Source organism: Collinsella aerofaciens, from assembly GCF_027679495.1.
Taxonomy (GTDB): Bacteria; Actinomycetota; Coriobacteriia; order Coriobacteriales; family Coriobacteriaceae; genus Collinsella; species Collinsella aerofaciens_AK.
Map to the genome: position 1 here is coordinate 1 of NZ_JAQEKC010000018.1, position 49,478 is coordinate 49,478.

The window sequence follows — 49,478 nt, forward strand, 5'->3', positions numbered from 1 at the left end:
CGAACCTATGACGTTCTGATTCGTAGTCAGACCCTCTATCCAGCTGAGGTAACGCCGCAGCGCAAGACATATAAAACCACTTTAGTTAGTTGGAGTCAAGCACAATCTCAAACTTTTTTCGAGAATATGCTCCTCACGCAGCTCCGCATGCGCCAACATCCCCAATGCGATCAATCGGTTTTTCAACCACATCGAACCCGGCACCGAGTTCCCTCAAAAGCGAACGCACCCGCTGGGCGCAGTCATAATCGGCAAACGAGATGCTCAGCATGCGCGCTACCTGGTTAGAAGTCCCAACTCCATAGAACTGCTCAAGCGCCACAAGCCCCTCGTGCGTCACAAAGGTCTCAACTACATGCAGCGACTCCTCAAAGCACCATTGGGTTAACGGACCCTCGCTCGTCTGCCGCACCACCAAACCACCCATACCCGATGGCTCACACGTAACTAGTAGGTGCTCCCCACCTTCATCGCTCTCAAACAAAACTACCCGTTCATCAAACAGCTCCATCGCATCCCCTTCCTCTCGCTTCAATTTAACAAAAGCATAGCAGGTAGATGGCTGTATACAGAACGTTTGTTCGTGTGTTTTCTATTGAGCTGTCCGCACGATATGGTAAGGCTTTGCGCACAAAAAGGGCGCCCCAAAAAGGAGCGCCCTCGCAAATCGCTTATGCAGGCAACCTACGCGACCGGCTCGATCTTCTCGAGGCCGCCCATGTAAGGACGAAGAACCTCAGGGATCGTGATGGTGCCGTCGGCGTTCTGGTAGTTCTCCAGGATGGCGGCCATGGTGCGGCCAGCCGGCAGGCCGGAACCGTTGAGGGTGTGCAGGTAGCGCGAGCCCTTGAAGTTCTCGGGGTCGCGATACTTGATGTTGGCGCGACGGGCCTGGAAGTCGCCGCAGTTGGAGCAGGAGCTGATCTCCTTGTAGGCGTTGTAGCTCGGCAGCCAGACCTCGATGTCGTAGGTCTGACGGGCAGAGAAGCCCAGGTCGCCGGTGCACAGGCTAATCACGCGATACGGAAGGCCCAGCTGCTGAAGCAGGAACTCGGCCTCGGCGGTCATGCTCTCAAGCTCCTCGTCAGACTCCTCCGGCTTAGCGAACTTGACCATCTCGACCTTGTCGAACTCGTGCTGACGGATGATGCCGCGGGTGTCGCGACCGGCGGAACCGGCCTCCTCGCGGAAGCAGGGGGTGAAGGCGGTGTAGCGGCGCGGCAGAGTGTCGGCATCGAGGACCTCGCCGGCGTGCAGGTTGGTAAGCACGACCTCGGCGGTGGGGATCAGGAAGTTGTCGCCCGAGACGTGATAGGCGTCGTCCTCGAACTTGGGCAGCTGACCCGTGCCAAACATGGTCTGACGCTTGACGACGATGGGCGGCCACCACTCCTTAAAGCCACGGCTGGTGTGCGTATCGAGGAAGAAGTTGATGAGGGCGCGCTCCAGGCGGGCGCCAGCGCCACCGAGAACGGTAAAACGGCTGCCGGAGAGCTTGTTGCCGCGCTCGAAGTCGAGGATGTCCAGATCGGTGCCCAGATCCCAATGCGGCTTAAAGTCGAAGTCGAACTCGCGCGGGGTGCCCCAACGACGGCGCTCAATATTCTCGTCCTCGTCCTTGCCGTACGGCGTGGCCTCGCAAGGAATGTTGGACAGGTGAGCCATGAAGTCGTACTGCTCCTGCTCGAGAGCAGTACGGCGCTCGGCCAGACCGTCAATCTTCTCGTTGACGGCGCGCACGGCCTCCTTGGCGGCCTCGGCCTCGTCCTTCTTGCCCTCCTTCATCAGGGCGCCGATCTTCTTGGACTCGGCATTGCGCGTAGCCTGGAGCTCCTCGACCTCGGTGATGACGGCACGGCGCTCGTCGTCGAGCTCAAAGAACTTCTCGCGATCCCAAGACGTCTGGCGGTTAGCCATGGCGACATCGATGGCATCGGGGTTCTCGCGAACAAACTTGATATCAAGCATTAGATCCTCCGGCGATATACATTCCATTTAGGTTGCAACCTTGTACATGTATGGGCAAGTATATACTTATGAGCGTTTACGACCCAACTCAACTACGCAAGAAGGCACCCAATGGACGCAGTTTTTTCCTTTTTGTTTGGCACCCGCACCGGTTTTGCCATCCTTTTCGCCGGCGGCATCCTGCTGTTTGCGATTCTTGCCTTTGTAATGGAGAAGCGCACCCATAAGATGTATGTCGACCGCGGCCCCAAGTCCGAGGACGAAGAAAACAGCTTCTGGGACTAACTCGCCAAAAAGGGACAGGTTTATTTTGGTCGGTTTTATCTGGGCAAACGCAAGCGCCCCGCAACTGGAATTGAACCAGTTGCGGGGCGCTTTTCGCTAAAAGGACAAAACAGCAGGAAAAACCTGCCAAAATAAACCTGTCCCTAAATAGCAGGTTTTACTGGAGGGTTGCGTCGATTGCCTTGACCAGGGCGCTGCGCATGCCGGCGTCCTCGAGCGCGACGACGCCCTTGATGGTGGCACCGCCGGGCGAGCACACGGCATCCTTCATCGCTGCGGGATGCTGACCGGTTGCGAGCTGCAGCTTTGCCGTACCCAGCACCATCTGGCTCACAATGCGATAGGCATCGGCGCGCGGGATACCGTGCTTGACCGCCGCATCGCTCAGGGCCTCGATCGCCATGGCGACGAATGCCGGAGCGCAACCACCCACCGTGCCGCCCACAAACAGCAGGCTCGTATCGAGCTCAACCACCGCACCGAGCTTGCCAAGCAGATCAAGCACCACTGCGCTCTGTTCATCACTAAGCGTGGAAGCCTTCTCGCAAGCGATGACGCCCTCGCCCACCGAAACCGGTGTGTTGGGCACCGTCGAGATATGCGCGACGCCCGGCAGGACCTGCTCCCACTTGGCACTGTCCCAGGTCCAGGCAACCGACAGAACGACCTTTTTGGCAAGAGCATCCTTGAGCGGGGCGAATACCTTCTCGATCATGTACGGCTTGACCGCAGCGACCACGATATCGGATGCGGAGACAACCTCGGCGGCATCGTGGCAGGCGACCATGCCGCGCGCCTCGCAGCGCTCAACCAGTGCGTCGTAGCGACCCGCGCAGGCGCACATGTCGCTCGCAGCTACACCGGCAGCGATCCAGCCATCGGCCATAGCGCTCGCCATATTGCCAAAACCGACAAATCCAATCTTCATATCTCATAGTCCTCTCAGACACGCTCTTCAAAACGAAAGCTATTGTCCCACGCCATTGTTTCGTATTGCCGACCTATTTGTGATACGGCTCGCCACGGCTGATCTTGCAGGCGCGGTAGATTTGCTCCAGCAGCACCACGCGCGCCAAGTTATGCGGCAAGGTAATGCGTCCAAAGCTGAGCATCTCGTCGGCGCGGGCGCGCACCTCATCGCTCACGCCGTCCGAACCGCCAATCACAAAGGCGATGTCGCTGCTGCCTCGCAGCATAAGATCGTCGAGCCTCGCCGAGAGCTCCTCACTCGAACGCTCCTTGCCCTCGATAGCCAGCAGGATCACATGCGCTCGAGACGGCAATGCAGCAAGAATTGCCGCCCCCTCCTTGTCGCGCGCGGCATCCACGCCGCCCGCCTTAGCCGGGTCGATATCGGCCACCTCGCGGATATCAACCTTGGCATAGGCGCCTAGGCGCTTGGTGTACTCAGCGCACGCGTCCTTCCAAAAGCGCTCCTTGAGCTTACCGACGCAAACGACGGTGTATTTCACGCGCGTCTACTCCTTCGAATCGTTTTGAACTTTGCCGGCGGTCAGCATCTGCTCGAACATCGAGGCCGACTGCGAAAAGTCGCTCGGCAGCACGACCGTCGAGGTTTTACCCGTGCGAGCGAACTCCGTCATCATCTCGGACCACTGCGTAAACATGAACAGTTGGTTGGCCTCGTCATTGCCGACACCCGTCTCTTGGATGATCTCGAGCGAATCTTTGATACCCAGCGCGATGGCCTTGCGCTGGTTGGCGATGCCCTCGCCCGCCTTTTCCATTGCCTCGGCCTCGGCGGTCGCCTCGGTGACGCGCTTGATGCGGTCGGCCTCAGCGAGCTCCTGTGCCGCAGCGCGCTTGCGCTGGGCAGCGTTGATGTCGTTCATGGAGTTCTCGACCTCGGTCGGCAGCGCGATTTTGGTGATGAGTGTCGACACGAGGGTGAAGCCGTAGGCAGCCATCTGCTCGGACACGGTGGCATTAACGTCCTTGGCGATGTCATCCTTCTTGGCAAAGACCTCATCGAGTGTGTAGACGGGAATCGAAGAGCGCAGAGCGTCGGTGATGAAGTCACGCATCTGGTCGACGGGCTCCTGCAGCATATAGTAGCTCTTGTAGATGCCCGAATCTGCCGGGCCGGCGCCCATGTCATAGCTCACGTGGTACTGAGCAGAGACCTCAAGGCCGATGGTCACGTTGTCCTGGGTCTTAACGTCGATGCCAAAACCGTTTTTCATGGTGCGCAGACTCACCGTGGCGGCCTTGCGGTCGATCACGGGCACCTTCATGTGGAAGCCCGCGTTGACGATGCGGTTAAACTTGCCCAGACGCTCAATGATCACGGCATGCTGTTGTTCAACGACATAGCAGGCGTTAGGAAGCAGCAGCAACAGGATGATGATGGGAATCAAAAGGCTGGTAAGGGCGGCGATGATACCGGACAACAGCATGGTCTCTCCTCTGATAGGCACACGTTGGCACTAGGATACCCGCACGAAGCAGCAACATGACATCAACAAGAGGCCCATAACAAAAAAGCTCCCATTGCTGGGAGCTCTTTCATTTAATGGTGCGGGCGAAAGGACGTCCGCGTATCCGCTTCGCGGATCCGCACCGGCTTCGGCCGCCTGCCGGCGTCCTCGCCAGCTCGCTAAAAACGCTCCGCGTTTTCTTTACGCTCGCTCCTTCACAGGTTCAAGTCCCTGTGATGGGCCCATAACAAAAAAGCTCCCATTGCTGGGAGCTCTTTAATTTAATGGTGCGGGCGAAAGGACTTGAACCTTCATGGGGTTGCCCCCATACGGACCTGAACCGTACGCGTCTGCCAATTCCGCCACGCCCGCGTGCAGGAATTAGAATAACGGAGCGCCACCACGAACGCAAGAACTATTTTTGAAAAAGTTTGCAGGCATTCTCCCAAGCGGCTTGCGCGATTGCCTCAGCATCCTCGCCGGTACGATCGACACGGTCGTTGACCAGCGTGTTTGCCGTAATGGAGATCATTGCGGGCTCGCATTCAAGACCGCGGATGGGCTCCGGAGCCATATACGGGCAATCCGTCTCGAACAAAATTCGATCGAGTGGGGTTGCCGCAAATGCCTCGCGCACATCGTCGTTGCGCTTAAAGGTGGCCGCACCGCCATAGGCGATATAGCAGCCCAAATCCACAAAGCGCTCCATCGTGGCGCGGTCCTCGCCAAAACAGTGCAGCACACAACCAGCCTGGGGCACACCCACCTCGCGCAGTACGTTGTACGCATCAACGTGCGAGGTGCGCTCCCCATCCGAGTCCTCGTGACGCAGGTGCAGCTCCACCGGCACATTGCGGCGCACGGCAAGCTCGAGCTGGCGCGCCATGCAATCAATCTGCACGTTATGGGGTGCCGGCGCGATATCGTCGTCATAGTCCATGTGATAGTCCAGGCCGATTTCGCCAATACCGGCGCATAAGGGGTCATCAAGTGCGGCAACGACCTGTGCATGAACGTCGTCGGTATAGTCCGGCGCGCCATACGGATGCACGCCGGCAAGATACTTGATCTGCGGGATATCCTGCATCGGAAGAATCTCGCGCACCAGCCAGTCGCTATAGTCCGCCACGCTGCGCTTGTCGGCAATGGGGTCGAACATCGTCACCAACAGGTCGACGCCCGCGGCTTTGGCACGCAGGAGCGTCTCGGGCACATCCTTGCCCCAAAACGAAAGCAGATGTGCATGCGTGTCGGCAAGCGGCGCCAAAGGCACGGGACAAGCAACCGTCTTCTTTTTCTTGGTAAACGTCACGCGTTCGGCATTAGGCATCATGGATTAGCTCCCGGGCCAGACGGACAAAGTCGGCAACATCGAGCGTCTCGGCGCGCGTGGTGGGTGCGATACCGCAAACCTCAAAAGCGGCATCGAGCACGTCCTTGGCAAAACCGTTGGCGCTCATGGAATTGCGGATGGTCTTGCGACGCTGAGCAAATGCAGCATCAATCACGCGGGCCACAAATTCGCGATCGAGTCCTTCGGGTACCACGCCGTCAACACGGTCGATACGCACGACGGCCGAGTCCACGTGCGGCGCCGGCATAAAGCAACGCGGCGGCACCTCAAAGCGACCCGTCACCTGCGCATACAGGCCGAGCTTTGCCGTATAGCCGCCATAGGTCTTGTTGCCCGGCACTGCGGCAATGCGATCGGCAACCTCCTTTTGCACCATGACGACGGCGCGCTTGAGCGCGGGCATCGTCTGGAAGAACTGCAGGATGATTGTCGCCGCCACGTTATAGGGCAAGTTCGCGACAAATACCGTGGGCTCGCCGCCGGCGGCCTGCTCAATCTGCTCCGGGCCCACCTTAAGCGCGTCGCCCATGATAAAGCGGAAGTTGGCGTAGTCGGCGGCGTGAGCATCGAGCACCGGCTCGAGCTCGGGATCTGCCTCAATCGACGTAACGCACGCCGCCTCCTGCAGCAGGGCCAACGTCAGCGTGCCGCAACCCGGGCCGACCTCGAGCACGCGCTCATCGCCCGCAAGCTCAGCGAGCTCACAGATACGTTCGATCACATGGTTGTCGATCAGGAAGTTCTGGCCCAGGCGATGCTTGGTCGCAAGGCCAAACTCCTCTAGCAGCTCCCTAGTTGCCGTGGGGTTTGCCAAAGGCGAAGTTGTCATGGTTGCCTCCTTAACATGGTGGCTGCATCGTAAAGCAAAAGGGCATGGACCGTTGCGGCCATGCCCTTACAGCTAAACAGCAAATTGCCGATATGGCGCGCAGCGGCTTAGCCCAGACGCGGGAACAGCGGCTCGCCCTTCTCGACGGGCTGACCACCGGCAAGCAGGCCCCAAGCGCAAATGCCCTTGAGGTCGTCGCTCGCGGCCTCGTCCTCGCAGGACAGGCGGCGCAGGGCCTCGGCAGAAGTCTGGGGCATGAGCGGCATCAGCAGGTGAGCGGCAATGCGGATGGCCTCGAGCAGGTTGTAGATCACAAACGCCAGCTCGTCAGCCTTGGCCTCGTCCTTGGCAAGCGCCCAGGGCTCGGAGTCCTCGATGTAGTGGTTGGCGGCATGGATGAGCTCCATGACCTCGTCCTTAGCTCCACCATAATCGAGCACGTCCATCTTGGCCATGTAGCGCTCGACCAGACCATCGGCGATCTTTGCCAGCGGGTTGTCGAACGCATCGAACGATGCGGGCTTGGCGGGCGCGCAACCATCAAAGTACTTGCCGCTCATGTTGAGCGAACGCGAGATAAGGTTGCCCCAGCTGTTGGCCAGGTCGGCGTTGTAGACCTGCTCCATGCGATCGAAGCTGATGGCACCGTCGGTGCCGGGGACGACGTCGGTCATAAAGTAGTAGCGATAGCCCTCGACGCCCAACATGTCGATAACGTCCTGCGGAGCGATGGCGTTGCCGCGGCTCTTGGACATCTTCTCGGCCTTGCCGGTCTCGGCATTGCGCACGGTCAGGAAGCCGTGGGCAAAGACGTGCTCGGGCAGGGCCTCGCCGATGGCCATGAGCATGGCGGGCCAAATGACGCAGTGGAAGCGGATGATGTCCTTGCCCACGATGTGGAACTGCGCGGGCCAGCGATAGGCCAGCTCGGCACGCGCCTCGTCGGTGTCGACACCGTAGCCGACGGCCGTCATATAGTTGAGCAGCGCATCGAACCACACGTAGGTCACGTGACCCTCGTCAAACGGGACCTGAATGCCCCAGTCAAAGCTCGTACGGCTCACGGAAAGGTCATTAAGGCCGCCCTCGACAAAGCTACGTACCTCGTTCATGCGGAACGCAGGCTCGACAAAGTCGGGGTGCTCGTCGTAAAGCTTGAGCAGCTTGTCCTGGAAAGCGGAAAGCTTAAAGAAGTAGGACTCCTCCTGCACGCGCTCAAGCGGACGGTGGCAGTCGGGGCACAGGTGCTGGCCGACGCTGCCGTACTCCTCGTCGCCCTTCTGGACCTGCGTATCGGTGAAGTAGGTCTCGTCAGGCACGCAATACCAACCGTCGTAGCTGCCCTTATACAGGTAGCCGGACTCCTTCATGCGCTCCCACAGGTACTGCACGGCATGATGCTGGCGCGGCTCGGTGGTGCGGATGAAGTCGTCGTTGGAGATCTCGAGCTTGCTCCAAAGCTCCTTGAAGTGCGGAGCCTGGCTGTCGGTCCACTCCTGCGGCGTCATGTTGTGCTTGGCTGCGGCCTCGGCGACCTTCTCGCCGTGCTCGTCCATGCCGGTCAGGAACTTGACGTTATAGCCGGCGGAGCGACGATAACGGGCCTGAACGTCGGCGATGATGGTGGAATAAGCCGTGCCCAGGTGCGGATCGGCGTTGACGTAGTAGATGGGCGTCGTGATAAAGAACGAAGGCTTACTTTGATCCATGGGGTTTGTCCTCCAGAAAAACGTTGCATACAGGGGATGATTCTAGCGCAAGGGCTGGATATCCTCCATCTATTGCATATCGAGCACCATGGCATAGACATCGCGCTTACGGCGCGAGTACTTCTGCGACAGGCGCTTGGCCACCGCAGAGGCGGGCTCTCCCTCCTCGAGCGCGGCGCGGATATCCTCGCGCAGAGCCTCGTCGGGATCCGCTGCCGCGGCGCCAACCGGCACGATACCGGCCTCCTCATCTTCGCTCGGCGGCGCGATGACCAGCGCAATCTCGCCCTTTACCTCGCCGCGAGCACGCAGCTCCTCGGCGAGCTGGGCGGCGGGCCCGCGCAAGACCTCCTCGTGCAGCTTGGTGAGTTCGCGGCAGACGGCAACCTCACGTTGGGGAAAGACCTCCGCCACGGCCTCGAGCGTCGCCACGATGCGATGTGGAGACTCGTAGAAGATGAGTGCGCCGGGCACCACGGCAAGACGCTGCAGTCGGCGCACGCGGTCGCCGTGCTTGCGACCCAAAAAGCCTTCGAAGAAGAAATGCTCGCAGGGAATGCCGGACGAAACGAGCGCCGTGACGCAAGCAGAAGGCCCGGGAATAACTTCGACGGGCACATCGGCCTCACGCGCCGCCTCGACCAGCGCCTGGCCGGGATCGGACACGCTCGGCATGCCGGCGTCCGAGGCAAAGGCGAGGGTCTCCCCCGCCAGCAGGCGGTCGACCAGGCCGGCGGCGCGGCTGGCGATCACATTCTCGTCGCAACGGACAAGCGGCTTGGAAATGCCCAGGTGCATCAGCAGCTTTGACGTCACACGCGTGTCTTCGCAGCAGATGACATCGGCAGCGGCAAAGGCTTCGCCAACGCGCGGGGACAGGTCGCCCAGGTTGCCGATGGGCGTGCCGACCACATAGAGTTTGCCCGTATGGGCGCTGTTTTGCGTCATATCAACCTATTCAATCATGCCGCGCTCGAGCGTGCCGAGCGCCGCGCGGGCGTCCCATGCTGCAATGCGCTTCTCGGTCTTCCACGTTTGGAAGAACCAACCGGCAGCCGGCGCAAACGAAGCCAGCTGATTGGCGATAAACACGCGCTCGTAGGCATTGCGGCCCTCGGGCGTAACCGACGAGTTGGCAAAGATCGCCGCGCCCGACCATTCGCCCACCAGCACGGGGAACCCAGTTGAAATCGCTTCTTTAAGCTCGCGCTTGTTACGCGAAATCGCCGTCGTCAGCCCGCGGGGGCTCGTGATGTCGAGCGCATGCTCGTCGCGGTAATGGTACAGGTGAAGGTCCATGTAGACGTTCTTGTACTTGGCGCCGCGCATAAAATGCTTCCACTCGCTGGGATGCCCCGACGACGAGAAAACGACGATCTTATCCTCGGGCATATACGAACGGACGAGCTCGTAAGCATCGCGATAGAAATTGCGCAGGTAGTGAGCAGGAATGCCATCCGTCATGGTGAAGAGGCTCTTGCGGACACTCATCTGCGGCGTATCCAGCAGCTCAATACCCAGCAGGCTCTCGGCCTCGCCGTAGCGATCGGCCAAGCGCTCGAGCACGTCGAGTGCGACATGACGACCGTTGGTGGACGAATGCCACTCGGCAACAGCCTCCGGCGTGGCGGGCGAATCGTTGGAATCGCCCTGGCCACCGGGCACAGTCGCCAGGTCAAGCAGCACGCGAATGTTGTACTTGGCAGCCCACTCAATCGCGCGGTCGATGTAATCGACAACCGAGATGTAGGAGGCATCGGACTCCTGTGAGCCAAAGGCATACCAAGGCACCGGCAGGCGCACGGCGTTGAGGCCGATCTGCGCCATGCGACGGAAATCGTCCTCGCTCACAAACGTCTCGTAATGACGGCGCATGCGCTCGTTATAGGCGGCGGTGCCCATGGCCTCCTGCAGCTCGGCCGCGTTGGATGCACCGGTCGCCGCGTATAGCGACGGGGTCACCCAAGGCTCGGGAATAAACCAGCCAGAGAGATTAACGCCGAGTATCCTCTCCATCACTGCCCCCTTCGGATCGTGCAGGCCGAGCCTGCATCGTATTGCATAGGAAAAGTATCGTTTTGAGTATACCCGCGCATGCGGACAGACGACCGAACGGTCTGTAAAGTGGCGCAAAAGCGGGAGGAATGTCTGAGCGGGCGGGCCCGAGATGTGCACGCACGTCGGAAGTAAGCGCCGGAAAGCGCATCCCACTCTGAAGCCAAATTCCGGGACGCAATTTCCGCAGAGCCCTCAATAAAAGAAAAGGACCCCTTTGCAGAGGTCCTAGTCAATTCAAGGTGGCGGGGAAGGGAATCGCGTCCGCGCGCTGCGCGGACGGACCGCTGCGGCGCTTGCGCGCCTTGCGAGCTACGCTGGAAAACGCTTGCGCGTTTCCTCAGCTCCGCGCCCTCACGGGGTTCGATTCCGTGCATGGGCTACATAAAAGAAAAGGACCCCTTTGCAGAGGTCCTAGTCAATTCAAGGTGGCGGGGAAGGGAATCGAACCCCTGACACGAGGATTTTCAGTCCTCTGCTCTACCAACTGAGCTACCCAGCCATTTGAGGTGTGCCTTGTTTCAAGGCTTGATTAGTATAACCAAGGACGCGTTCCGGTCAACCGAGAATTTTAAAAAAGTTTTTGAGCACAGCCTCGGTTCTATAAATCGGCACGTCAGAGGCATCAGCCGGCAGCAAGAAGTTTTTCACTCAGAGCCGCACGGGCAAACTCACTTGGCGTCATCCCCTCGGCAGCCGCCCGTCGACGAATGGCCTCCTTCATTCCCAGAGGAATCTTGACCGACAGCGTTGCCGTCCCCTCACCTGAGAGCGGGGGCCGTCCATGCACGATCCCACCAACGGTGTGTTCGCCATCCGGAAACTCTCCGCGCTCGTACGACTCGCACCACGCGTCAATCATTTCATCCGTTACAACCTGACCATTAGCGGCCGTATACGTCTTGCCCATCATCGACCCCTTTGCCGAGCCTGTTCAATCTCCTGCCAAAATTTCTTCTGGACTGGAGACAAGGCATGAATGATAAGCCACCCACGGACAAGCTCGACCGCGACAAGCTCCACGCTTCGTCCGTCTGGGAGCCATCCAATCGCAAGCCATCTCGGCGGCTCGTCCTTCGACTCGCGACGAATGCACTCAGTAACCGCAAGCCAAGCGCTAAGCACCTGCTTTTCCGTCAGGTGCTTTTTAGCGTTGGGATGAATCTCAACATCCATGCATCTTCTCCTCCATCTTACCCAATTTCGTATGACGAAAGTCCACTGTCGCCAATTCTTAAGCCGGCACGCGTTGGAGAGCAGGGGTCGAAACAATGATTGAAGGACGCTCTAGTACGGCCCAGGCGCCGGGGCAGGAGCACATGCGCCAAGGGCGGACGTTTTCGTAGCGCGCGAGGATATTGCCGTCGCGATCGATGAAGGCGATGTCGATGGGATAGGCCATAAAACACGTATGGACCGAAGAGCAGCGTGGAAACGCCATGACGAGCGGCAGGCCGTTGGCGGCAACCGGACGCCGTCCCAGCATGCCGCGCAGGCGCACGACAAACGACTCCGCCACCACAAACTCGGCCGGCGTCCAACCCAGCCTATTGAGTGCCCGCGCGTAGACGATGTAGGACGAGACCGCGGTCACATGACCACCCCCGGACGCCATGGATCGACCGTCACCGCACGCTCGTGCGACAACGTTGTCGGCGCCCCCAGCGGAACGCCAGCGATGCTGAGAGAAGTCGGCCACGGCTCATAGTGCATGGTGCAGGTGTAGGTCCTAAACGTACCGGATAGGGAGAGCAGGCCACCATCCGATGCCTCCGCGCCTTGCTCGCTCGACACTTCGATCTGCAAGTCATAGCCTTCCATGGCATTCAGAATTTGAGTCTGAACCGTCGCCGAGGCATCGGCAGAGCTTTCGTCGCCCTCCCCCTCCGACGCCACGGCGTGCGCCAACACGATGTCGGGCACCACGCGGTCGAAGCGCGCAACAGCGCTGGCAAAGATCATGACGTTGTACACGATGAGTGCCAGCACCAGCAAAACGGGCGTAACCACTGCCATCTCAACCGTCGCTTGGGCGCGCTCCTCGCGCAGACGCATGCGGATACTCATTACGACCCACCGCCCAGAGCGCCAACCAGCGTGGCGACATCGACGGTGAGCGGGATGGAGCCGCCGCCGGGCAGAGGAATCTCCGCAAGTGTGAACACCGTACCGCTAATGGTGCGTTCGACTTGATATTCCAACGCCTCGCAAAGCGCCCTGGGATCGGTCACGCCCAACGGAATACTTCGCAGTTTGTCTTGCGTTTGAGAGAGACCCGCAATGTCAGACCCCGGACTCTTAATGACGTTGGCGGAATCGGTCAGCACCGGCTTTCGCAGGCGCAAGTCGCACGGTTCCAAACCCAGCGCCGCCACGGACGCCGAAACGGTATCGCCGAGCCACGATGCAATGGAGCCCAACGCACCGCTGCCCCCTCCTAGGTCTTTAATCATCTCGTCCATAAGTTCGTCGGCCGAACCTTGGATGTCTCCGTATCCCACGAGTAGCCGTCCCCAAACATCCATGACGCCGTCGAGCACGCCGGCAACGCCGCCCGAGCGTTCCTTCAATGTCGAGAAAAATCGCGAAAGCACGTTGTTTTGCGCCGTCGCCTCATCGGGCGCCAGCACCGCGGCAGAGATAGCACCGCGATCGCCAAGCCTGACTGCCGCGTTAAACGAGGAGTTAAGTTGATCGGGGCTGGTAATGTCACCCGAAACTGCAAAGGCGACCACGCCGTTGCGGCCAGGTGGGGCGATACGCGGGCGCTCGCCGGAAAGCGCTTTAATGGCCTGGTCAAACGCATTGCCCGCACGGTCGGCCTCATCCTCGGTCTGACGCTCAAGTTCGAGTTCTTTGTTGCGGCATTCGACGTAGTCTTCCAGAGCCTCTTTGAATCGATCAAAGTGGTACTCAAAGCCGTTTTCGATAGAAGTCGAAGGAGCCGCAACGGCACCGAGCGACGAAACACCAAAATGGCATCTATTGCATTTGTCCTGCCCGTCATAAGCAGCAACCGAGGCCAGCCCGCATGGCGCCCCCTTCTTATAGTTGGGGCAACTCGTTCCGTAATGCAGATACGTCTTGCCATCGATGGCACTGGTTGGCCACACCGTATCGGTATAGAGTTCCGTCGCTCGCACCTCGTCAGTGTTGCGCGGCAACAGCGGGATATAGGAAGCGACTTCATCTCCGTCCTCGGTTACATATGCACGATTGACCTCTGTACTCGCATAGGTGTAAAACGCCTTGCGCGCCGCCGACTCCGCCTTCGTCTCGACGCTTGAACCCTGCGGTTTTTCGTCTGCCAGGCGTTGACGGTAGTAGGTCTTCGCGCGGTCGAGCGCCACCTGTGGCTCCCACGAAATGCTCGAGGCATAATGCGGGTTCTGCTCACCCGAGAGCTTTGCCAAACTCCTCGTACGTTCCCACATGCATGAACAGCTACCGACCGAAGCCGGAACCGATCCACCGCAATCCGCAAGCCAGGCGCGTTCTTTTGCTTTCGCCGTCTCCTCCAAGGCCTTCTGCAGCTCATCTGCTGCGCGCTCCAGATCTTTCGATGTGTCTTTAATGGCATCGGTCGAGATCTCAGAACCCTCGAGCGCAACGAAATCCGACTCGGACGTCCTGGGCACGGCAAGCGCCGTACCGGTATAGGTCACACTATCGGTATCCTGCGCCGACACCGCCTGCGTGGCACGCGCGGCAATCAGATACGGCAGAGCCGTCTCGATTTTCTGCAAGCCTTCCGATGCGCTTTTGGCAAACTTGTTGCGCGTTTTAATGATCTCAATCCCGGTGTCGACCATATTGCCGGCAACTGGTTCGGCACCCGGGATGAGGATGGCGACCAGGCCCGTCCCGATCGTGGCAAACCCCGCTAGCCCCAGACTCAAGATGCTCGCATCAACCACCGTGGCAGCCGTGTGATAGGACGACACTACGTTGGCACCCGCCAGCGCGCCGCTATCGGCCGCCACCTGGGTGTCCCCCGCGCGCGACATGCTCCATATCGCCGCGGTCGACGAAAACAACAACGTGAGCACCACTAGGATGACCACGGCAGAAGAAAGCGTGGTGTAGGCACCGTCTTCGATAAACAGGTCGATACCGGCGCGGCCCATAAAGCCGCCTCGCTTGCGATGGCAGCTCGGACGGCGCGTCAAAACGCGTCTAGACCAGAAACGCTTAATCCCATGCAGCAATCCACGAATCATAATCTCCCTCCAGCCATTCGGGACGTGATTGATACGAGACATCGACCTTGAGCTCAACGTAGCCACCCTCGGCGGTACCACCCATAGCCTGCGCAAACGCACCGATCACAGGCAACGGCTTGACCTCGCCGGAAACGGACACGGACGAGACGCCACCCGCATCGGCCCGGCTAAGCTCAATATCCCACGACAACGGCCCGCCGGCATGAAAGATCGAAACGTTGGGCACTGCGGCAAGCCGGCGGCGGGTGAACTCCTTAAGATCGTCGTCCTCCGCCGTCGTCGTGATCATGAGCCGCGCGGTCTCGGCGGCGGCAGACTCCATGACCGCGCGCGTATAAAGCAGGCACACCGGTTGCAGTGCGAGAAGGATGAGCGTCAGAAACGTCGGCAGCAAAAAAGCGGCCTCGACCGTAGACTGCGCCCAGTCCTCGCGCGCGATATCAATACAACGCGATGTCCTTAGCGCCCGCAGCGGCGTCGATAACCGACGTCGAGGCAACGCCATGGGATGCCGCCCGCTCAACCAGCGCCGCCAAGCGTCCATCGGTGCCAGCACGCCAAAGTCCCACAATCGCCAGCACGATCGATAACAGCGCCACCGTGACGATGGCGTATTCCACAGTCGCTTGGGCAGATTCCTCGCGCAGGACGTCATGCATTTCACGACCCCTCCTTTGAGTTCGATGCCTGCGGGCTCAGGCGGATCACGCGCAGGCGGCACGAGGCATCGCCGGCATCCGCGGCAACCGTCACCATATCGACCCAGCCGCGCCCATCGCGCACGATGGCGCCCCATACGTTGCCCTTAATATCAAGATAGCCGCTCAGGGCGAGCTGGGCCGTTGGCACCTCGCGGTAGGCGCGTAACATATCCGCCGCCGCCTCGGTCATCGGTCGGTCCTCAGACCATGCAAGCCGGACCGTAATCGCGTTGTCCCCAGGCGAATCCGTCGCAGTGCCAGACCGCTTGTCGAGCGTCCGCAGAAAGGTTTGCGCCGTGACAGCGACATCCGAATCGTCCGCATCTCGCATCTCATCTTTTTGAGACGCCACCGCCGAATCTGAGCCCGAATCGAAGGCGGCCCCAGGACGCTGCTGCCGCGCGGCGTTAAGCCCCCAAAGCACCGCCGCTATCGCCACGGTCAGGCAAGCAAACACCAGCAGCACCCCGATGGGGCGCTCGCCCTCTACAGGCTGTTGATGCCCTCGCTGATAGCGTTCCATAGATCTTGGACCTTGCCCTTAAATGCGACGATGGCGATAATCGCGATCACCACGAGCACGCCGACCAAGATGGCATACTCGGTGGTACCCTGTGCACTCTCCTCCTGCAGTAGCTCCTTGGCGCGCTGACGAACATGTGCCGCCCGGCAAAACGCCCAGCCCTGGACCTTGCCAGCAGCGTCAGTCATCGTGTTCATGTATTCCTCCCTACATCATCCCGCCTGCTCCCAGCAGCGGGCCCAATATGGACAGAAGCAACGCCGGCAAGATGAGCGTGCCGGTGGGAATCAGCAGCTTGACGGGCGCACGCTCAATCTCGCGCTCGACCGCGGCGCGATGAGCCGCACGGATCTCGCGACTTTGAGCGGCCAGTGTCTCGGCAAGTGGGGCACCCAGGGCGAGTGCCTGCCCCACCGTAATGGCAAAGGTCTCGAGCGCTCGCACGTCCAGGTCGCGCGCGGCGGCCAACAACTCGTCCTCACGCGTGCCCACGCCCACCTGCCACGCCATGCAGGCCCGCTCAAGGCGAAGAGCCAGCACTGACCGGCGGTTGGCGCAGAAAATCTCAAGCGCCGCATCAAACGAAAGGCCGGCCGAAAGACCCAAGCGCACAACATCGATCATCTCGGACACTTCGCCGAGCGACACTCGCGCCGGGCCGCCCGCTCCAACCGCGCCCTTCACTCGCGCGGTCAGGGCATCGACCACCGAGCGACCCGCGGCAGCGACCAGCACCGCCTCGCGCTTGCAGGCCCCTGCGATCTTGCGCGCATCCGCCCGATCCAAACCCGTCGCGACAAATACACTCAGGGCACACAGGCAAGCCACAACTGCAACCAGGGCGCTCATAGCTCCACCCGCATAATGCGCCGGATAACCACCAGGGCAACGACGTTGAGGGCTAGACCCAGCACCACAGCGCCCGCACCGGCAGGCGTCGCAAGACCGCGACGAAAATCTGCCGAAAGCAGCGCCAACACCGCGCACATGCCCGCCGGCATCGCCGCGACCATATGCGCAGACATGCGAGCCTGCGACGTCTTAACATCCAGGCGGCGCTTGAGCTCAATGCGCTCCCCCACCATGCTCGACGCCTCGGACAGTAAGTCGGCAAGCGGAGCACCGGTGCGCTGAGACACCTTAAGCGCCAAGGTCACAAGCGAAAGGCCGGGGGCGTCGATGCGCACGAGCAAGTCATCGAGCGCGTCGGTCGCCGAGATGCCGCAATCGATCGCCGCCGCTACCCGCAAAAACTCGGTATGCACCGGTTCTTGCGCATGAGCGCCCACAAAGCGCATGCCCTGGGCCAGCGAATGTCCCGAGGCAAGCGACATGGAAAGTGCGGTAAACGCCTCGGGCATGGCCTCTTCTGCATCGTGTTGCTCGCGCCGGCTCTCAAAGCCATCCCGAGCGGCGCCAGCGGCAATCGGAGCAACAAGTCCCAAGGCAAACCCGAGGGGCGATAACGACACCATCGTTAGCAAAACGCAGCAGACACCGCTCGATAGCAGCAGAAACGCCAAACGCCCCGAAGCATCTTCGATCACGAGGCCAAGGCGACGCGCCGGAGCCAGCGATGCCCACGAACGGGCAATCTTTTTCAGCAGATCGTTTTCCACCAACTCACGCGGCAGCTTCTCTGCCACCGTCTCGAACGCCTGACGCGCCAGCTCCGCCGGCGGCACCTGCGGCACACGAGGTTCCGCCCCGCACGCCGTCGCGACAGAAAACCCTGCCAAACCCCCTACGACGAGGGGCACAGCGACCTCCATTCGTCCACCTCCTCTTGTGTGAGCGTCCCCGACCGCAGGCCTTCTGCGATAAACGGCGGCTCGCGGTCAAGCGTCCAGGTGCGCTCGGCGGCATCGAAAGTCACATAGCGCTCGAGCTCTACGCCGCCCGACGCGGCGCGACGCACCCCCGAATACGAGGAGACGAAGCGCCTGCCATCGGCGTGGCGCTCGGACATCACGATGCCGTCGAGCGCCATGGCAATCTGCTCTTCGATGAGCTCGCTCGGCAGATCGATGCCATAACGTGCAAGCAACGTCAGACGCACCACGGTCTCCTGCTCGGAACCCGCATGAAGCGTGGTGAGCGACCCGTCGTGGCCCGTGTTCATGGCCTGCAACATGTCGCAGCACTCGGCACCGCGCACCTCGCCCACCACGATGCGGTCGGGGCGCATGCGCAGGGCATTGGTCACCAGGTCGCGGATCGTCACCGCGCCCTCGCCCTCAATTGAAGCCTCGCGCGCCTCTAGACGCACCACGTGCGGATGATGCGCAAACTTGAGCTCGGCAGAGTCCTCGATCGTCACGATGCGCTCGCCGGTGGAAATCTCACATGACAACGCGTTGAGCAGGGTGGTCTTACCAGATCCCGTGCCTCCCGCAACCGCCAGGTCCTGTCGCAGCGACACCGCGCACGACAACAGCTGCGCATACCAAAGCGGCAGCGACCCCAGCCCCACAAGCTCGTCCAGCGAGCAGATGCGGTCCGAGAACTTTCGGATGGTGAGAATCGGTCCGTCAATCGCCACAGGCGGAATCACCGCGTTGACGCGATAGCCCGTTTTGAGGCGGGCGTTGACGATGGGGCTGCGCTCGTCGATACGGCGGCCAAGTGGCGAGATGATGCGGTCGATAAGCACACGGATCTGTTCATCATCCTCAAACGCATGCTCGATGGGGTGCAAGACGCCGCCGCGTTCAAAGAAAGCCGAGCGGCAGCCGTTGATCATGATCTCGGTAACGGTGTCGTCCTCGATGAGCGGCTGCAACGGCCCCAGGCCCACTACGTCATCCAAAATCTCGTCGATGATGGTCTCGCGCTCGGTCGTCGCGAGATCGGTCGGTTCCTCAACATTGAGCGCCGCCTCCACCGCGGGACGCAATTCCGAGCGGGCAAGTGCCGGGTCGATATAGGCGCTGATACGCGCCACTTCGTCGTAACCCATGCGGTCCATCACGGCGCACTTGGTGCGTCGTTTCACCGCGCGGCGACGCCCCGCATCTACAGGCGCTGCCCCCGCTGCAGCGCCGGCAGCCTTAATCCTCGTTTGCAGGCTCATCGCTGATCACCCTCGCGCGACCAGGGAAGGCGGATACGCGGGCGTTCGGTGCGCGTTGCACGGTCGGCGACCATATCGCTCCAAGGGCCGACGGCGCACCCCAGTTCCACGAGCATCTCGCGCGTGGCCTCGCGCACGCTGGTCGCAAAAGCGCTGGTCTGCCCCACTGCCTCATCAGCGCGCCCAAACGCCATGAGCGCGGCGAGATCCTGCCCGCCATCGGCGATACGAATCTTGGAGCTCAACGCACAGGCAATCTCAAAGCGCATGGCGACGTCCTCGTCTGCCCCGCGCGCACCGAACCGGTTGAACACGGCGCTCATGCGCGTGCGCGGCACACCTACTCGACTTGCCAGTTCAATGACGCGCGACGCCGATGTCGCGGACGACACCGCAGCATCGCCAACGATCAGGCAGCGGTCGCTCGCCGCCACCGCAGCCGCCACGGCGTCGCCCCAAAAGACCGAGGTATCGATAAAGACTACGTCGGATTCGCGACGCAAAACATCAAGCAGTAGCTCCACCGGACGTGCCATGAGCTCGGCTTGCTCGGGCGCCGCAACGGGACCCCAGAGCGTAACGCCTGGCGCCACGCGCATCGATGTGGCTACGATATCCGGCTCGGTGAGCGCGCCCGCCGCCGGCTCGATAAGTGCCGCCATATCGCGCGGAGCATCGACGCCTAACAAGTCGTAAAGGTTTCCAAACATCAGGTCCAGGTCGAGCACGGCGGCACGCAAGCCCAACAGCGACGATGTGTGTGCCATGGTGGCAACGATCGTCGACTTGCCGCAACCGCCCGAACCCGAAATGGCGCAGATGACCGGAGCTCGATGCTGCGGAGCGGCAGCGTCTGCCGGCGGCATCGGAGGCGGCGGGGCGGGCGTCGGCGACAGCGTCCCCGTCTCCCCCGCCGCAACCACACGCTGCGTCCAAGCCGGCATGGCAGCTTGTTCGGTCTGCAAGGCAGGCTCGTTCTGTGCAATCTGCTCATGCTGCATCAGCGACAACTCGCCGCACCCGGCAAAGCCCTCAACTTCGTCGAGTTCATCCGCCAGATTCACGCCGTGCACGTATCCCATATCTACAGCCGGGGAGTCGCCAGCATGCTGTGCCGGCCCTCCAGCGTCATCGTATACAAGGGGGTTCCGGGGGCGCCGACCATGCTCGGCTTCCGCTTTTCCATAATCATCAACACGCGGGCCTCTTGTAGCGCGAGGCGCCCCGGGTTCCCTATCAACAAAAGCATCGGGCTCAATCGTCATGCGCCGATCGGAATCAACCGCTCCCTCGCCCGCGCGCCCGTTGCCGCATATACTGTGCGCAGCGATGACCTCGGTCGCCCCCGCGCGAAACAGTCCCTCGATATCCGACGGATCGAGCGCTTCTATCAACACGACCACGCGACTCACGCGGCCTTCGGCCGTCAGGCGCGCAACAGTCTTGCGCACATCTTCGATATCAAACAGAGACGCCGCGATGATGGCAGCCCCGCGGCGCGACGGAAACGCCCGCGCCATGGAAACCAGCCCGTCCAGGTCACCCACGCGAAGCACCTGTGCACCCGCATCACGGCCCTCGACTTCCTGCTGCAACAGCCCGTAATCGCCGCACGCGCAGCACGCAAGCCAGATCGCCTTCATCACTCGTCGCCTCCGCTCTTTTTGCCGCGCGCCGTGGCGGGAATCGTCAAGCTGACCGTTCCCTTGCCCGAGGCTCCCAGCAGTTCCTTGACGTCTTCGGGGTCAGCCGCCAGCGTCACCCATTCGATCTTGCCCTCGCGCGTGGCACCGGAATTCTCACTGGTATCGATCACGTGCGCGCCGCACAGTCGATCGGTTACGCCATCTTTTTGCACGTACACGTCCACATAGCTGCCCACGCCCGTGGCACCGCCGACCGAGTGCTCGGCATCGACCGCCACCGAAACGGCGACCTTGCCCTTAGGCACCTCGAGCTTGTGGCTCTCGGCCTTGGTGTAGACATTGCAGATCACGGCGTTTTTGGGAATACGTGAAGTCGTCACGTCGCCGCGTACCTGGCGCAGCTCGGTCGCCGCGTCACGCGGCAGCAAACTCGTCAGCCATTCCTGGGTTATGACATTGGTCTCATCGAGGGTCTCGCCCACATCGATATCGCGCGCCGCGACGCATACCTCGACGCGATCGCCACCGTACTTGGCCAAGGTCTCAGCCTGGACCTGTTCGGCTTGCGAGCGGATCGACGAGCCGTAAACCATGCAGAGCAGAGCAGCGAGCACGCCCGCGACCAGACTGATGGCGATGCGCTTGCTCTTGTTCACGGCCGCTCCTCTCATGGCAGTGCCGGGCGAATGCCCGTACCACCATTGTCTGGGTGGTCAGAGTGCAAAGCGGCGCAATCGCGATCTTGGTTTTCGATGTCAAACCAATCGCTGACCAAAAGCTGACCAGCCCGTCAAGCTCGTGGCAAGGTTTTGGTCAGCACGTCAGCAAACTGCATGTTTCGAGGCTTTTCCGCAGCAAAAAAGCCGTCTCCCGAACAGTTGGGAGACGGCTGTCATAGGAAAAATCAATTACAGATGGACATCGGGATCGAGTATTTGAGCGCTCACGCGCATGGATGACGCCAGGTTTTGGAACGTTTCCAGCCGCAGGCTGTCGATCTGCCCGGCGTCCTCGGCCTCGCGAACGGCGCAGCCCGGCTCATGGGTATGTGTGCAATCGCCAAACCGGCACGCGCGCGATGCCTCGACAATCTCGGGGAAGGCGCGCGCCAGACCCCGCTCGTGACCCACGAGCGGTAGACTGCGCAGGCCCGGGGCATCGGCGATCACGCCGGCGTCGCCCGGCAGCGCCACCATCACGCGCGCGACGGTAGTGTGACGGCCCTGGTCGTCGCGTTCGCGCACACCGCCGGTCGCCAACGTATCGTGGCCCAGCAGCGCATTGAGCAGCGTCGACTTGCCGGCACCCGACTCGCCCAGAATCATGGCGCAGCTCCCGGCAGGCACGCAGGCACGGACCTCGTCCAGGCCGCGGCCCTCGGCAGAGGACGTCACGATCACGCGCACGTCCGGACCCACCAGGCGGCGCACGCGGTCCAGATCGCGCTCGAGCTCCTCGGCATCGCAGCGGTCAGCTTTGGTAAGCACCACCACCGGCTCGGCATCGCAGTCAAGCGCCAACACCAGCGAGCGCGCCACGCGGTCGAGCAGCACCTCACCGGCACCGAGCGCCTGCACGATTAGCACGCTATCCACGTTGGAGCAGAGCACCTGGCGCTCTCCACGGGCACGGCCGCGCCAACGCTCAAAGCTCGTACGGCGCGGCAGCACGCACTCAATCACGCCCATATCGTGCCCGGGAGCGCGGCGCACCGCCACACGGTCGCCCACGGCAGGCAGCAGGACCTCGTCCTCGCCGCGCGACTTGGCAAACCCCACGGCATGCTCGGCGCGGAAGGTATCGTCGGCAGTCGCCACCAGCGGAAACCCGCGATCCAGGCGAATAACGGCACCCAGCCGCATCTGCTCGGGCTCCTCGGCATGTGCGCAGAAATCATCAAAGGCAGTCTGCTGGGCTTCATCGACCGGCAGATCATCAAACGCCGGGACATCCTGCAGCGCATCGAGCCCCGGTACGCTCGCCAACAACTCCTCGGCAGACGCGGGGGCCTCGGTCGCAAGCTTCCGACGACGATCGCGCTTAGCCCGCGCCCCCGTCGTCTTTTTCTTCGCTTTAGCCTTAGCCTTAGCCACAAACGCCTCCCAGCAGCCAAAATCACAACTGAGCAGGTATTTTAAATCAAAAAGAGCTGGCCGGGCAAAGCCCGACCAGCTCACAAACTTTCCCTCAGCCCTTTTCATCCGCACGGGAGAAAAGCCAACAAGGATACCGCAGGGCCCGCCCCGGAAGCCCTTTCTCCCGAACGATCCCGCAGCGCGAAGCGCGAGGACCAGTGAGGGAGAAAGGGCGTGGGGCGGGCCCGGACGAGTACGCTACTCTTTCTCCACAGCGCGCATGATCGCCTTGTAGATCTCCATCAGCGGGATGATCAGGAAGGCCAGGCCCAGCGCGGCAAGAACGCCCTTGAGCTCAAGCGTCACAGGGCCAAAGAACATCTCGGCAAGCGTCGGCTGTACGGTCACGATCACCGTCAGCACCAGCGCCAGCGCAGCGGAAGCCCACAGCCACTTGTTCTGCTTCTTCATGGTGAACAGCGACGCACGACGGCTGCGCATATTGAAGCAGTGGAAAATCTCGACCATGTTGAGCGTGATGAACGCCATCATCACGCCTTCCTCGTCGGCATTGCCGGCGATCATATCAGCGATGTGAATGTAGCCCATGTCAAAGTACACGCCCACAAAGAAGCTCGCCAGCACCAGCGCGGTGATGATCAGACCCTGGACCACGCAGTCCAGACCCATATGTCCGGCGAAGACACCGTCCTTAGCGTTGCGCGGCTTGCGCTTCATAATGTCGCCCTCGGCGTCCTCCATGCCCAGCGCGAGCGCGGGGAAACAGTCGGTAACCAGGTTCACCCACAGCAGCTGCACCGGCTGGAAGATGGTAAAGCCGATGAGCGTGGCGATAAACACCGAGAAGACCTCGGCAAGGTTTGCCGAAAGCAGGAACTGGATGACCTTGCGGATGTTGTCGTAGATGCGACGGCCCTCTTCGCAGGCACCGATGATGGTGGCGAAGTTGTCATCGGCAAGCACCATGTCGGCGACGTTCTTGGTGACGTCGGTACCGGTGATGCCCATGCCAACGCCGATGTCGGCGCGCTTGATGGACGGGGCGTCGTTGACGCCGTCGCCCGTCATGGCCACGATCTGGTCGCGCGACTTCCAAGCCTCGACGATGCGGGTCTTGTGCTCGGGCTGAACGCGGGCGTACACGCCGTAGTCCTCGATGTGCGCGTCGAGTTCCTCGTCGCTCATGCGGTCGAGGTCGGCGCCCGTGATGGCCTGGCTGCGATCGGTGACGATACCCAGCTGCTTGGCGATGGCCACGGCGGTGTCGATGTGGTCGCCCGTAATCATGACGGTGCGGATACCGGCATCGTGGGCCTCGCGGATGGCGTCGGCGACCTCGGGGCGGACCGGGTCAATCATGCCGGACAGGCCGCAGAAGACCAGGTCGTGCTCGAGCGCAGCGGGGCTGCAGTCGGCCGGGACCTCGGTGTAGGTGCGGCTTGCCAGCGCCAGCACGCGCAGGGCCTCGTCGGCCATGGCCTTGTTGGCGGCCACGAGCTCGGCGCGACGCTCCTCGGTCAGCGGAACGACCTTGTCGCCCTCGTAGATATGGGTGCACAGGCCGATCACCACGTCGGGCGCGCCCTTGGTGTACTGCTCATACTCGCCGTCCAGGGTCTCGACGACCACGGACATCATCTTGCGGCCCGAGTCAAACGGGGCCTCGCCCACGCGCGGATGCTCGGCAGTCAGGCCAGTGAGGCCAGCCTTGCCGGCATCGTTGACGAGCGCACACTCGGTCGGCTCACCCACGGCCTCGCCCAGCTCCTCGTCCCACTGGGCGTCGGAGCACAGAGCCATGCCGGCCAGGAACTTCTCCTTAGGCGCAGCGAGCTCGTGCTTGACGACGGTCATCTTGTTCTGGGTGAGGGTACCGGTCTTGTCGGAGCAGATGGTCTGCGTGCAGCCAAGGGTCTCGACGGCAGAGAGCTTGCGGATAATCGCCTGACGCTTGGCCATCTTGGTCACGCCGAGCGACAGCACGATGGTCACGACGGCAACCAGGCCCTCGGGGATGGCGGCGACGGCAAGCGAGACAGCGACCATAAAGGTGTCGAGCAGCGCGGTCGGATCGGTGAGAACGTTGCCCACGCCGTGGCGGATGATGTCGACGCCAAAGATGACGACGCAGATGACGATAACCATGATGGTGAGGATGCGGCTGAGCTCGGCGAGCTTCACCTGCAGCGGCGTGAGCTCTTCCTTGGCCTCGGCCAGGGCGCCGGCGATCTTGCCCATCTCGGTGTTCATACCGGTGCCGACCACGACGGCGCGACCGCGGCCGTATACCACGGTGGAACCCATGTAGCACATGTTCTTGCGGTCGCCGAGCGGCACGTCGTCGGTGCCGGCGGCGAGCTCAATGACGTTGGCATGCTTCTCGACGGGCACGGACTCGCCGGTAAGGGCGGCCTCCTCGATCTTCATCGTGGCGCTCTCGAGCACACGGCAGTCGGCCGGGACGGAGTCGCCCGCCTCGAGCATGATCACATCGCCGGGCACGAGCTCGGCGCTCGGCAGGTGCACGAGCTTGCCGTCGCGCAGCACCTTGGACTGCGCCGCGCTCATCTCCTGCAGGGCCTCGAGGGCCTCTTCGCTCTTGGCTTCCTGGACCACGCCCAGTACCGAGTTGACGATAACGACGAACATGATGATGGCGACATCGGCAAAGTCCGCCTCGCCCTTAACCATGCCCGTGAGCGCGCTGATGATGGCGGCAACGATCAGCATGATGACCATGGGGTCGGCCATCTGCTCAAAGAAACGCTTCCACAGCGGCGTCTTCTCGGCTTCCTCGAGCTTGTTAGGGCCTGTCTTGGCGAGGCGCGACGACGCCTCGTCGTTGCTCAGGCCGAGGTTCTCATCGACACCTTGGTCGCTGAGTACCTCCGCCGCGGCGGACAGGTATTCCTTTTGCATATAGAGTCCCCTCCTGGGATTCGGGCCACTCAGCAGATTGATGCCCGATCATAATTCCCAGGAGAAGGGCAAGGGCTCATCAAGGCTGCCGTGCTGAGCGGCAGTTGATAGTGGGGCTATGGTACCCCAAAGCGGCGCGTCTAGCCAAAACATTCCAATTGGAAACACGGCTCGAGTGCAACGATGCAGACCGTGTGATGCTCAACATTGATAAAACGTTTTTTCTTCGGTGCATCATCAAACTGAAATATCGCCCAGATAGCAGCGGTCAGAACGGTTGGTAAAGATTTTTCATATACCGTTTTTACCGCAAAAAATGAACTTCTAATTCGGCATACGGTCGATTTTTTGAGGTATTCGGTCGGCATTTCGTTATAATCATCTCAGTTTAATTTCTTATGGTTTATCTATCAGCGCAAGACGATGTCAGATGGAGGTCTGAATGTACAAGCGCACCAAGATTGTATGCACCATGGGTCCCGCCTGCGATAGCGACGAGACCATCCGCGAGATGATCAAGGCGGGCATGAACGTCGCCCGTTTTAACTTCTCGCACGGATCCTACGACGAGCACCACGGTCGCATCGAGCGCGTCCGTCGTATTTCCAAGGAGCTCGGCATGCCCGTCGGCATCCTGCTCGACACCAAGGGCCCCGAGGTCCGCACCGGCCTTTTGGTCGACGGCAAGAAGGTTGCCGTCAAGACCGGCGACAAGATCGTCGTCACCGCTCAGCCCACGTCCGAAGATTTCCACGGCACCTCTGAGCACATCTCCCTCGACTACCTGGCTCTGCCCTCCGAGGTCGAGAAGGGCTCCCTTATCCTGATCGATGACGGTCTGGTTGCCCTCGAGGTCGAGTCCGTCGACGGCCAGGACATGACCTGCGTCGTTAAGAACGACGGCCTGATCGGCGAGCGCAAGGGCGTCAACATGCCCAACGTCAACATCTCGCTGCCCGCCATCACCGAGCGCGATCGTCAGGACATCCTCTTTGGCCTGACCGAGAACATCGACTACATCGCCGCTTCCTTCATCCGTGACGGCGAGTCCGTCCGCGGCATCCGCGAGCTTTGCCGCGAGAACGGCGGCGAGCACGTGACGATCTTCCCGAAGATCGAGTGCGCCCTGGGCGTCGAGAACTTCGACGAGATTCTCGAGGCTTCCGACGGCATCATGGTCGCCCGTGGCGACCTGGGCATCGAGATCAAGCCCGAGCTCGTTCCGCACATCCAGAAGGAGATCATCGCCAAGTGCAACGCGGCCTACAAGCCCGTTATCACCGCTACGCAGATGCTCGACTCCATGCAGCAGAACCCGCGCCCGACGCGCGCCGAGGTTGCCGACGTTGCTAACGCCATCTACGACGGCACCGACGCCGTTATGCTCTCTGGCGAGTCCGCTGCCGGTAAGTACCCGGTCGAGGCCGTCAAGATGCAGGCCAGCATTGCTCTCGAGACCGAGAAGTACCTCCCGGCCCACGCTCCGCTCGAGGTTCCGGCCGACGCTCATGGCACCCGCGTTGTTAACAACGTTGTGGGTATGTCCGCTGTGAACATGGCCACCACCGTTGGCGCCAAGTGCATCACCGTGCCGACGACCACCGGTCGTACCGCTCGCCTGATTTCGCACTTCCGTCCCAACATGCCGATCTGCGCGTTCTCCCGCCACGAGTGGGCCGTCCAGCAGATGATCATGTACTGGGGCGTTATCCCGCATCAGGCCGAGATTACCCAGGGCACCGTCAACGGCACGATCGTCAAGGCGATCGAGACCGCTAAGGAGCTCGGCTACGTCGAGGCCGGCGACCTGACCGTCGCTACCGCCGGCGATCCCCGCATGAGCGTCCAGCTCGAGGACAAGGTCTCCTCGACCAACGTCGCTTACGTCGCTCAGGTGCGCTAAAACGCACTTGCAAGCATACTTGCATTGCAAAGGGCCCGGAAGGCTTCGCCTTCCGGGCCCTTTTTCTGTGCCAATGCCGCCGCACGGCAAAACACGCACTCATTTCTTTACCAAAAGCGCGAAATCCACCCTTCGAGGCCCAAAAAATAAAGCCCCAAGCGCTAAAAGTGTTCGCCCGGTGGCAAACCCACACCTCACACAGGGCTGATAAATCGTTTTAGCAAGAACCAAATCGACCTGGTTTTCGGAAGTATGCGGCAAATTTTGGAACCTCCGAGCACACCCTGTTTTTTCGCAACAAAATGCCTGATAAACTAGCCTCAAAAGCCAGGTCCGCTCATAGGGTTCAGATTTTGCCGCATACTTCCGGATTGACGCTGGCATCACTCGCTTCAAAGAGATGATTTCGGCCAGGAGGGCATTATGGACCTGACGCTTTGTGGGCAATCCGCCTTTAACTACTACCGCATCCCGCCGCAGGTATTAGGCCTTTACCCCGCCATTAGCCTTGGCAATATGGATCGCAGATGTTGTGGCCTCGGAAGTCATGCAGTTGTAAAAGACCTGCTTCACGCACCACTTCACAGGCTTGTATTCACTCGGGCACAATCCGGGTCGCGAAGCCTGTTTAAATCGCACCTCTTGACCCAAGAACCACCTCCGGGGTCGTTTAGGCAGACTGAACATGGGTTTGATGTCACGTCACCGGAGTTCACGCTGCTCAGCCTTGCCACGCAGGTCTCACGCAACCAGTTACTCATGGCGTGCTACGAGATGTGCGGCTCCTTTGCAGTGTTTAAGCCCTGCGAGCGAACGCAACAACAACTCGATGAAGCTATTTCGCTTAAGTTCATTCCACCCAACTGCGGCTGGGAGCGAGTTAACGACACCAAGGGCAATGACACCAACTTGTGGAAGCGCACGCCGCTTCTTACCGCAACGGATATCGCCGCGTTCGCCAAGCAAGCCGCAGGCCTGCGCGGCGTCAAACAACTGCGCTGGGCGGCCGAGCACATGACGGGGCAGGCCGCCTCGCCCTTCGAAGTACAGACCTCCATGCTTATCTCGCTCCCCCGCGACGAGGGCGGCCAGGGCATCGAGATCGCCAACAACGCGCGCATCCCGCTCAGTGAAGCCGCACGTTCGCTGTATGACAAAACCTGCTGCTACGCCGATATCCTCATCGAAAGCGCCACCGACAGCATGGGCGTCATTCTGGAATGCCAAGGCCGCTCTGCCCACGACAGCGAAGCCGCGAGCCTCTCCGATGCCGAGCGCGCCACCGCACTCACAAGCATGGGCTACGACGTCATCCAAATTACCTATGACCAGATCAAGGAGAAGAAGAGCTTCGACCACATAGCCGAGCTCATCCATAAAAAGGCCGGGCTTCCCCACATCCCAAAGACCAAACAGGAGCGCATTGCCGAAGATACCTTACGGCAAGAGCTACTTGTCGATTGGGTTGAGCTATTCACTGCCGGGCCGGCCAGCTAGCAGCTAGCAATCAGGGGCAGCGCAGGCACATCGGGCGATTCGACACGGGCGGCAAAACCCGCCTCGGTCAGCTCGATGACCTCGGTAAACGTTGCGTCGAAGAATTTCTCGGTCAGCAGGCGGTATGGCGGATGGTCGGGCTCGCCGGGGTTTTCGCGCACGATCTCGTGCATAACGCCGATGGTCTTGAGCACATACTCCTTATGGATGGGATACTGCCCAAAACGCGTCGCCGCAGTATACAGGCGATCGGTCGCGCGCGGAATCGAAACAATGCCGAGCGTCTTGCCAAACCAGTCAAAGTCGCCTTGCTTTTTAATGCGGAACTCCTCGCACGGCTTGCCGCCGTGCGCCTCCAGGTACTGATTCACGCGCGTATTCCATACGGTATCGGCCACCAGATGCGACCAGACACCCAGTGTCAAATCGAGCAACGACTGCGCCACATCTTCGGATGCAAGCGAGAACTCACAGGCGCCGGGACCGGCAACCGGCTCGGCATCCCTGTAGCGCTGGGGATAGTGCACGCGATTCAGTCGCTCGCGCTCATCGACAATCGAGGTGGCCGCGGCTGGCGCACCGGTGGGCGAACTTTTAAGCAACGGTGCCACATAGGTATCCCAGAACTCATGCTCACGAGGCTTAGGGATAGGCTCGGGCTTTGCAAAGTGCGTAATGCGGTACGGGATGGGATCGGCGATGCCAGGGACCATATAGCCCACGAAGATATCCGGAACCACGCAGCCAAACAAAAAGGCATTGCGGTCGCGCACGCTATTGGCAAGCGCACCGGTGCGCTCCAGCAAACGCTCCGTCTGAGCGATATGAATGTTCCAGCTTGGCATAGCCACCCCCATAAAAAACCTGGATAACTATACCATCACGGCAAAGCCGCGCGGGCGGCTACGCACGCTCTACGCAGCAACTAGTCCGTAGCACCGCTTTCGGTTCCATACGACGGCGAAGGCGCCTCGATCACATGGTGATATCGATCGATATAGATTGCACGGGCACCCAGGCGTCGCACCAAATCCTGGTGATGTGTGCTCATCAAGACCGTCTTACCCGCCGCGACGTAGGCCAGCAAGAAGTTGACCACAATGTCGCATGAATCCTCGTCGAGCCCATTGGTAGGCTCGTCGAGGACCAAGATATCCGGGTTCATCGACACCACCGCAGCCAGCGCAACGCGCTTCTTTTGCCCGCCCGAGAGCTGATAGGGAGAGGCGTCGGCAAGGTCGGCAACCTGGAACAGCCCCATGGCATCGCGCACGCGGCGCTCGAGCTCGTCTGCCGGCAGCCCCATCTGCGCGGGACCAAAAGCAACTTCCTCGCCCACCGTAGCGCAGAACAGCTGAGCATCGGCATTCTGAAACACAAAACCTACGCGCTGATGAAAACGCTGAGCGGCCGCGGAATCCTTTAGAAACGCCTCATCGATCACGTGCCCGTCAAACAGGTATGCCCCTGCATCCACGAGTTCAAGGCCGTTAATAAGACGCATAATCGTCGTCTTGCCGCAGCCGTTGGGACCGAGCAGGGCAACGAGTTCACCACGGTCCACGCGCAGCGAAACGCCGTCGACCACCGTATGGCCCGCATAGGAAAACACCACGTCGCGAAACTCGATGAGCGGCGTTGCCTCGGCGCCAACAGCACCGCTCGCGCCCATCGCGTCATTTGTATCGTTTGCCAAAACGTCGCCCTTCCCCATTTGCATCCCCAGTCGGAACCAGCAGCGCCTACAGCACGGCGCACAACACTGTCAGCAGCGCCACGCCGGCCGCATAGGCCGCATCGCGCCAGCCAAACCTGGCGCGCGCGGGAGCCGGATACGCACCGGCAAAGCCGCGGCAAAGCATAGCCTCGTCCATCGCGCGGCTGCATTTCATCGCCTTGATAAAGGTCATGCCCATGATACCCGCGATCGAATCGGTACGCGAAAATCCCTCGGGCGCACGGCCAACGCTGCGCAGCATGACCGATTCGCACAGATCGTGCGCCGTACGACCCAGCACCTCGATGTGCTTGAGCGCCATATCAAACGTAAAGATAACTTCGTCGGGTAGATGCAGCATCTTGAGCGCCGCCGACATGCGGCTCCACGTGAGGGTCCACGAAACACCCAGCACGAGCGACACGTTAATGAACGTCTTAAGCGCAATTTTGAGCATGGCACCCGCGGCAGAAGCGCCCAGCAGCAGGGCAGGCAGTGCCAGAACCACGGCAAACCCCGCGGCAGCCAACGCCGGCACAAAGGTCGCGCGCAGCCCGCGTACAGGGCGCACGGCAACGAGCACCAGCGCGATAGCCGCCATCAACATGATGTACAGCGGGCTCTGCGTCAGACACACGCACAGGACGCAAAAGAACATCCCCACCAGGCGCACCGGAGCCGAAACGCAAGAAAGGGCGCGGTCGACCATCGACCCGCCCTCGTGCGCGCCCCCGCCCAGGCGAACCCGCTCAAGCAGGCTCGCCAGGTGCAGGACGTTCTTTTGCATCACGCGATGACGAGCGCCCGTGGGCTCGTAACGCTGCTCGACCGCAAGCCAGCTAGGCAGCTCGACCATCGCCATGAGCACCGCTTTCCTTGACCGTCAGCGAGATCAGACGGAATGCGATGGTGAGCACCGCCACGCCAATCACGCCGGACAGGATATACATGGCAGCCTGACCGGCAAAGCCGAGACCCTGCTCCTCGGAATAGGCCTGCAGGTAATCACCCGTAGGCAGCGCATCGGCAAAGGTCGGGGTGTCGAGACCGACCGAAGCCTGCAGGCTGTCGTCGCCAACCTCCTGAACGGCGGTCGCGGCGCCCTCGGCGTCCCACTCACCCCAGGCGTCACCCGTGGCCAGCAGGCCCAGCGGCGTGGCCACGACAAGCACGGCAACCAAGATGAGCGTGGGGACCAGCGAGGTCTTCTTGGCAGCAGCGCCCTCGGCAGCAAGCTGTCCATCGGCGGCCTCGGGGCCGACGATAACGCTCGGCGCCGTCTTCTTGATAAAGCCGTAGATCGCGGCAGTCGCCACGCCCTCGACCACGCCGGCTGCCAACATATGCGGGATCATCATGGCCGGAATGGCAATGGACAGCGGGAAGGGGCAGTACAGCGGAGCGCCCGAAGCATTCGTGAAAAGCATCGGCTGAATACCAAACTCGATTGCTGCGCACAGGGCCGCCAGGCACAGGCCGACCCAGCCGCTTACGATGGCCGAAACCGAGGTGCCCCAGCTCTTGTCGTGCAAACGGCTGTTAAGCGCGCGGAACACGATGGCTGCGGCAAACGGCAACACGAAGGCCATGTTAAAGCAGTTAGCGCCAAAGGACAGGATGCCGCCGTCGCCAAACAGCAGCGCTTGCAGCGCCAGCGCGACCGAAACCGCGATAGCCGCGGCCTCGGGGCCCAGCAGCAGCGCGATGAGTGCGCCACCAACGGCGTGGCCTGTGGTGCCGCCAGGCAGCGGCACGTTGAACATCATGAGCAGGAAGGAGAACGCGGCGCAGATGCCCAGGAACGCCATGTGCTCGCGATCGAGCGTGGCGCGCACCTTCTTGATGCAGTGGATCCAAACGGGCACCATCGCCACCGCCATAACGGCATCGGTCTGCGGGGACAGATAATTATCTGGAATGTGCATGTACGCCTCCCGGTTATCGGCGCACGGAATTGCAACGCCGCTTGAATCACCTTTCCAGTGTTACGTAATGTCAGATTCGTAACACGCCGCGGGCTATCATAGCAAAACGGCGCACTGCCGACAAAGCAGCACGCCGTTATGTAATGCGCGTGTCATATATGCAGGCTCAACGGTGCCTTATACCGGGCACAGCAGTCACGTAGGACTCGGCAGCAGCCACCGCTGACCCATACCCCAGCGCAGGACCTAGCCGCGGACCTCGCCGTTTACGCCCTTGCACACCTTGGTGACGATCTTCTGGTGCGCTTTTTCGACCTCTTCGCTGGTGAGCGTGTGGTCGTCGGAGCGATACGTAAGCGCAAAGGCCATGGACTTCTTGCCCGCACCGATACGGACGGGATCGCGGTAGACGTCGAACAGGCGCACGCCCTCGAGCAGCTTGCCTCCGGCGCTGGTAATACGGCGCTCAAGATCCTCGCAGGTCACAGTGTTGTCGACCACGATAGCAAGGTCGTGCTCAACGGCCGGGTACTGCGAGAACTCGCGGTAGTTCTCCTGGTTGCGGGCGCCCTTGATCAGCTTGTCCAAGTCGAGCTCAAAGGCAACGACGACCTCGTCGATGCCCATGGCCTCGCGCGCCTTGGGGTGGATCTCGCCAACCCAGCCCAGCACGGTGCCGCCGGACAGAACCTCAGCCGCACGACCCGGCTGCAGGAAGGCATAGCCCTCGCCCTCGACGGGACGGAAGCGAACCTTCTCGATGCGCAGCTGAGCAAGCAGCTCCTCGACAATGCCCTTGCCAAAGAAGAAGCGCAGCTTACGGTACTTCATGTTCCAGGACCGCTCGCTCCACTGGCCCGAGAGCACGCCCGCCACGGACTTGGTCTCCTTGGGCAGGCTGGCGTTCTCGCGACCGTGGAACAAGCTGCCGACCTCGTACAGATGCACGTTGGGCGTGCCGTGGGCCTCGTTGTAGGCCACAGACTGCAACAGGCCTGGCAACAGCGAGCGGCGCATCTCGGTCTGCTCGGCTACCAGCGGGTTCATGAGCACCACGGGGCAACCGCGACCCTCGGTGGACATACCGATCTTCTCCAGGTCGCCCGGGGCGGCAAAGCCAAAAGTCGTGGTCTCGTTGAGGCCGCAGGCGCGCAGGATCTCGCCGACCTTACGAGTGAGCTTCTGCTCGCGGGTCAGACCGCCGATGTGGTTCTTGGCAGCCGGAATGGTCGCCGTCACGCGGCCCATGCCCCATAAGCGCAAGACCTCCTCGATCAGGTCGATCTCACGCGGCAGGTCGGGACGGAAGCTCGGCGGCGTGACCATAAAGTCCTCGCCGTCGCGCTCGACGGTGCAGCCCAGGCGGGTGAGCGAGCGCTCGATAAAGTCGGACTCGATGTCGGCACCGCAGATGGCGTGCACGCGGGCCAGGCGCAGCTTGATGCTGTCGATGGTCTTGGGCGCGGGGAACACGTCCACATAGCCGGGAGCGACCTCGCCGCCGGCGATCTCCTCAATCAGCGCGCAGGTAACGTTGGCAACATCCACGCAGCCGGTCTCGTCAACCTGGCGCTCAAAGCGAATGGAGGCGTCGGAGATCAGCGAAAGGTCGCGGCTGGTGTGCGAGGTGCGGCCGGCGTTGAAGCAGGCGCTCTCGACCATCACGTCAACGGTATCGTCCTCGATCTCGGAATCCATGCCACCCATAACGCCGGCCAACGCCACGGGGCGCTCGCCGTCGGTGATGAGGCCCATGCCGGCGTCGAGCACGCGCTCCTCGCCGTCGAGCGTCGTGAACTTCTCGTCCTGCTGGGCGGCACGAACCACCACACGACGGTGGCCATCGCGCTCGGCAAAGGTGTCCAGGTCAAAGGCGTGCAGCGGCTGACCGGTGAGCATCATCACGTAGTTGGTGATGTCGACGATGTTGTTGTGCGGGCGCACGCCTAGGGCGTTGAGGCGCTTGACCATCCAGTCTGGCGACGGGCCGACCTTGACGTTGCGCACGATGCGGGCAACGTAGCGGTCGCACAGGCCCTCGTCGGCGATCTCGACGGAAAGCTCGTCGTCGGTCGCGCGGCCGGTCTCGACCTTGATGGCGGGCAGCTCAACGTGGAAATCGCGGTCGAAGATGGCGCCGGTCTCGCGGGCCATGCCGATCATGGACAGGCAGTCGGGGCGGTTGGGCGTAATCTCGCAGTCGAGCACGGTGTCGCTCGAGCCCACATACTCGGCAAACGGCATGCCGCAGGGCGTATCCTCGGGCAGGATCATAATGCCGGAGTGGTCGCCACCCAGGCCGAGCTCGCGCGCGGAGCAGTTCATGCCCATGGACACGACGCCGCGAAGCTTGCTCTTCTTGATCTTGACGTCGCCGGGAAGCACGGCGCCAATCATGGCCGTGACGATGTGGTCGCCGGCCTCGAAGTTCTGCGCGCCGCAGACGATCTGCAGCGGAGCGGGATTGCCGTCGGCGTCGAGATTCTTGTCGCCCACGTCGACCGAGCACACATACATGTGGTCGCTATCGGGGTGCGGGATCTTGGTGAGCACCTTGGCGGTCACCACGTGGTCGAAGGACTCGCCCACGGTGTCGATCGCCTCGACCTCGGTGCCGGTACGGATATATTCGTCCGAAAGGGTCTTGGGATCCTCCGGAATATCGATCATGGTCTTGAGCCAGTCGTAAGAAACACGCATCTAGCTCTCCTTTCATACTGAAAGCCTGCGAAGAGATGCAGGTGGAAACTTCAACTTTGTGAACATTCCTTACAAAGCGAGGGTTGTCCAAGTGCGGCAGATCGGCCCGAAAGAGGAGCGCCGCGTACTTTGGTACGCAAGCGACGAATGAGCGCCGAGGTGTCGTGCTTGGGCAAGCCGCAGCCTAGAACTGATTCAAGAAGCGCATATCGCCAGTCATGAGAGTTCTAAGGTCAGGCAAGTCGTAGCGCAGTGCCGCGACGCGCTCGGCGCCAATACCAAAGGCGAAGCCGGTGTACTTCTCGGGGTCGATGCCGCAGTTGATCAGAACGTTGGGGTCGACCATGCCGCAGCCCAGGATCTCAATCCAGCCGCTGTGCTTGCAGAAGTTGCAGCCCTTGCCGCCGCACACGTGGCAGCTCACGTCCACCTCGCAGCTCGGCTCGGTAAAGGGGAAGAAGTGCGGGCGGTAGCGCGTCTTGCGGTCCTCGCCAAACATGCACTTAACAAAGTAGTCGAGCGTGCCCTTAAGATCGCCAAAGGTGATACCCTCGTCGACGACCAGGCCCTCGATCTGATTGAACTGCGGCAGGTGGCAGGCGTCGGCCGTGTCGGGACGGTAGACGGTGCCCGGGCAGATCATGTAGATGGGCGGCTTTTGCGACTCCATGGTGTGGATCTGCACGCCCGAGGTCTGGGTGCGCAGCAGCACGTCGGACTCGCCGTGAGCGTGAGCCTCGGGATGCGCGACGCTGCCGGGGTTGTTGTCGACCACATAGAACGTGTCGCGAGCCGAGCGGCTCGGGTGATCCATGGGCGCGTTGAGCGCGGTGAAGTTGTAGTAGGAGGTATCGACCATAGGGCCGGACTCGACGGTGTAGCCGATGCCGCAGAAGATGTCCTCGGCCTCCTCGATGATCTGCTTGATCAGGTGCTGGTGACCGATCTGCGGACGGATGCCCGGCAGCGTGATGTCGACGGCCTCGTGCTCGAGTGCGTGCTTGAGGGCGGCGGCCTTCATCTCGGTGGTGCGCTCGTCGAGCATGCCCTCGATCAGCTGGCGCATCTCGTTGGCGCGTTTGCCCATCATGGGACGATCCTCGGGGGCGAGCTTGCCCATCATACGCATCAGGCCGGTGATACGGCCCTTGCGACCGAGCAGCTCAACGCGCGCAGCCTCGAGCTTGGCGGCGTCGTCGGCACCTGCGACGAGCTCCTTGGCCTCTTCCTCGAGTTTGACCAGATCATCAATCAGACTCATGTCTTCCCTTTCGTCTCTCGCGCTCCCCGCTTGCCGAGGCGGCTGCCGCCGTCTGACGTTGCGAAAACGCGGCCCGGTTCGGTAACAAAAAAACCGCCCTCGGGCATGTGCATTGCCCAAGGACGGTTGAATTCCGCGGTACCACCTTGTTTGACCCGGCGGATGTCTGGCCCGCCGCGCCCACTCTTTGCCCCTTGTCGCGAGGCTCACGGCTTCCCTACTGGGACATCGCCGCCGCTGGCCGCGCGCCCGTTGAGGTCGCTGCTCGGGAGTGAACGCTTGGCCCTTGCCACCGCAGGAAGGCTTGCAGCCCATGACCTTCCCTCTCTTGCCGGCGACGCGGCGGGCAAAACCCTCTCCGTCAACGCATTGGGCTATAGGATACCACATTGTGTGAGCGTATCGCCGCGTTCCGTTTTGTTCGTGCTGGGTACAAGGCAGGTAGCTGTGCAAACTGGCCGTGCGCCCATCTGTGGCGCTCGGCTCGCGAGATCAAGGATATGGTATGGGAAAGAAACACGATAAGAAGGCAGAGCCCGCAGCGGGCAAGACGCCCAAAGGCATGAAGGTCGATAAGACCGTCAAAAAATTCCGCAAGCTCGAGGGCAAGCTGTGGACCCGCGAGTACCTGCTCAAGATTGCCGAGTTTGACGGCGCGACCATTGCCCCCGCCAACGGCGCCGCAGCGCGCGCCGATGCCATGGGCACCCTTGCCGGCGAGCACCATAAGCTCCTGACCAGCGAAAAGTCCGTTGAGCTCGTACGCTCGCTGACGCGCGAGACCGTCGTCGGCGGCAAGATCAACGACCCGCAGCTGCTCGACGAGATCCGCGTGCTCGGCCGTGACCAGCGCGAGGCAAGCGTCATCCCCACCGAGGAGGCCGAGGCCTGGACCAGGCTCACCTGCGAGGCCGATGCCGTGTGGCACAAAGCCAAGACGGCCAATGACTGGGCGAGCTTTGAGCCCTATGTGGATAGAATCGTCGCCCAACTTAAGCATCAGGCCGAGCTCATGGACCCCAAGCGCGACCCATACGATGTTTGGCTCGACCAGTACGAGCGCGGCCTTTCCGCCAAGAGCTTCGATGCGTTTTGCGATGAGGTCAAGGCGACGGTCGTGCCGCTCGTGCACGCCATCGGCGAGCGCGGCCAGCAGCCCGCTGCCGACTTTTTGCACGCCCGCGTGCCCGAGGCCGCCCAGCGCGCCATGAGCTTCGACCTCATGAAGCTCGTCGGCCTGAACCTGGACGACACCACGCTTGCCTTTACCGAGCATCCGTTTAGCGAGGGCTTTGCCGTGGGCGATGCGCGCATCGCGACGCACATCTACGAGAACGACTGTATCTCCAACGTCTTCAGCATCATCCATGAGGCAGGTCACGCCATGTACGAGCTGGGCGTGAACCCCGCCTATGCGCGCACGTGCCTGGAGGGTGGCACCTCCATGGGCATCCACGAGAGCCAGAGCCGCTTTTTCGAGAACACCGTGGGTCGCAGCCGCGCCTTTATGGGACCGCTGCTCGAGGTGCTGCGCCGCCACGCACCCGAGGTCTACGGCGACGTCGACGAGGACACGCTCTACCACGCCGTGAACATCGCGCAGCCTTCGCTGATCCGCACCGAGGCCGACGAGCTCACCTATCCGCTGCACGTTATGGTGCGCTACGAGATCGAGCGCATGCTGTTTGCCGGCGAGGCCACGGCCAAGGACATCCCCGCGCTTTGGAATCGCTTTATGAACGAGTACCTGGGCATTTCCGTTCCCGACGACACGCGTGGTTGCCTGCAGGATACGCACTGGAGCGGCGGCTCGTTTGGCTACTTCCCTACGTATGCGCTGGGCAGTGCCTACGATGCCATGTTTGTGCCGGCCATGTGCCGCGACGGTGTCGACCTTAACGGCGCCTGTGCGAGCGGCGACCTGGCGCCCGTCCGCGCCTGGCTGGGCGAGCGCATTTGGCAGTGGGGCCGCGCCAAGGACGCGCCGGAGCTCATCAAGGGCGCCTGCGGCATGGCGTTCGATGCCCGCTACTACTGCAGCTACCTGCAGGACAAGTTCACCACGCTCTACGAGCTGTAAGGCATAACCGACACGCCAACGCAAAGGGGGCGCCGCGGAACCAATCCGCAGCGTCCCCTTTTTTCACCCAATAACTAGGTACCCAATGACTAGTTCGTTGACGCTAATGTCTTGGCAACGTCAGCGAAAACGACCCTAAGCGAGCAAGGTGACGTGAAATGAAAGGGCGCTGACCTTCTGGTCGCGCCCTTGAAATTGAACGTCAGACTGCCGCTTGGGGCCGTTTGCAGCGTCGAGCAGTTACGCGGTTTGGTAAAACCGCGTAACTAAAAAGCTTCCAGAGCGCTTGCGATGCGCTTCATGGCGGCGTCGGCGGCGGCTTGGTCGGGGGCTTCGGCCAAAACGCGGATCACCGACTCGGTTCCGCTCTTGCGCACCAGTACGCGGCCCTCGCCTGCCAGCGCGGCCTCGGCCTCGGCGATGGCGTTCTGCACGCCCATGTTCTCGAGCGCGGCGTCCTTGTCCGCCACGTGCACGGCCACCTGCGCCTGCGGCAGCAGCTTGCACGGAGCCGTGAGCTGCGAGAGCGTCTCGCGCTCGGCACGAATCACTTCCATCACGCGCAGCGAAGTCATAATGCCGTCGCCCGTGCGCTCGATATCGCCAAAGATCGTATGGCCCGTCTGCTCGCCGCCCAAGCTGTAGCCGCCCTCGCGCATCTTGGCATACACGTGACGGTCGCCCACGCCGCTGGTCACGGCGCTCAGACCGGCAAGCTCCAGCGACTTGACCAGGCCAAAGTTGCTGGCAATCGTCGGCACCACGGTACCGCCCGAGAGTCGCCCGTGCTTGTTCAGATACACGCCGCACACGTACAGGATCTGGTCGCCGTCTACCATGCGACCGCGCTCATCCACGGCCAGGCAGCGGTCGGCATCGCCGTCGTAGGCAAAGCCCACGTCCAGGCCCTGCTCCACCACGTGGCGTTGTAGGCGCTCCATATGCGTGGAGCCGCAGTCGACGTTGATGTTAAAACCATCAGGCGCGGCATTGATCACGCGCACGTCGGCGCCCAGCGCGTCAAACACCGGCTTGGCCACCGAGGAAGCCGAGCCGTTGGCGCAGTCAATACCGATCTTGACGCCCTGCAGCGAAAAGTTCGCGCTGGCGATGAGCGAAGCAATGTAGCGGTTGCGGCCCTGCATGTAGTCCACCGTGGCACCGATGTGGTTGCCCGTGGCCAGCGGAACTTCGCTCTTGCCATCGATGTAGTCCTCGATGAGCTCCAGCACGTCCTCGTCCATCTTAAAGCCATCGCTGTTGACGAGCTTAATGCCGTTATCGCAAAACGGGTTGTGGCTCGCACTGATCATGATGCCGCAATCGAAGCAGCCCTCCACGGTCTGATGCGCCACGCCCGGCGTCGGGATCACGTGCAGCATGTAGGCGTCCGCGCCGCTCGCGACCAGGCCGCTCACCAGCGCCGCCTCAAACATATAGCTCGAGCGACGCGTGTCCTTGCCCACGATGACGCGCGCCTTAGCACTGCGGTTGGCGCCGTAATACCAGCCCACAAAACGGCCAATCTTATAAGCGTGCTCTACCGTCAGCCCAACGTTGGCCTCACCGCGAAAGCCGTCGGTGCCAAAGTACTTCATGCGCTCTCCTTACAAAATAGGGGCGGACAGATTGCCTGTCCGCCCCAAAATGGTACTCGATTATCTGCGCTACCAGAAAAACCCTACGCCGACGCGCTGTCGCGAGCCGCCTGGCATGTAGGAGTCTGACGCAGTGTAAGCGGCTTGTCCCCCGCCTCGGCCGACGTGGTCAGCGTATACGTGATCGTCGTCGTCTCGCCAGCATGCAGGTCAACGGTACCCGAATAGAAGGGGATTCCATGCCACGTAGCGGCGCCAAGACCAAACTGGGTGCCCTCAACCGTAAGGTCACTGATGTTGCCGCCCGTCGGGGCAAACAGTGAGACATTCAGACGCTCGTCGTCGCGCGCGGCATCGGGCGCGCTCGCCGCGACGTAGTCGGGCAGCTTGCCGGCCTCCTCCTGCGTCATGATGTTCGTCAGGGTAACGGTGATGCGATAGGAACACGTGCCGTCGCCGTTCTTCACGCCCTGGCCAATCTGCGTGTCGGCGTTCAGATACCAGTCGAGCTTGGAAAAGCTCAGGTTGTTAAAGTAAACGCCGGCAACGGGATCGGCACTCGGATCATCCGGATCGGGCAGCGAGGCGTCAATGCCCGTCTCTTTGATGGCATTCTGCTCATCATCGTTTCTCATCCAAGCAATCAGACGGCCCTCTTCGGCACCGCGCTCGAATGCACCGACAAGCTTTGTAACGTCGACGTCACCGATGCCACCGAGAATCTTGTCGAAGGCAGCGCTGGCAACGGATGCAAAGATGCCGTCCGACTCCTCGACCGGATAGTTCCAGTACACATCGTGCATGAGGACCTTTGCGGCGTTGGTGCCGTCGACAACCGTTCCGTCGGGCAGCGACACGTTACCGACCAGGCCCAGCAGATACTGCAGGAACACCGGGTCGATACCCACGACGCCGTCAACGTCCTGCCCATACTGGGACTTCCACAGCGCGGCGACACGCTGCGAGTTGCGGGGCCAATCAGGCGAATAGGTATTGCCCGAGTTGTACAGGTTGCTGTGGTTGCCGAACAGCGCCTCATCCTCTTCGTCGACGCTCTCGACTGCCTCATCCTCGCTGAGTCCAATGCGGGGAACAAACTCGCCAATCGACATCTGGCCGTCGGTGACCGAAATCAGGCCCTGCGAACCGCCAAAGCCGCCGCAAGCACGAATCTCGACGTTGTTCATGGCGTACACAAGGTAGTTGCGCGTCTGGCCGTTGGCGCCGAGCATCTGGGGGAGGACGGGGGCGACCTTCTCCGCCGCGTCAACCGCACCGTTGAGGGTGGCAAAGCCGTCCTTGGCCTTATCGACCAGCTCGGTCACCTGGGAAATATGAGTATCGCCAATGCCCTGGACCTTCTCGTTGGCGCTCTTGAACACCTTCGAGCTGCTGGAAAGCGAATCGGCGACCGCCTGCAGCGCGGACACGTTAATCATGCCGTCCTGGAACAGCTTGCCGGGCGTAGCCTGCGAAAGGTTATCGGCCATGGGAACCAGCGCATTGCTCGAGACATCGGACAGGGCGTCGATCATGGTGCGGGCCGCATTGATATCGCTGCCATACACCGGGATAAACGAAGCCGCCGCCCACAGCGGGCTCGAGGTCTTCGCCTTCATGCTGTTACAGAGCTCATCGATCTTCTTCGCGTCGTCAGGCAGCGTCGAAAAATCGCCCGACGTGACCTTGTCCTTAAGGCCACCGACGATCTCGACAGCCTCCTTCGCTTCGCTCTTTACGGTCTTTGCCGAGTTAAGCAGCATAAAGCCGCTTGCGCCAAGCGCAACGAGAAGCACCGCGACTACAGCGGCAATAATGGCGCCGGTGTGACGCTTTTTGCGCTCGCCCTTGCGATGACGATGACGGACCAGACCGTCAGAGGTCGAACTCGACGAAGCGTCGCTACCGTAGTTCAAGCCAAAATCGTAATAATCTTCCTTGGAACCCGAGCCCGCAAACTCGGCACCGCTATCATCCAGGCGGGCGAACGTGCCAGTCTCGGAGGCGCCGGTGTAAATCGTGCCAAGGTTACCCGTAAGCCCCGCGCCACCGGCAGAGGGAGTATTGTTGGCGGCCTTGCCGGCATTAACGTTGCCGGCGGCATTCGCGGCGTTGGCAGCACCCGCGTTGTTCGCGGGTACCGAAGGAGCCCCGATCGGCTGCGACGCGGAGGTTGCACCGCCCGCAAAGACATTCCCTCTTGCACGGCCGGTCTTTTTTGCCTTTTGAGACTGCTCGTACAGAGCGGTAAACATCGCCGTCTCGCCCGGGGACACGCGCTTACCGGAACCGCCCTGTCCAGCGCCGCCCGGCGTGCCGGCCTTACCAGCCCCGTTCGGACGCGGCGGAACTGCAGGACGGCCGCTATCGCTGCCCTTAAAGTGATTACCAGCCATAAAGAAATCCTCGCAATTGAGTCGCAATGAAAAAGTCCATAACGTTACTAGTTTATGGCATTTTGGGCATCGACAGCTAAACTCCAGACACGGACGTCAATTGGCGAAAATGCGGCACAACACCTTTTCTGTCTTGGCGGCGGCGCCAGCTACACCGTGAGGAACATCATCACGATGATCATGGCAAAGCCGATAAGGTCGGTCGGCAAAAACACCGTGCCCAGCATAACGGCGCTGGTGATAGTCGCCGAAACCGGCTCCACAGTTCCGATGAGGCTCGCGCGCACCGAGCCGATTTCCTTAACGCCCTGCATATAAAGCATGTAAGCAAAAAACGAGCCGATAACCACGAACACCGCGAGCGCCTCGATGCCGGCAGCGTCGAGCGCCGGCATATGCGCCCAGGGCCGCACGAAGACACATGAAACCACGCCCGCCGTGAGCATTGCCGAGCCCGTGACGATGGGGCTACCGTATTCGGGCAGGATCTTGGCGGGAATCACCGCCATACACGCGGCGCTGACCGCACACATAAGACCTGCTGCCAGGCCAAGCGGCGAGATATTCAGGCTGGTGGGGTCGCCGCCGGTGGCGATTAAAAAGGTTCCACCCAGAGCTAGGCCAATGCCGATGACTTCGCGAGTACGTGGCATGCGGCGATCGATCACGCAGGTGTAGCCCATGATGATAACGAGCTGCAGGCACTGGAGCACCGTCGCGGTTCCGGCGTTCGTCAGGCGCACGGCCGAAAGATAGCAAAACTGGTTGAACAGCAGGCCAAAGGCGGTAAAGAGCAGCAGCTGCTTGCGATCGGCGGGTGTGGTCCAGAGCTTAATCAGGCGCTCGCGGTCGCGCGTAACAACCACGGCCATAAAGAGTAGACCGGCGAGAATCTGACGTACGCTCATAAGCCACAAGGTGTCGACGTGGTAGGTATCGAACAGAAAGCTCGCGCTGGTGCCCGAGAAGCCCCAAAACGAACCGCCCACCAGCGTAGCCAAGACGCCCGTGATCATCTTGCGCGACGACGCATCGTTAAGGCGCTCGCGCCAGGCGCGGCGGGTGCTACGGCTGAGCTCGTCGGTGCCCTCGGGCACATCAATGTTCGATATATCGGTCATCGGCACCGAAGCCCCTGCGCCTTCGACCTGCTCGACACACTCTTTGCTCATTCCACTCCCCCGAAACAGCCTGGAAACAATTCGGCTTACCTTACCACGGCGAAGTCATCAGCTGGAGGCTTGTCCGCTTATCGGTAGGACAATTCCGCAGGCGTCTTTCCATAGCTCGATACCGCAATGGCCTTGCATTATGCGACAGCCAAATCGCGGCAGCAGGCTCTTTTGAGATGGATACGCCAAAGCCCCCGAATTCCACAATGTAAGCGATTTTTAAAAATGTTCTTGCCACCGAGTTCAGGCTCCGTTATATTATCCCTTGCGCGCTTGCGCACCCTTGATCGGGCGTTTAGCTCAGGGGGAGAGCGCTTCCCTGACACGGAAGAGGTCAGAAGTTCAAATCTTCTAACGCCCACCAAATGTTCGCAGCTCAGAGGCTATGTCCTCTGGGCTGTTTTGTTTTATGTCGCCAAATCCGCTGGCAGCTCCAACCGCCCAAACAACCACCCCGCCCATGCGCAAAACCGCGTCAGCGACCCAAGCGCCTATCCCGGCTGACCCCGCAGTCAATCAAAACCGCCCCAATAGCCACCGAGGCCGAGACCAACGCGTCTCGAACCCATCTGAGCCGCAGCTTCTCGGCAAAACGCCACAACGTCCACACCCTGCGGTATCCTTGAGTCACTTGCACCTGCAGCACCAAGGAGCCGCCATGCGCACCGAGCTCGATGTCCCCTTTTCGCACAAAGAAGAAGCCAAGGCGCTGGGCGCCAAATGGGACCGGACCAAGAAGATCTGGTATGTACCCAGCGGCGTCAACCCCGAGCCCTTTGCCGAGTGGCTGCCCGGTGTTGACCGATCCGACCCCTCAGCGCCGTATATATATCTAGTACTGGGCAAGCGCGAGTGCTGGAAGTGTCACAAAGAGACCTCGGTCGCGGCCTTCGGCATTCCCTATCGAACCGATAACGACAAGGGCATCGCCATCGCGCACGCGCCCAACGAAGCCGGGCACATTACCATCGACACGGCAAACGCCAACGCACTCGCCATCGTGCCCGCTCTTGGCTGCGTGCCGGGCGAGATCCGTGACTACCTTTCTAAGCGCTGCGGCTACAAGCCCGTAGGCGCGCGAGCCTCCAAAGCCCCGTCGCTCGGCAACACGTGCACCAGTTGCGACGCGCTGCAAGGCAGCCGCTATCTGTTCGAGGAGCCCTCGTCCCCGTTTGCCCTCACTGCCATCAACAAGCTGCCGGCACTGGAGTTTATACGCGTCGAAGTTGCCGGCGTCTTTGGCGTCCCGGCCACGCGTACCGACTTTGACCAGGCGCTCTTTACCTGGGCACGCGACCATCACGCCGAGTTCCACAGGCAACTCGGTGAGGGGGTTTATTTGTAGAGGCAAAAGACACTCACAGCCAACTCCTCCGCATCACCTATCCCTCGTCGCCGGCGTCGTACACGATATCGAGGCCACAAACAGGGCATTTCTCCGGATACACCGGCATATGAACGCCCGTCCGTTTTCTCACTTCGTCGCTGAGTCTGTCGCGCGCATCGATGAACCGAATGTCGAGACACGGTATTTGCGAGCCGCAGCAAGGGCAGGTGACGACAAACGACCCGCAATCAACCTCTACGCTCGGAAACATATTGTTGTCTATAAGGGCACACGGCAGTTTTCCGTACTTCCCCATCGCAATATCGCCTCGCCAGCTCATACACGCTCCCCTCTCGCTATACAAATCAGGAAGAGCATGCACCGGCGGGTGGGCGCGATATTGCATCGCCACGCGATCCGATCAAACAACACGATTGTCAAAGAATGCCAAAGCCAAATACGCTAATACGGCAGAAGCCCCGCCTTTTCACGCTTCTTTTCCGAGCGATCGAACTCAATGCGATGGGCCTCAAGAAACACCGTATTGGGTCGCCACTGACGTTCATTCGGCTGCCTTAGCGTCGCACCCGCAAAGGAAACGTAGTCGGTCTTATCCAGCAGGTACGATCCGCACAGCCGATATTCGCCGCAAACAGGCTCAAACGAAATCAGGTGAGCATCAAATAGGGAATGAAGATCGCGCCGAAGCAGAATGCCGTTGCTGGCAACCTGCGATTTGGGTCCCGAGTAATTCTCGATATGTGCAGCCTCCAGAGCTTCGCTGACGCCGCAGTCCGACACCGCGCAACGGCCATCATAGGCGGCAACGAGCTGTTTGCGGAACCATTGCTGCCCCAATCGCTCGCGCCTTAACGCATAGCGGACCTTTTCGTCGTCGGTCGTACCCTGTCCGGTAAACTCAATATCGACGGGCATGTGCTTCAGATAACTCATGTCGGGTGCAAAACGAGGGTCCGGTCCGCCTTTATGAACAGGACCGTGCAGAACAAACCATCCGTTTTCGGGCTCGAACCGCTCAACAAACGCAAGGCCGAGCACCTTGTAGCCTACCTCGGTTGCAAATATGACTCCGACTGGAACGCCACATTCCATGCAGTTGAGCATTTTACGGTTGTAATTCTGGTCTCGAAAACCAACGGTACCCGGCGCTTGAACCGAGTACTTAATGACCCACGTACCATCGTCCAAATAGAGCGGAGGCACATCGGTGTAGAAGCTCTTTTTAGAGTTATGGACCGAAAGCGCAAAGATCTTATTGGGATCTTGCTTCACCCGATCCTGGCCCGGCCAGAAGATCCCTGAATCCCGCGTTACGGGAAAGAAGTCCGAGCCAATTCTCAAACGATACTGATACTGAGGGCTATCTTCCTTGGTGTGGTGCGGAAGGCTGGTCCAAACGCCGCCGCGCTGTTCCTCACCCAGAAACCACTCCCATGCCTCAACGTATTCGGAAGGCACGAGACTGCAGGCACGGTCATAGCTTGGTCCATCCATCAACGGAACAGCAAGGTCAATGTCGTTCATCGCCAGCACCTACAACCATACGAACGCGAGTCATGCCCCTCAATAATATGGCCGAGAGTCAATTATTACGAGATCTCATTCCGCGATCGGCACATCGTTGATGCTCTCGGTTTGCCGCTGGCGCGCTTGTACCCCGCTGCCCCACTCCCCTGTATACTGATGTAGCACGTGTTTCATCCGGGCTTGTTGGGCCGGTTCGTTCATGGGAGGTTCTTGTGGCTGTTTCGAATCCGCCTAAGGGAAGCGTTTCTTCTTCGTCCATCAGGCCGGTTACGCGCAAGGCCGTGCGTTGCCAGCGCGAGGTCGCCTGGCTTATCACGCAGGCAGCGGGCAGGCTTGTGGCGACCACTCAGGACGTCAATGCGCCTACACCGAGCTTTGTGTTAGCGGCGGCGCTGGATTTTGTGCGCCAATTGGAGCTTGCCGAACAGGATGCCAGCGGCCACCTCGACTACCAGAATGTTATGGCGCCCGACCTGCAAACGTTCTGCCACATGGCCAAGTTGCCCGCCGCGCCCAATGCGCTTTCGGACGCAGGCTACATGTTTACGCTTTCGGGCGCGGACCTTATCCGCGACATCTATGCATACTGCAGCGAGCTCGCCGAGCGCAGCGTCTTTGGCACGGCTGAAGTCAAACCGGGAAATGTCATCAAGCTGGTTCTTAGGCTGTTCTTGATAGACGGGTTCGGGGCCATGCCGGCGTAAGCCGAGTCTTTAGCATTACCATCGACTGGGCAACAACCGCTTTACCTTAATGGACGTCAATCGAGGGTCGATTATTGGGTCGCCTCGTCCACTAACGCATCTATCCCACGCGCTCCGACAGTCGATACTTGCGGTTGCGGCTCGTCGCCGGCGCCGTGGGCTCAAGCTCGCCTTGAGCAATGAGCGCGTTGACGCGCGACCTAACCTGGGAAATTGTGAGCCCTGTGTGCTCTGCCAGCTCGCGCGTCCCCAGCTCGCCGTAGTGTTTGAGTGCCGTCACAATTAAGCCCCCGCCATGATCGACCGGCTCGATCTTTGAACGGTAAAGTACGACCTTGAACCGATCGAATCCCGGGCAGAACAGGGGATCGGCCAGACCATGCGCGCGCATGGCATCGATCATCATCGGGATGCCCGAGCCATTGCCCTCAGCCGGCGAACCTGCGCCATCCGGCAGCGGGACAATCGACATGAGCTTCACAAGCGTCGCGTTACGGCATCGGGAGCTGCCGTCAAACAAGTTCTCGCGAGTCTTTCCCCCGTAAAGGCCGCCAGGATTCGTCACCTCGACACGATCGTCAAAGACGTCGACGGCGATCGATTGTCCACAGAACCGATCCCCGTATTCTCGATGGATTACGGCATTGGCGATTGCCTCGCGCAGAACCTCCTCGGGAATCTCAAGCGAGTCGACACGCGAGACGCCTTGGACGGTCGAGGTTCGCCGCAAATTCTTGGCGACGGCTGCGACGGCATCCGAGATCATCTCGCCCAACGTTCCCTCACAGATTGTGCGGTCCATGAACCTCAGCGACCCCGCCATGCCCTTCTGAGTTCCCGCATGGACAGCCACGTCAATGAAGAGCTTGGGATAGAACTGCTGAGGGTAAACGCCCGCGGCAAGGAGGCCGGCCTTGGTAACATTGCCCTGGAAGTCGAGGAAATTCAGACGCTCCATCTTTGTCTTCTTGTCCGCCGCACCGCGCATCGCTCGAGGCGTCAACGAATAGGCACGCTCTATCGTGCGGTCGACCAGCGACTCGTCGAGATCGCCCACACTCGTGCCGGGCACCGCATCGCGATCGCTAGGACTCGTCCGCTCATATGACGGCAGTGCCAAAACCTCGGTCGACGAAAGCGGGACATCTTTGTCATCGATGCGTTTGTAGCTGCCACCTTGAGCGCCCCGCTCTATGACATAGCAAGGCTTGCTCGACGGGTCGAGCTCCTCAATCGTAATGACGAGAACGATGACGCCCTGAAGCTCCACTCGCTCGATCGCGTATTTGGGCGGATTGGCCAGCTTTCCGCGACCGCCCGCATCGCCCATGCCCGCCACGAATTGGTTGAGCACTTTCTCGGTCTCAAAGTTTGCAACTGGGACAAAACCCGCGCGCTCGCTCACTCCGAGTACGATGATGCCGCCGGCGGTGTTTGCGAAAGCGCTGACCGTTTCCCATACGTCGCGGGAAAGCGTCGTGGCGCTCTCCTTGACCTCGACGTTAAAATCGTCCGAGCCCATGCGCCTTAAAGACTCGAGCAGACCGGTCAGTTCGTTTTCGTTCATCTGCACGTCCTTTCGCTCGGTTCTGCGGAGAATGCCGCGAATAAATTTCCTTCGTCTCTCAGTTATCTCTTGTAATTATCTCTCATCTTTCTGTTATCTCTCATATTAGAGACGAATGAGATATGAGAGATGTGTGGGCGGCGGATGAGCGTGGATTTTGGACGGTCGGAAAATGAGGGTGGATATTTGGACGGTTTTTGGGCGTTTGGGGGTGCGGACGATTTCTTGGACCGCGCCTAGGCGTATCCAAGCTTCCTGCGGTAC

The 49,478-nt window shown here is 61.0% G+C and carries 44 protein-coding genes and 3 tRNA genes; 7 read left to right on the top strand and 40 right to left on the bottom strand.

Annotated features, from left to right (window positions below; translation table 11 throughout):
- Window positions 1-133: 133 nt before the first annotated feature.
- Together PGW49_RS07320 and serS are read right to left on the bottom strand one after the other, a co-directional pair.
- The gene (locus tag PGW49_RS07320) at window positions 134-511 is read right to left on the bottom strand and encodes a hypothetical protein (protein ID WP_195624895.1); all 378 of its coding nucleotides are present in this window, start codon (window positions 509-511) and stop codon (window positions 134-136) included.
- A 173-nt stretch (window positions 512-684) separates the two neighbouring features.
- Complete coding sequence (gene serS / locus PGW49_RS07325) at window positions 685-1,968, bottom strand: serine--tRNA ligase (RefSeq protein WP_270226094.1); 1,284 nt, start codon at window positions 1,966-1,968, stop codon at window positions 685-687.
- A gap of 111 nt (window positions 1,969-2,079) precedes the next feature.
- Between serS and PGW49_RS07330 the strand changes: the two genes are divergently transcribed.
- Window positions 2,080-2,253, top strand: coding sequence for a DUF6724 family protein (locus tag PGW49_RS07330; protein WP_195621211.1), 174 nt, complete (start codon window positions 2,080-2,082; stop codon window positions 2,251-2,253).
- A 157-nt stretch (window positions 2,254-2,410) separates the two neighbouring features.
- Here PGW49_RS07330 and proC read toward each other — a convergent pair whose 3' ends face one another.
- The 26 genes from proC to PGW49_RS07460 form a co-directional block, all read right to left on the bottom strand.
- Entirely contained in the window at window positions 2,411-3,181 is a 771-nt protein-coding gene (gene proC / locus PGW49_RS07335; RefSeq protein WP_270226097.1) for a pyrroline-5-carboxylate reductase, read from the bottom strand.
- 73 nt (window positions 3,182-3,254) lie between these two features.
- Entirely contained in the window at window positions 3,255-3,725 is a 471-nt protein-coding gene (gene rlmH / locus PGW49_RS07340; protein ID WP_035136824.1) for a 23S rRNA (pseudouridine(1915)-N(3))-methyltransferase RlmH, read from the bottom strand.
- A 6-nt stretch (window positions 3,726-3,731) separates the two neighbouring features.
- Window positions 3,732-4,670, bottom strand: a complete 939-nt coding sequence (locus tag PGW49_RS07345; RefSeq protein ID WP_270226098.1) for an SPFH domain-containing protein — start codon at window positions 4,668-4,670, stop codon at window positions 3,732-3,734.
- A gap of 306 nt (window positions 4,671-4,976) precedes the next feature.
- A tRNA-Leu gene (locus PGW49_RS07350) sits at window positions 4,977-5,063 on the bottom strand.
- A 43-nt stretch (window positions 5,064-5,106) separates the two neighbouring features.
- Window positions 5,107-6,024, bottom strand: coding sequence for a TatD family hydrolase (locus PGW49_RS07355; RefSeq protein ID WP_161145122.1), 918 nt, complete (start codon window positions 6,022-6,024; stop codon window positions 5,107-5,109).
- On the bottom strand, window positions 6,014-6,874 hold the full coding sequence (rsmA, locus tag PGW49_RS07360; RefSeq protein WP_161145123.1) for a 16S rRNA (adenine(1518)-N(6)/adenine(1519)-N(6))-dimethyltransferase RsmA: 861 nt from the start codon (window positions 6,872-6,874) through the stop codon (window positions 6,014-6,016). Before rsmA ends, PGW49_RS07355 begins: the two co-directional genes overlap by 11 nt.
- A 107-nt stretch (window positions 6,875-6,981) precedes the next feature.
- Window positions 6,982-8,583, bottom strand: a complete 1,602-nt coding sequence (gene metG, locus PGW49_RS07365; protein WP_161145124.1) for a methionine--tRNA ligase — start codon at window positions 8,581-8,583, stop codon at window positions 6,982-6,984.
- Window positions 8,584-8,652: 69 nt separating this feature from the next.
- Window positions 8,653-9,531: a 16S rRNA (cytidine(1402)-2'-O)-methyltransferase gene (gene rsmI, locus PGW49_RS07370; RefSeq protein WP_035136820.1), complete on the bottom strand. Its 879-nt coding sequence runs from the start codon at window positions 9,529-9,531 to the stop codon at window positions 8,653-8,655.
- Between the two features lie 6 nt (window positions 9,532-9,537).
- On the bottom strand, window positions 9,538-10,599 hold the full coding sequence (locus tag PGW49_RS07375; protein ID WP_138113978.1) for a glycoside hydrolase family 5 protein: 1,062 nt from the start codon (window positions 10,597-10,599) through the stop codon (window positions 9,538-9,540).
- A gap of 468 nt (window positions 10,600-11,067) precedes the next feature.
- Window positions 11,068-11,140: transfer RNA gene (locus PGW49_RS07380), tRNA-Phe, on the bottom strand.
- Between the two features lie 123 nt (window positions 11,141-11,263).
- A complete protein-coding gene (locus PGW49_RS07385) occupies window positions 11,264-11,548 on the bottom strand; it encodes an ATP-binding protein (RefSeq protein ID WP_035137167.1) in 285 nt (94 codons plus the stop codon).
- Window positions 11,548-11,814, bottom strand: a complete 267-nt coding sequence (locus PGW49_RS07390; RefSeq protein ID WP_117736226.1) for a hypothetical protein — start codon at window positions 11,812-11,814, stop codon at window positions 11,548-11,550. Before PGW49_RS07390 ends, PGW49_RS07385 begins: the two co-directional genes overlap by 1 nt.
- Before the next feature lie 58 nt (window positions 11,815-11,872).
- Complete coding sequence (locus PGW49_RS07395; RefSeq protein WP_138113976.1) at window positions 11,873-12,253, bottom strand: DUF192 domain-containing protein; 381 nt, start codon at window positions 12,251-12,253, stop codon at window positions 11,873-11,875.
- On the bottom strand, window positions 12,229-12,705 hold the full coding sequence (locus tag PGW49_RS07400; protein ID WP_055285913.1) for a TadE/TadG family type IV pilus assembly protein: 477 nt from the start codon (window positions 12,703-12,705) through the stop codon (window positions 12,229-12,231). Before PGW49_RS07400 ends, PGW49_RS07395 begins: the two co-directional genes overlap by 25 nt.
- A complete protein-coding gene (locus tag PGW49_RS07405; RefSeq protein WP_270226107.1) occupies window positions 12,705-14,858 on the bottom strand; it encodes a hypothetical protein in 2,154 nt (717 codons plus the stop codon). Before PGW49_RS07405 ends, PGW49_RS07400 begins: the two co-directional genes overlap by 1 nt.
- Window positions 14,830-15,366 (bottom strand): TadE/TadG family type IV pilus assembly protein, encoded by a 537-nt coding sequence (locus PGW49_RS07410; RefSeq protein ID WP_138113974.1) that lies wholly within the window; start codon window positions 15,364-15,366, stop codon window positions 14,830-14,832. The genes PGW49_RS07405 and PGW49_RS07410 overlap by 29 nt, the downstream gene beginning before the upstream one ends.
- Window positions 15,302-15,520, bottom strand: coding sequence for a hypothetical protein (locus tag PGW49_RS07415; RefSeq protein WP_138113972.1), 219 nt, complete (start codon window positions 15,518-15,520; stop codon window positions 15,302-15,304). The genes PGW49_RS07410 and PGW49_RS07415 overlap by 65 nt, the downstream gene beginning before the upstream one ends.
- A 1-nt stretch (window position 15,521) precedes the next feature.
- On the bottom strand, window positions 15,522-16,085 hold the full coding sequence (locus PGW49_RS07420; RefSeq protein ID WP_217495597.1) for a hypothetical protein: 564 nt from the start codon (window positions 16,083-16,085) through the stop codon (window positions 15,522-15,524).
- Window positions 16,049-16,282, bottom strand: coding sequence for a hypothetical protein (locus PGW49_RS07425; protein WP_089572694.1), 234 nt, complete (start codon window positions 16,280-16,282; stop codon window positions 16,049-16,051). The genes PGW49_RS07420 and PGW49_RS07425 overlap by 37 nt, the downstream gene beginning before the upstream one ends.
- A gap of 10 nt (window positions 16,283-16,292) precedes the next feature.
- Window positions 16,293-16,934, bottom strand: coding sequence for a type II secretion system F family protein (locus PGW49_RS07430; protein WP_117746903.1), 642 nt, complete (start codon window positions 16,932-16,934; stop codon window positions 16,293-16,295).
- Window positions 16,931-17,857: a type II secretion system F family protein gene (locus PGW49_RS07435; protein ID WP_138113968.1), complete on the bottom strand. Its 927-nt coding sequence runs from the start codon at window positions 17,855-17,857 to the stop codon at window positions 16,931-16,933. The genes PGW49_RS07430 and PGW49_RS07435 overlap by 4 nt, the downstream gene beginning before the upstream one ends.
- Window positions 17,830-19,158 (bottom strand): CpaF family protein, encoded by a 1,329-nt coding sequence (locus PGW49_RS07440; RefSeq protein WP_138113966.1) that lies wholly within the window; start codon window positions 19,156-19,158, stop codon window positions 17,830-17,832. The genes PGW49_RS07435 and PGW49_RS07440 overlap by 28 nt, the downstream gene beginning before the upstream one ends.
- Window positions 19,155-20,801 (bottom strand): nucleotide-binding protein, encoded by a 1,647-nt coding sequence (locus tag PGW49_RS07445; RefSeq protein WP_270226112.1) that lies wholly within the window; start codon window positions 20,799-20,801, stop codon window positions 19,155-19,157. The genes PGW49_RS07440 and PGW49_RS07445 overlap by 4 nt, the downstream gene beginning before the upstream one ends.
- Window positions 20,801-21,460, bottom strand: coding sequence for a Flp pilus assembly protein CpaB (cpaB, locus tag PGW49_RS07450; protein WP_227790272.1), 660 nt, complete (start codon window positions 21,458-21,460; stop codon window positions 20,801-20,803). Before cpaB ends, PGW49_RS07445 begins: the two co-directional genes overlap by 1 nt.
- 252 nt (window positions 21,461-21,712) lie before the next feature.
- Complete coding sequence (rsgA, locus tag PGW49_RS07455) at window positions 21,713-22,666, bottom strand: ribosome small subunit-dependent GTPase A (protein WP_195503935.1); 954 nt, start codon at window positions 22,664-22,666, stop codon at window positions 21,713-21,715.
- Between the two features lie 471 nt (window positions 22,667-23,137).
- Window positions 23,138-25,819, bottom strand: a complete 2,682-nt coding sequence (locus PGW49_RS07460; protein ID WP_270226115.1) for a cation-translocating P-type ATPase — start codon at window positions 25,817-25,819, stop codon at window positions 23,138-23,140.
- A gap of 442 nt (window positions 25,820-26,261) precedes the next feature.
- Between PGW49_RS07460 and pyk the strand changes: the two genes are divergently transcribed.
- Together pyk and PGW49_RS07470 are read left to right on the top strand one after the other, a co-directional pair.
- Window positions 26,262-27,722: a pyruvate kinase gene (gene pyk, locus PGW49_RS07465; protein ID WP_195363281.1), complete on the top strand. Its 1,461-nt coding sequence runs from the start codon at window positions 26,262-26,264 to the stop codon at window positions 27,720-27,722.
- A gap of 423 nt (window positions 27,723-28,145) precedes the next feature.
- Window positions 28,146-29,219, top strand: coding sequence for a PDDEXK family nuclease (locus tag PGW49_RS07470; RefSeq protein ID WP_195621171.1), 1,074 nt, complete (start codon window positions 28,146-28,148; stop codon window positions 29,217-29,219).
- Here PGW49_RS07470 and PGW49_RS07475 read toward each other — a convergent pair.
- From PGW49_RS07475 to pheS, 6 genes are all read right to left on the bottom strand, one after another.
- Window positions 29,216-30,064: a hypothetical protein gene (locus tag PGW49_RS07475; protein WP_270226116.1), complete on the bottom strand. Its 849-nt coding sequence runs from the start codon at window positions 30,062-30,064 to the stop codon at window positions 29,216-29,218. The genes PGW49_RS07470 and PGW49_RS07475 overlap by 4 nt on opposite strands.
- Window positions 30,065-30,144: 80 nt before the next feature.
- Window positions 30,145-30,915, bottom strand: coding sequence for an energy-coupling factor ABC transporter ATP-binding protein (locus tag PGW49_RS07480; RefSeq protein ID WP_229090555.1), 771 nt, complete (start codon window positions 30,913-30,915; stop codon window positions 30,145-30,147).
- Between the two features lie 46 nt (window positions 30,916-30,961).
- A complete protein-coding gene (locus tag PGW49_RS07485; RefSeq protein WP_270226119.1) occupies window positions 30,962-31,798 on the bottom strand; it encodes an energy-coupling factor transporter transmembrane component T family protein in 837 nt (278 codons plus the stop codon).
- Window positions 31,776-32,861, bottom strand: a complete 1,086-nt coding sequence (gene cbiM, locus PGW49_RS07490; protein ID WP_270226120.1) for a cobalt transporter CbiM — start codon at window positions 32,859-32,861, stop codon at window positions 31,776-31,778. The genes PGW49_RS07485 and cbiM overlap by 23 nt, the downstream gene beginning before the upstream one ends.
- A 246-nt stretch (window positions 32,862-33,107) precedes the next feature.
- Complete coding sequence (gene pheT / locus PGW49_RS07495; protein ID WP_195543801.1) at window positions 33,108-35,561, bottom strand: phenylalanine--tRNA ligase subunit beta; 2,454 nt, start codon at window positions 35,559-35,561, stop codon at window positions 33,108-33,110.
- Window positions 35,562-35,745: 184 nt separating this feature from the next.
- On the bottom strand, window positions 35,746-36,822 hold the full coding sequence (gene pheS, locus PGW49_RS07500) for a phenylalanine--tRNA ligase subunit alpha (protein ID WP_035136801.1): 1,077 nt from the start codon (window positions 36,820-36,822) through the stop codon (window positions 35,746-35,748).
- Between the two features lie 505 nt (window positions 36,823-37,327).
- Here pheS and PGW49_RS07505 point away from each other — a divergent pair.
- On the top strand, window positions 37,328-38,902 hold the full coding sequence (locus PGW49_RS07505; RefSeq protein WP_270226122.1) for a carboxypeptidase M32: 1,575 nt from the start codon (window positions 37,328-37,330) through the stop codon (window positions 38,900-38,902).
- Window positions 38,903-39,168: 266 nt separating this feature from the next.
- Here PGW49_RS07505 and glmM read toward each other — a convergent pair whose 3' ends face one another.
- From glmM to PGW49_RS07520, 3 genes are all read right to left on the bottom strand, one after another.
- Entirely contained in the window at window positions 39,169-40,500 is a 1,332-nt protein-coding gene (gene glmM, locus PGW49_RS07510; protein WP_270226124.1) for a phosphoglucosamine mutase, read from the bottom strand.
- A gap of 83 nt (window positions 40,501-40,583) precedes the next feature.
- A complete protein-coding gene (locus PGW49_RS07515; RefSeq protein WP_270226126.1) occupies window positions 40,584-42,896 on the bottom strand; it encodes a DUF4012 domain-containing protein in 2,313 nt (770 codons plus the stop codon).
- Window positions 42,897-43,045: 149 nt separating this feature from the next.
- Window positions 43,046-44,068 (bottom strand): DMT family transporter, encoded by a 1,023-nt coding sequence (locus PGW49_RS07520; protein ID WP_270226127.1) that lies wholly within the window; start codon window positions 44,066-44,068, stop codon window positions 43,046-43,048.
- A gap of 289 nt (window positions 44,069-44,357) precedes the next feature.
- Between PGW49_RS07520 and PGW49_RS07525 the strand changes: the two genes are divergently transcribed.
- Both PGW49_RS07525 and PGW49_RS07530 read left to right on the top strand, forming a co-directional pair.
- Window positions 44,358-44,432, top strand: a tRNA-Val gene (locus tag PGW49_RS07525).
- Window positions 44,433-44,726: 294 nt separating this feature from the next.
- Window positions 44,727-45,413, top strand: coding sequence for a DUF5710 domain-containing protein (locus PGW49_RS07530; protein WP_270226129.1), 687 nt, complete (start codon window positions 44,727-44,729; stop codon window positions 45,411-45,413).
- Between the two features lie 37 nt (window positions 45,414-45,450).
- Here PGW49_RS07530 and PGW49_RS07535 read toward each other — a convergent pair whose 3' ends face one another.
- Together PGW49_RS07535 and PGW49_RS07540 are read right to left on the bottom strand one after the other, a co-directional pair.
- Window positions 45,451-45,735, bottom strand: a complete 285-nt coding sequence (locus PGW49_RS07535) for a hypothetical protein (protein ID WP_270226130.1) — start codon at window positions 45,733-45,735, stop codon at window positions 45,451-45,453.
- A 122-nt stretch (window positions 45,736-45,857) separates the two neighbouring features.
- On the bottom strand, window positions 45,858-46,940 hold the full coding sequence (locus PGW49_RS07540; protein WP_250786912.1) for an HNH endonuclease: 1,083 nt from the start codon (window positions 46,938-46,940) through the stop codon (window positions 45,858-45,860).
- A 215-nt stretch (window positions 46,941-47,155) separates the two neighbouring features.
- Here PGW49_RS07540 and PGW49_RS07545 point away from each other — a divergent pair, with 215 nt between their 5' ends.
- Window positions 47,156-47,647, top strand: coding sequence for a hypothetical protein (locus PGW49_RS07545; RefSeq protein ID WP_270226133.1), 492 nt, complete (start codon window positions 47,156-47,158; stop codon window positions 47,645-47,647).
- Window positions 47,648-47,747: 100 nt separating this feature from the next.
- Here PGW49_RS07545 and PGW49_RS07550 read toward each other — a convergent pair whose 3' ends face one another.
- Window positions 47,748-49,214 carry an ATP-binding protein gene (locus PGW49_RS07550; RefSeq protein WP_270226134.1) on the bottom strand — a complete coding sequence of 489 codons (1,467 nt, stop codon included), beginning with the start codon at window positions 49,212-49,214 and terminating at the stop codon, window positions 47,748-47,750.
- Window positions 49,215-49,478 lie beyond the last annotated feature (264 nt).

Excerpts from the sequence above, each read along its gene's own strand:
- rsmI (WP_035136820.1), bottom strand. The coding sequence starts at position 9,531 with ATGACGCAAAACAGCGCCCATACGGGCAAACTCTATGTGGTCGGCACG.
- PGW49_RS07410 (WP_138113974.1), bottom strand. The coding sequence starts at position 15,366 with ATGGCGTTGCCTCGACGTCGGTTATCGACGCCGCTGCGGGCGCTAAGG.
- pyk (WP_195363281.1), top strand. The coding sequence starts at position 26,262 with ATGTACAAGCGCACCAAGATTGTATGCACCATGGGTCCCGCCTGCGAT.
- PGW49_RS07445 (WP_270226112.1), bottom strand. The coding sequence starts at position 20,801 with ATGAAGGCGATCTGGCTTGCGTGCTGCGCGTGCGGCGATTACGGGCTG.
- PGW49_RS07400 (WP_055285913.1), bottom strand. The coding sequence starts at position 12,705 with ATGAGTATCCGCATGCGTCTGCGCGAGGAGCGCGCCCAAGCGACGGTT.
- PGW49_RS07485 (WP_270226119.1), bottom strand. The coding sequence starts at position 31,798 with ATGGCGATGGTCGAGCTGCCTAGCTGGCTTGCGGTCGAGCAGCGTTAC.
- PGW49_RS07395 (WP_138113976.1), bottom strand. The coding sequence starts at position 12,253 with ATGGCGTCCGGGGGTGGTCATGTGACCGCGGTCTCGTCCTACATCGTC.
- cbiM (WP_270226120.1), bottom strand. The coding sequence starts at position 32,861 with ATGCACATTCCAGATAATTATCTGTCCCCGCAGACCGATGCCGTTATG.
- PGW49_RS07540 (WP_250786912.1), bottom strand. The coding sequence starts at position 46,940 with ATGAACGACATTGACCTTGCTGTTCCGTTGATGGATGGACCAAGCTAT.
- PGW49_RS07415 (WP_138113972.1), bottom strand. The coding sequence starts at position 15,520 with ATGCATGACGTCCTGCGCGAGGAATCTGCCCAAGCGACTGTGGAATAC.
- PGW49_RS07425 (WP_089572694.1), bottom strand. The coding sequence starts at position 16,282 with ATGAACACGATGACTGACGCTGCTGGCAAGGTCCAGGGCTGGGCGTTT.
- rsmA (WP_161145123.1), bottom strand. The coding sequence starts at position 6,874 with ATGACAACTTCGCCTTTGGCAAACCCCACGGCAACTAGGGAGCTGCTA.
- PGW49_RS07460 (WP_270226115.1), bottom strand. The coding sequence starts at position 25,819 with ATGCAAAAGGAATACCTGTCCGCCGCGGCGGAGGTACTCAGCGACCAA.
- PGW49_RS07320 (WP_195624895.1), bottom strand. The coding sequence starts at position 511 with ATGGAGCTGTTTGATGAACGGGTAGTTTTGTTTGAGAGCGATGAAGGT.
- PGW49_RS07375 (WP_138113978.1), bottom strand. The coding sequence starts at position 10,599 with ATGGAGAGGATACTCGGCGTTAATCTCTCTGGCTGGTTTATTCCCGAG.
- PGW49_RS07430 (WP_117746903.1), bottom strand. The coding sequence starts at position 16,934 with ATGAGCGCCCTGGTTGCAGTTGTGGCTTGCCTGTGTGCCCTGAGTGTA.
- PGW49_RS07385 (WP_035137167.1), bottom strand. The coding sequence starts at position 11,548 with ATGGGCAAGACGTATACGGCCGCTAATGGTCAGGTTGTAACGGATGAA.
- PGW49_RS07390 (WP_117736226.1), bottom strand. The coding sequence starts at position 11,814 with ATGGATGTTGAGATTCATCCCAACGCTAAAAAGCACCTGACGGAAAAG.
- PGW49_RS07435 (WP_138113968.1), bottom strand. The coding sequence starts at position 17,857 with ATGGAGGTCGCTGTGCCCCTCGTCGTAGGGGGTTTGGCAGGGTTTTCT.
- PGW49_RS07505 (WP_270226122.1), top strand. The coding sequence starts at position 37,328 with ATGGGAAAGAAACACGATAAGAAGGCAGAGCCCGCAGCGGGCAAGACG.
- PGW49_RS07345 (WP_270226098.1), bottom strand. The coding sequence starts at position 4,670 with ATGCTGTTGTCCGGTATCATCGCCGCCCTTACCAGCCTTTTGATTCCC.
- glmM (WP_270226124.1), bottom strand. The coding sequence starts at position 40,500 with ATGAAGTACTTTGGCACCGACGGCTTTCGCGGTGAGGCCAACGTTGGG.
- PGW49_RS07355 (WP_161145122.1), bottom strand. The coding sequence starts at position 6,024 with ATGATGCCTAATGCCGAACGCGTGACGTTTACCAAGAAAAAGAAGACG.
- rsgA (WP_195503935.1), bottom strand. The coding sequence starts at position 22,666 with ATGCGGCTGGGTGCCGTTATTCGCCTGGATCGCGGGTTTCCGCTGGTG.
- metG (WP_161145124.1), bottom strand. The coding sequence starts at position 8,583 with ATGGATCAAAGTAAGCCTTCGTTCTTTATCACGACGCCCATCTACTAC.
- PGW49_RS07475 (WP_270226116.1), bottom strand. The coding sequence starts at position 30,064 with ATGCCAAGCTGGAACATTCATATCGCTCAGACGGAGCGTTTGCTGGAG.
- PGW49_RS07520 (WP_270226127.1), bottom strand. The coding sequence starts at position 44,068 with ATGAGCAAAGAGTGTGTCGAGCAGGTCGAAGGCGCAGGGGCTTCGGTG.
- PGW49_RS07530 (WP_270226129.1), top strand. The coding sequence starts at position 44,727 with ATGCGCACCGAGCTCGATGTCCCCTTTTCGCACAAAGAAGAAGCCAAG.
- pheT (WP_195543801.1), bottom strand. The coding sequence starts at position 35,561 with ATGCGTGTTTCTTACGACTGGCTCAAGACCATGATCGATATTCCGGAG.
- PGW49_RS07420 (WP_217495597.1), bottom strand. The coding sequence starts at position 16,085 with ATGGAACGCTATCAGCGAGGGCATCAACAGCCTGTAGAGGGCGAGCGC.
- pheS (WP_035136801.1), bottom strand. The coding sequence starts at position 36,822 with ATGAGTCTGATTGATGATCTGGTCAAACTCGAGGAAGAGGCCAAGGAG.
- PGW49_RS07405 (WP_270226107.1), bottom strand. The coding sequence starts at position 14,858 with ATGATTCGTGGATTGCTGCATGGGATTAAGCGTTTCTGGTCTAGACGC.
- PGW49_RS07470 (WP_195621171.1), top strand. The coding sequence starts at position 28,146 with ATGGACCTGACGCTTTGTGGGCAATCCGCCTTTAACTACTACCGCATC.
- PGW49_RS07330 (WP_195621211.1), top strand. The coding sequence starts at position 2,080 with ATGGACGCAGTTTTTTCCTTTTTGTTTGGCACCCGCACCGGTTTTGCC.
- PGW49_RS07550 (WP_270226134.1), bottom strand. The coding sequence starts at position 49,214 with ATGAACGAAAACGAACTGACCGGTCTGCTCGAGTCTTTAAGGCGCATG.
- PGW49_RS07515 (WP_270226126.1), bottom strand. The coding sequence starts at position 42,896 with ATGGCTGGTAATCACTTTAAGGGCAGCGATAGCGGCCGTCCTGCAGTT.
- serS (WP_270226094.1), bottom strand. The coding sequence starts at position 1,968 with ATGCTTGATATCAAGTTTGTTCGCGAGAACCCCGATGCCATCGATGTC.
- PGW49_RS07440 (WP_138113966.1), bottom strand. The coding sequence starts at position 19,158 with ATGAGCCTGCAAACGAGGATTAAGGCTGCCGGCGCTGCAGCGGGGGCA.
- PGW49_RS07535 (WP_270226130.1), bottom strand. The coding sequence starts at position 45,735 with ATGAGCTGGCGAGGCGATATTGCGATGGGGAAGTACGGAAAACTGCCG.
- proC (WP_270226097.1), bottom strand. The coding sequence starts at position 3,181 with ATGAAGATTGGATTTGTCGGTTTTGGCAATATGGCGAGCGCTATGGCC.